The 57,411-nt window shown below is 72.3% G+C and carries 50 protein-coding genes, 1 tRNA gene and 1 pseudogene (2 of these 52 running past the window's edge); 36 read left to right on the top strand and 16 right to left on the bottom strand.

What is annotated here, in order from left to right:
- Both ABT070_RS25295 and ABT070_RS25290 read left to right on the top strand, forming a co-directional pair.
- A protein-coding gene (locus tag ABT070_RS25295) for an NAD(P)/FAD-dependent oxidoreductase (RefSeq protein ID WP_351764136.1) crosses the window boundary here: on the top strand, positions 1 to 821 show its 3' portion. 286 nt of this gene lie to the left of the window's left edge; only the last 821 of its 1,107 coding nucleotides appear in the window; the start codon falls outside the window, past its left edge; it ends in the stop codon at positions 819 to 821.
- A gap of 2 nt (positions 822 to 823) precedes the next feature.
- Positions 824 to 982: pseudogene (locus tag ABT070_RS25290) on the top strand (DUF6191 domain-containing protein); the annotation flags it as partial.
- Between the two features lie 151 nt (positions 983 to 1,133).
- On the opposite strand, the gene ABT070_RS25285 reads toward ABT070_RS25290, so the two are convergent.
- On the bottom strand, positions 1,134 to 2,174 hold the full coding sequence (locus tag ABT070_RS25285) for a LacI family DNA-binding transcriptional regulator (protein ID WP_351764135.1): 1,041 nt from the start codon (positions 2,172 to 2,174) through the stop codon (positions 1,134 to 1,136).
- Between the two features lie 242 nt (positions 2,175 to 2,416).
- On the opposite strand from ABT070_RS25285, the gene ABT070_RS25280 reads away from it, so the two are divergent.
- The 11 genes from ABT070_RS25280 to ABT070_RS25230 all read left to right on the top strand — a co-directional run bounded on the left by ABT070_RS25280 (position 2,417) and on the right by ABT070_RS25230 (position 19,103).
- Positions 2,417 to 3,733, top strand: coding sequence for an ABC transporter substrate-binding protein (locus ABT070_RS25280; protein WP_351764134.1), 1,317 nt, complete (start codon positions 2,417 to 2,419; stop codon positions 3,731 to 3,733).
- A 103-nt stretch (positions 3,734 to 3,836) separates the two neighbouring features.
- Positions 3,837 to 4,721, top strand: coding sequence for a carbohydrate ABC transporter permease (locus tag ABT070_RS25275; protein ID WP_351764133.1), 885 nt, complete (start codon positions 3,837 to 3,839; stop codon positions 4,719 to 4,721).
- 3 nt (positions 4,722 to 4,724) lie between these two features.
- Positions 4,725 to 5,624, top strand: a complete 900-nt coding sequence (locus tag ABT070_RS25270) for a carbohydrate ABC transporter permease (protein WP_351764132.1) — start codon at positions 4,725 to 4,727, stop codon at positions 5,622 to 5,624.
- A gap of 85 nt (positions 5,625 to 5,709) precedes the next feature.
- A complete protein-coding gene (locus ABT070_RS25265; RefSeq protein ID WP_351764131.1) occupies positions 5,710 to 8,277 on the top strand; it encodes a family 78 glycoside hydrolase catalytic domain in 2,568 nt (855 codons plus the stop codon).
- A gap of 219 nt (positions 8,278 to 8,496) precedes the next feature.
- Positions 8,497 to 11,055, top strand: a complete 2,559-nt coding sequence (locus ABT070_RS25260) for a beta-glucosidase (RefSeq protein WP_351764130.1) — start codon at positions 8,497 to 8,499, stop codon at positions 11,053 to 11,055.
- Between the two features lie 191 nt (positions 11,056 to 11,246).
- Positions 11,247 to 13,070: a glycoside hydrolase family 15 protein gene (locus ABT070_RS25255; protein WP_351764129.1), complete on the top strand. Its 1,824-nt coding sequence runs from the start codon at positions 11,247 to 11,249 to the stop codon at positions 13,068 to 13,070.
- A 211-nt stretch (positions 13,071 to 13,281) separates the two neighbouring features.
- Positions 13,282 to 15,477 carry an ATP-binding SpoIIE family protein phosphatase gene (locus ABT070_RS25250; RefSeq protein WP_351764128.1) on the top strand — a complete coding sequence of 732 codons (2,196 nt, stop codon included), beginning with the start codon at positions 13,282 to 13,284 and terminating at the stop codon, positions 15,475 to 15,477.
- A gap of 118 nt (positions 15,478 to 15,595) precedes the next feature.
- On the top strand, positions 15,596 to 16,447 hold the full coding sequence (locus tag ABT070_RS25245; protein ID WP_351764127.1) for a restriction endonuclease: 852 nt from the start codon (positions 15,596 to 15,598) through the stop codon (positions 16,445 to 16,447).
- A gap of 141 nt (positions 16,448 to 16,588) precedes the next feature.
- Positions 16,589 to 17,254, top strand: a complete 666-nt coding sequence (locus ABT070_RS25240) for an alpha/beta hydrolase (RefSeq protein ID WP_351764254.1) — start codon at positions 16,589 to 16,591, stop codon at positions 17,252 to 17,254.
- Positions 17,255 to 17,476: 222 nt separating this feature from the next.
- The gene (locus tag ABT070_RS25235) at positions 17,477 to 17,716 is read left to right on the top strand and encodes a hypothetical protein (protein WP_351764257.1); all 240 of its coding nucleotides are present in this window, start codon (positions 17,477 to 17,479) and stop codon (positions 17,714 to 17,716) included.
- 157 nt (positions 17,717 to 17,873) lie between these two features.
- Positions 17,874 to 19,103 (top strand): aminotransferase class V-fold PLP-dependent enzyme, encoded by a 1,230-nt coding sequence (locus ABT070_RS25230; protein ID WP_351764126.1) that lies wholly within the window; start codon positions 17,874 to 17,876, stop codon positions 19,101 to 19,103.
- Between the two features lie 10 nt (positions 19,104 to 19,113).
- Here ABT070_RS25230 and ABT070_RS25225 read toward each other — a convergent pair whose 3' ends face one another.
- The 3 genes from ABT070_RS25225 to ABT070_RS25215 all read right to left on the bottom strand — a co-directional run bounded on the left by ABT070_RS25225 (position 19,114) and on the right by ABT070_RS25215 (position 22,299).
- Positions 19,114 to 20,013, bottom strand: a complete 900-nt coding sequence (locus ABT070_RS25225) for an SDR family oxidoreductase (RefSeq protein ID WP_351764125.1) — start codon at positions 20,011 to 20,013, stop codon at positions 19,114 to 19,116.
- A gap of 152 nt (positions 20,014 to 20,165) precedes the next feature.
- Positions 20,166 to 21,797 carry a phytoene desaturase family protein gene (locus ABT070_RS25220; protein WP_351764124.1) on the bottom strand — a complete coding sequence of 544 codons (1,632 nt, stop codon included), beginning with the start codon at positions 21,795 to 21,797 and terminating at the stop codon, positions 20,166 to 20,168.
- Positions 21,790 to 22,299, bottom strand: a complete 510-nt coding sequence (locus tag ABT070_RS25215; protein WP_351764123.1) for an SRPBCC family protein — start codon at positions 22,297 to 22,299, stop codon at positions 21,790 to 21,792. The genes ABT070_RS25220 and ABT070_RS25215 overlap by 8 nt, the downstream gene beginning before the upstream one ends.
- 198 nt (positions 22,300 to 22,497) lie before the next feature.
- Here ABT070_RS25215 and ABT070_RS25210 point away from each other — a divergent pair, with 198 nt between their 5' ends.
- From ABT070_RS25210 to ABT070_RS25185, 6 genes are all read left to right on the top strand, one after another.
- Positions 22,498 to 23,100 carry a cell envelope biogenesis protein OmpA gene (locus tag ABT070_RS25210; protein WP_351764122.1) on the top strand — a complete coding sequence of 201 codons (603 nt, stop codon included), beginning with the start codon at positions 22,498 to 22,500 and terminating at the stop codon, positions 23,098 to 23,100.
- 194 nt (positions 23,101 to 23,294) lie between these two features.
- A complete protein-coding gene (locus ABT070_RS25205; RefSeq protein WP_351764121.1) occupies positions 23,295 to 23,438 on the top strand; it encodes a hypothetical protein in 144 nt (47 codons plus the stop codon).
- A gap of 166 nt (positions 23,439 to 23,604) precedes the next feature.
- Positions 23,605 to 24,786 (top strand): ROK family transcriptional regulator, encoded by a 1,182-nt coding sequence (locus tag ABT070_RS25200; RefSeq protein WP_351764120.1) that lies wholly within the window; start codon positions 23,605 to 23,607, stop codon positions 24,784 to 24,786.
- 185 nt (positions 24,787 to 24,971) lie between these two features.
- Positions 24,972 to 26,768 (top strand): alpha-galactosidase D, encoded by a 1,797-nt coding sequence (locus tag ABT070_RS25195; RefSeq protein ID WP_351764119.1) that lies wholly within the window; start codon positions 24,972 to 24,974, stop codon positions 26,766 to 26,768.
- Positions 26,769 to 26,823: 55 nt separating this feature from the next.
- Positions 26,824 to 29,199: a glycosyl hydrolase family 95 catalytic domain-containing protein gene (locus ABT070_RS25190; RefSeq protein ID WP_351764118.1), complete on the top strand. Its 2,376-nt coding sequence runs from the start codon at positions 26,824 to 26,826 to the stop codon at positions 29,197 to 29,199.
- Positions 29,196 to 30,404 carry an SGNH/GDSL hydrolase family protein gene (locus ABT070_RS25185; protein WP_351764117.1) on the top strand — a complete coding sequence of 403 codons (1,209 nt, stop codon included), beginning with the start codon at positions 29,196 to 29,198 and terminating at the stop codon, positions 30,402 to 30,404. Before ABT070_RS25190 ends, ABT070_RS25185 begins: the two co-directional genes overlap by 4 nt.
- 172 nt (positions 30,405 to 30,576) lie before the next feature.
- On the opposite strand, the gene ABT070_RS25180 is transcribed toward ABT070_RS25185, so the two are convergent.
- Complete coding sequence (locus ABT070_RS25180) at positions 30,577 to 32,853, bottom strand: catalase (protein WP_351764116.1); 2,277 nt, start codon at positions 32,851 to 32,853, stop codon at positions 30,577 to 30,579.
- A gap of 282 nt (positions 32,854 to 33,135) precedes the next feature.
- Here ABT070_RS25180 and ppk2 point away from each other — a divergent pair, with 282 nt between their 5' ends.
- Positions 33,136 to 34,101 (top strand): polyphosphate kinase 2, encoded by a 966-nt coding sequence (gene ppk2 / locus ABT070_RS25175; RefSeq protein ID WP_351764115.1) that lies wholly within the window; start codon positions 33,136 to 33,138, stop codon positions 34,099 to 34,101.
- Positions 34,102 to 34,174: 73 nt separating this feature from the next.
- On the opposite strand, the gene ABT070_RS25170 is transcribed toward ppk2, so the two are convergent.
- A complete protein-coding gene (locus ABT070_RS25170) occupies positions 34,175 to 34,621 on the bottom strand; it encodes an excalibur calcium-binding protein (protein ID WP_351764114.1) in 447 nt (148 codons plus the stop codon).
- A 328-nt stretch (positions 34,622 to 34,949) separates the two neighbouring features.
- Here ABT070_RS25170 and ABT070_RS25165 point away from each other — a divergent pair, with 328 nt between their 5' ends.
- From ABT070_RS25165 to ABT070_RS25150, 4 genes are all read left to right on the top strand, one after another.
- Positions 34,950 to 35,240: a phage holin family protein gene (locus ABT070_RS25165; RefSeq protein WP_451101195.1), complete on the top strand. Its 291-nt coding sequence runs from the start codon at positions 34,950 to 34,952 to the stop codon at positions 35,238 to 35,240.
- Positions 35,237 to 35,665 carry a DUF3618 domain-containing protein gene (locus ABT070_RS25160; protein ID WP_351764112.1) on the top strand — a complete coding sequence of 143 codons (429 nt, stop codon included), beginning with the start codon at positions 35,237 to 35,239 and terminating at the stop codon, positions 35,663 to 35,665. The genes ABT070_RS25165 and ABT070_RS25160 overlap by 4 nt, the downstream gene beginning before the upstream one ends.
- Before the next feature lie 186 nt (positions 35,666 to 35,851).
- A complete protein-coding gene (locus ABT070_RS25155; protein WP_351764111.1) occupies positions 35,852 to 36,709 on the top strand; it encodes a DMT family transporter in 858 nt (285 codons plus the stop codon).
- A 125-nt stretch (positions 36,710 to 36,834) separates the two neighbouring features.
- Entirely contained in the window at positions 36,835 to 37,326 is a 492-nt protein-coding gene (locus ABT070_RS25150; protein WP_351764110.1) for a hypothetical protein, read from the top strand.
- Between the two features lie 32 nt (positions 37,327 to 37,358).
- Here the strand turns inward: ABT070_RS25150 and ABT070_RS25145 are convergent, their stop codons facing one another.
- The 3 genes from ABT070_RS25145 to ABT070_RS25135 all read right to left on the bottom strand — a co-directional run bounded on the left by ABT070_RS25145 (position 37,359) and on the right by ABT070_RS25135 (position 41,323).
- Positions 37,359 to 38,213, bottom strand: a complete 855-nt coding sequence (locus ABT070_RS25145) for a hypothetical protein (RefSeq protein ID WP_351764109.1) — start codon at positions 38,211 to 38,213, stop codon at positions 37,359 to 37,361.
- Between the two features lie 130 nt (positions 38,214 to 38,343).
- Positions 38,344 to 39,573 (bottom strand): PP2C family protein-serine/threonine phosphatase, encoded by a 1,230-nt coding sequence (locus ABT070_RS25140; RefSeq protein WP_351764108.1) that lies wholly within the window; start codon positions 39,571 to 39,573, stop codon positions 38,344 to 38,346.
- 550 nt (positions 39,574 to 40,123) lie between these two features.
- Positions 40,124 to 41,323, bottom strand: a complete 1,200-nt coding sequence (locus ABT070_RS25135; RefSeq protein ID WP_451101198.1) for a PucR family transcriptional regulator — start codon at positions 41,321 to 41,323, stop codon at positions 40,124 to 40,126.
- A gap of 150 nt (positions 41,324 to 41,473) precedes the next feature.
- On the opposite strand from ABT070_RS25135, the gene ABT070_RS25130 reads away from it, so the two are divergent.
- From ABT070_RS25130 to ABT070_RS25110, 5 genes are all read left to right on the top strand, one after another.
- Entirely contained in the window at positions 41,474 to 42,973 is a 1,500-nt protein-coding gene (locus ABT070_RS25130; protein WP_351764107.1) for a long-chain-fatty-acid--CoA ligase, read from the top strand.
- 341 nt (positions 42,974 to 43,314) lie between these two features.
- Positions 43,315 to 43,965 carry a maltokinase N-terminal cap-like domain-containing protein gene (locus ABT070_RS25125; RefSeq protein ID WP_351764106.1) on the top strand — a complete coding sequence of 217 codons (651 nt, stop codon included), beginning with the start codon at positions 43,315 to 43,317 and terminating at the stop codon, positions 43,963 to 43,965.
- Positions 43,966 to 44,004: 39 nt separating this feature from the next.
- Positions 44,005 to 44,298: a hypothetical protein gene (locus ABT070_RS25120; protein WP_351764105.1), complete on the top strand. Its 294-nt coding sequence runs from the start codon at positions 44,005 to 44,007 to the stop codon at positions 44,296 to 44,298.
- Positions 44,299 to 44,350: 52 nt separating this feature from the next.
- A tRNA-Met gene (locus ABT070_RS25115) sits at positions 44,351 to 44,424 on the top strand.
- 443 nt (positions 44,425 to 44,867) lie between these two features.
- A complete protein-coding gene (locus ABT070_RS25110; protein WP_351764104.1) occupies positions 44,868 to 45,326 on the top strand; it encodes an SRPBCC family protein in 459 nt (152 codons plus the stop codon).
- Positions 45,327 to 45,485: 159 nt separating this feature from the next.
- Here the strand turns inward: ABT070_RS25110 and ABT070_RS25105 are convergent, their stop codons facing one another.
- Positions 45,486 to 46,061 (bottom strand): TetR/AcrR family transcriptional regulator, encoded by a 576-nt coding sequence (locus ABT070_RS25105; protein WP_351764103.1) that lies wholly within the window; start codon positions 46,059 to 46,061, stop codon positions 45,486 to 45,488.
- A 91-nt stretch (positions 46,062 to 46,152) separates the two neighbouring features.
- Here ABT070_RS25105 and ABT070_RS25100 point away from each other — a divergent pair, with 91 nt between their 5' ends.
- Entirely contained in the window at positions 46,153 to 46,983 is an 831-nt protein-coding gene (locus ABT070_RS25100) for an oxidoreductase (protein ID WP_351764102.1), read from the top strand.
- A 19-nt stretch (positions 46,984 to 47,002) separates the two neighbouring features.
- Here ABT070_RS25100 and ABT070_RS25095 read toward each other — a convergent pair whose 3' ends face one another.
- The 3 genes from ABT070_RS25095 to ABT070_RS25085 form a co-directional block, all read right to left on the bottom strand.
- Entirely contained in the window at positions 47,003 to 47,176 is a 174-nt protein-coding gene (locus ABT070_RS25095) for a hypothetical protein (RefSeq protein ID WP_351764101.1), read from the bottom strand.
- A gap of 25 nt (positions 47,177 to 47,201) precedes the next feature.
- The gene (locus ABT070_RS25090; RefSeq protein ID WP_351764100.1) at positions 47,202 to 47,558 is read right to left on the bottom strand and encodes a PRC-barrel domain-containing protein; all 357 of its coding nucleotides are present in this window, start codon (positions 47,556 to 47,558) and stop codon (positions 47,202 to 47,204) included.
- A gap of 121 nt (positions 47,559 to 47,679) precedes the next feature.
- Entirely contained in the window at positions 47,680 to 47,910 is a 231-nt protein-coding gene (locus ABT070_RS25085; protein ID WP_351764099.1) for a hypothetical protein, read from the bottom strand.
- Positions 47,911 to 48,126: 216 nt separating this feature from the next.
- Between ABT070_RS25085 and ABT070_RS25080 the strand changes: the two genes are divergently transcribed.
- The 4 genes from ABT070_RS25080 (at position 48,127) to ABT070_RS25065 (ending at position 51,215) form a co-directional block, all read left to right on the top strand.
- Positions 48,127 to 48,798, top strand: coding sequence for a beta-glucanase (locus tag ABT070_RS25080; protein WP_351764098.1), 672 nt, complete (start codon positions 48,127 to 48,129; stop codon positions 48,796 to 48,798).
- 128 nt (positions 48,799 to 48,926) lie between these two features.
- Positions 48,927 to 49,355, top strand: a complete 429-nt coding sequence (locus ABT070_RS25075; RefSeq protein WP_351764097.1) for a DUF6003 family protein — start codon at positions 48,927 to 48,929, stop codon at positions 49,353 to 49,355.
- 166 nt (positions 49,356 to 49,521) lie between these two features.
- Positions 49,522 to 50,142 (top strand): TetR/AcrR family transcriptional regulator, encoded by a 621-nt coding sequence (locus ABT070_RS25070; protein WP_351764096.1) that lies wholly within the window; start codon positions 49,522 to 49,524, stop codon positions 50,140 to 50,142.
- A complete protein-coding gene (locus ABT070_RS25065) occupies positions 50,139 to 51,215 on the top strand; it encodes a DMT family transporter (protein ID WP_351764095.1) in 1,077 nt (358 codons plus the stop codon). The genes ABT070_RS25070 and ABT070_RS25065 overlap by 4 nt, the downstream gene beginning before the upstream one ends.
- Before the next feature lie 136 nt (positions 51,216 to 51,351).
- Here the strand turns inward: ABT070_RS25065 and ABT070_RS25060 are convergent, their stop codons facing one another.
- Genes ABT070_RS25060 through ABT070_RS25050 form a run of 3 tightly spaced genes read right to left on the bottom strand, consistent with a single transcriptional unit; the run spans position 51,352 to position 54,307 of the window.
- The gene (locus tag ABT070_RS25060) at positions 51,352 to 52,110 is read right to left on the bottom strand and encodes an SDR family NAD(P)-dependent oxidoreductase (protein ID WP_351764094.1); all 759 of its coding nucleotides are present in this window, start codon (positions 52,108 to 52,110) and stop codon (positions 51,352 to 51,354) included.
- The gene (locus tag ABT070_RS25055; RefSeq protein ID WP_351764093.1) at positions 52,107 to 53,444 is read right to left on the bottom strand and encodes an L-fuconate dehydratase; all 1,338 of its coding nucleotides are present in this window, start codon (positions 53,442 to 53,444) and stop codon (positions 52,107 to 52,109) included. The genes ABT070_RS25060 and ABT070_RS25055 overlap by 4 nt, the downstream gene beginning before the upstream one ends.
- An 11-nt stretch (positions 53,445 to 53,455) precedes the next feature.
- Complete coding sequence (locus ABT070_RS25050) at positions 53,456 to 54,307, bottom strand: fumarylacetoacetate hydrolase family protein (protein ID WP_351764092.1); 852 nt, start codon at positions 54,305 to 54,307, stop codon at positions 53,456 to 53,458.
- Between the two features lie 873 nt (positions 54,308 to 55,180).
- Here ABT070_RS25050 and ABT070_RS25045 point away from each other — a divergent pair.
- On the top strand, positions 55,181 to 56,227 hold the full coding sequence (locus ABT070_RS25045; RefSeq protein WP_351764091.1) for a sugar ABC transporter substrate-binding protein: 1,047 nt from the start codon (positions 55,181 to 55,183) through the stop codon (positions 56,225 to 56,227).
- A gap of 135 nt (positions 56,228 to 56,362) precedes the next feature.
- Positions 56,363 to 57,411: the 5' portion of a sugar ABC transporter ATP-binding protein gene (locus tag ABT070_RS25040; protein ID WP_351764090.1), read on the top strand. 526 nt of this gene lie beyond the right edge of the window; the window shows 1,049 of its 1,575 coding nt (coding positions 1-1,049); the start codon lies at positions 56,363 to 56,365; the stop codon falls past the right edge of the window.

Genomic DNA, 57,411 nt, shown 5'->3' with positions numbered 1-57,411 from the left:
TCGTCGTGATCGCCACCGGCGCCGACTACCCCGAACCGGCCCGTTTCACCGGCACCACCACCGAGGAGACGATCAAGTCCTTCGCCGGCCACCAGCGCAAGATCGCCGCCGCCGAACACGTCCTCGTCGTCGGCGGTGGGCCCTCCGGCGTCGAGCTCAGCGCGGAGATACGTCTGGCCCGGCCGGACGCCCGGGTCACGCTCGCCCACGCCGGGGCGGCGCTGCTCGACTCCGCCGGCAGTGAGCGGGCCGGACGCCGAGCGCTGGCCTGGCTGGAGTCCCACGACGTGGAGGTGCGGCTCGACTCGTTCATGTCCCCCGGAAACGACTTCGGCACCTATCGCGACGCGCGCGGCAACGTCATCGGCGCGGACCTCTCCTTCTGGGCGACGGGCACCACACCCAACACGCTCTGGCTGCGGCTGGCCGGACACGGCGACTGGCTGAACCCGGCCGGTCACATCAAGGTCGACCGCAGGCTCAGGGTCGACGGGCGCCCGGACGTGTTCGCGGTCGGCGACGTGAACGACGCCACCGAACTCAAGATCACCCCTGCGGCGCTGGCCCAGGCCGATCTCGCCGCGCACAACATCCGCGTCCACCTGAAGAGTTCCGGCAGGCACCGCAAGGAGCCCCGCCTCTACCGGCCGGCCCGGCGCACCCCGCTCATCGTGCCCTTCGGCCCGGCCGACGGGCTGACCGTGCTGCCCGTGCCGGGCGGCGAGAGCGCCGTGCTCGGCAGCCGCACCTCCGTGACGGCGAAGGCGAAGACCCTCATGACCCCGTACATGAGACGCCAACTCGGCTACAGCGCCGGCTGAACCGGCTCCACGCGAGCTTCTCGCCCGGCAAGCAGAACGAACTCGAGGAGCGCCGGTCGGCTCCGGCGACGCGGGACGACGAGGAGGACGACGCGCCGGCGAACCGAACGACGGTGGCCCTGGAGGGCGGGGTCGCGGTCGTGCGGATGCCGCGGGGCGGCCGGTGGTCGCGCGGCCCGGATCATGGTCGGTCGCGAGCCTTCTGCCTGCCGGGACGAGGTGAATCGGTCGCGGGTCCACCGCCATGGGTGATCCACCATGGCGGTGCCGCCGAACTCCCGTGCGTCCTGCGGTGCCTGACGGCCTCTGTCGTCAAGGGGTGCGGGGCGCCGCCGTGCTGCGGCGGACGACGAGGCGAGGCGTCATCGTGGTCTGCTGGGCGCGATCCCGTTGCCCCTCCACGCGCTCGATGAGCATCTTCGCGGCGGTGGCGCCCATCGTGTGGCCGGCCTGGTCGACGCTGGTGAGCTGTACGGGAGTCAGGGCCGCGATGGCGGTGTTGTTGTAGCCGGCCAGGGACAGGTCCTGCGGGACGCGCAGCCCCAGCCCGTCGGCGGCGCGCAGGACGCCGAGGGCGGCCACGTCCGCACCGGTCATGATGGCCGTGGGCGGCTCCTCGCCGGTCAGCAGCTGCATGCCGGCCTTGTAGCCGCCGTCGTCGGAGTAGGCGGCCTGCAGGACATGGGCGAACTCCTGGAGGCCGTGCCGCTCCATGGCCTCCAGATAGCCACTGGTCAGCACGATTTCCGGAGTGCGCTTCCACAGGCTCGCCCTGGTCCCGGGCGAGGCGACGAGGGCGATGCGGCGGTGGCCCAGGGACACGAGGTGGTCCACCACGAGTCCCGCTCCGGTGCCGTCCGCGTCCACGACCGAATCGTGGACGTCGGCGGTGTCGTGGTGGCCGATGACGACCGTGGGGGTGGCGGCCGCCATGGTGAGGACCTCGCTGCGCGGCGCTCCCGGGGCGATCAGGATCAGGCCGTCCATCTGGCGGTCCGCCATGGACCGGATGGTCCTGGACTGGTTGTCCGCTCCGAATCCGGCCGCCCCGATCAGGACGGTGTAGTCGCTGTCGTGCAGCTGGTCGCGGATCCCGTCGAGGATGTCGGCGAAGAAGGCGTTGCGGATGTTGTCCAGCAGGACGCCGATCGTGTAGGTGCGCCCTCGCATGCCCCGGGCCGCGGCGTGCGGCCGGTAGTCGAGTTCGGCCATGGCGGCGCGGACCCGCTCCTGCATGGCGGGGCTCACCCCGTAGGCGTTGCGCAGCACTTTGGAGACCGCCGCCGTGGACACGCCGGCGTGCCGCGCCACGTCCGTGATCGTCACGCGTTTCCGCTTCGGCGTGGAGTCCATACGTGGCGTACCCCCGATTCCTGGTGACCTATACAACGATCTACATCATCGCTTGCGTCGGTCGGAGAGCTGTCGACCGTCTTTCTGCGATGTTACGGCCTGATGTCTTGACGCAACAGTGGGTGGAGTGCACTGTAGTGCCACTTCTCGTGGAGAACGTTATACAAAGACCCGGCCGATCGGACCGCCCCCTCGCACCGGCCGTCCCACACCCCCGCTCCGCCCGACGACAGGGAAGCCAAGTGATCATCGACTCGTCCCGTGCCAGAAGGGCACGGATCATCGGTCTGACCGCGAGCACCGCCGTGGTCGCCGTATTCGTGTCCGCGTGCGGCGGCACGGGCGGAGGCTCCGCTTCCGCACCGAAGGACTTCAGCTACCTCACGAACGTCGAGAACACCACGGTGAAGACCGCCCTGGGTACGTTGTCGAAGGGCGCCTGCTCGGCGGAGAACAAGGCGCTGCCGCTGAAGGTGGACACCGTCCCGCAGACCAGCCTGGACCAGAAACTCCAGCTGCTCGCCGGCCAGAACGCCCTGCCCGTGCAGTTCGCGGCGGGCAACGCGCCCGCCCTGACCGATCAGCTATACAAGTCCGGCAAGATCGCGGACCTGGAGAAGAAGCTGAAGGAACTGGGTGTCTACGACCGGATCGAGCCGTCCGCCATCTCCACCATCAAGGCCCTGTACGGCGGCAAGGTCGAGGTCCTGCCGTACGAGTACAACATCGAGGGCATCTTCTACAACAAGAAGATCTTCAGCGACAACGGGCTGTCGGTGCCCACGACCTGGGACGCTCTGGTGGCCGACGCCGCCGCGCTGGAGTCGAAGGGTGTGCAGCCGTTCTCGGCCTCCGGGCAGCAGGGCTGGCCGATCACCCGGCTGGTCAGCGCCTACCTCTACCGCAGCCTCGGCCCCGACGCGCTCAAGGACGTCGCCGACGGCAAGGCGAAACTGACCGACCCGGCCTATGTGAAGGCGGCCGAGGAGGTCGCAGACCTGGGCAAGAAGGGCTACTTCGGCAAGGGCGTCGGATCGATCGACTACGACACGGCGTTCAACACGTTCCTCACGGGCAAGGCCGCCATGTTCTACATGGGCAGCTGGGCACTGACGAACATCGCCGACCCCGAGCAGAACAAGGTGGGCGCCGAGAACATCGGCTTCATGCCGTTCCCGGCCGTTTCCGGCGGCAAGGGGTCCATCGACCAGTACCCCTCGAACGTCGGCCTGGCGATGACCCTGGGCGACAAGACCTTCGACAGCAAGGTCGGCGCCTGGGTGAAGTGCATCGGTGAGAACTACGGCAGCACCGCGCTGAAGGACCAGGGCTCCATCTCCGGTTTCAAGGCCAACACTCCGGTCGACGACCCGAACGAGATCACCCGGCAGGTCCGTACGACCATCGGCGAGTCGAAGCAGAACGTCCTGTGGTTCGAGGCCCTGTTCAGCACCAAGGCGACGACCGTGAGCCAGACCAACGCGGCGAGCCTGGCGAGCGGCGGCATGAGTGCGGAGAAGTTCATGCAGACCGTGCAGGACGCCCTGTCGAGCAAGTGAGACACGGGCGCCCGCGGCCCGGGGGCCGTCTCCCCACCGCTCCCGGGCCGCGCCCCGCACCTCACCGGCAGGCCTCTTCACCTCAACGAAGTGGACACCACCCATGCACCGCGTACTCGGTGACCGCAGGGCCATCGCGATCCTGATAGGTCCCGCACTCCTCGTCTACTCCCTCGTCATGCTGATCCCGATGGTGTGGTCACTGGGTTACTCCTTCACCAAGGGCAACACCATCGACGGCTTCACCGGCAACGGTGTCGCCAACTTCACGCACCTCTTCGAGGACCCGGCCGTCCGTGACGCGCTCTGGTTCACGCTCAAGTACGCCCTCGTCGTGACCGCCGGGCAGGTCCTCGCCGGCTATCTGCTCGCCCTGCTGTACGTCTTCTTCCTCAAGCGCGCCTCGGCGCTGGTCCGCACCCTGGTGTTCTTCCCGGTCGTCCTGCCGACCGTGGCGGTCGGCCTGCTCTTCCAGAAGCTGTTCCAGGTCGCCCCGCAGACAGGCCCGGTCAACTCGCTGCTCAACGCCGTCGGCCTGGACTCGATCGACTGGTTCGGCACGGCCGGGCACGCCTTCTGGGTCCTGGTCGTCATGGACGTCTGGCGCTCGATGGGGTTCTACGCCGTCCTGCTCTTCGCGGGCCTGGTCGACATCCCCGAGGAAGTCCTGGAGTCGGCCCGCCTGGACGGGGCGTCGGGGCTGCGGCTGGTACGGCACATCGTGCTGCCCCTTTCCTTCCCCGTGCTGATGTCGTCCCTCATCTTCAGCATCAACGGCACGCTGAAGGTCTTCGACTCCATCGTCGCCCTCACCAACGGCGGTCCCGGCAACGCCACCACCCCGCTGACCCTCTACATGTTCCAGACGTCGTTCACGTACAGCGACTACGGCTACGGAAGCACCATCGCGCTGCTGCTGACGGTGGTGTGTCTGCTGGTGACCCTGGTCGTCTTCCGCGTCTCGCGGCGCGACCTCACGAAGGGCTGAGCCATGGCCATCGACACGCCACTTCGCAAGCACGCCTCCCGCGGCGGCAGGCCGCCCTCCGGCACCCGTCCGCGGCGCCGCCGTCCCGGTCGGATCTGGGTGAAGGCCGTCGTCGCACTGCTGCTCGTCGTCGAGATCTACCCGCTGCTGTGGATGTTCCTGACCTCGCTGAAGTCCAACAGCGACTACCTGAACAACTCCACCTGGAGTCTGCCCTCGACCTGGGAGTGGGGGAACTACGGCGAGGCCTGGACCACCGGCCACATCGGTCTGTACGTGCGGAACAGCCTGCTGGCCGTTCTCCCGTCCCTCGCGCTGATCCTGCTGCTCGGCACCGCGGCGGGGTTCGCCCTCCAGATCATGGTGTGGAAGGGCCGCGGTTTCACCCTGCTGATCTTCCTGACGGGCATCATGGTGCCCTCCCAGATGATCCTGCTGCCCCTGTTCACGGTGTACTTCCAGGCCGGGCTGTCGGGCACCCTGTGGCCGCTGATCCTCACCTACACCGGCACCGGTCTGCCGCTGACCGTCTTCATGATGGCCACGTACTACCGGACCGTGCCCCGCGAGCTGTTCGAGGCGGCCACCATCGACGGCGCCGGCATCCTGCGGGCCTTCTGGAGCATCAGCCTCCCCATGGTCCGCAACGCCGTCCTCACCGTCGGCCTGGTGCAGTTCTTCTTCATCTGGAACGACCTGCTCATCGCGCTGACCTTCACCAACGACCAGGACCTGCGCACCGTCCAGGTCGGTCTGCTCAACTTCACCGGCGACTTCGGCGCCACGCAGTACGGACCGCTGTTCGCGGCCATCTGCATCAACGTCTTCGGCACGCTCGTGATCTACCTGTTCCTCAACCAGAAGGTCATGAAGGGCCTGACCGGCGGAGCCGTCAAGGGCTGACACCCGCTCAACTCCCCCCACCACGCCGGTCGTCGCACCGCCCCTCACGGAAGGTCCCCCTTTGATGTCCCTTCAGCCTGCCCCGGTGTCGTTCGAGCACCTGCCCGACGGCCTCGGTATCGGTGTCGCCGCCCCACGGCTGTCCTGGACGCTGCCGGCCGGCGCCGGCAGCCAGGACGGCTACGAGATCGAGCTCGACCGCGACGGCCGCGAACACCGCACCGGCCGTGTCGACAGCGCCGACCAGATCCTCGTCCCGTGGCCCGGCGAGCCCCTCACCTCCCGCGAGCGCGTCACCGTCCGGGTGCGCGTGTGGACGGGCGGCGGCGGGGAACCGTCGGACTGGAGCCCGGCCCGCGTGGTCGAGGCGGGCCTGCTGGAACCGTCCGACTGGAGGGCCGTCCCCGTGGGCCCGGCCTGGAGGGAGGACCCCGACAGCGACCGCCGGCCGGCCCGGGTGCGCAAGGACTTCACCCTGGCACGGCCCGTCGCCCGCGCCCGCCTCTACGTGACCGCGCACGGCCTGTACGAGGCGGAGCTCAACGGCAGGCGGGTCGGTGACGACGCGCTGTCTCCCGGCTGGACGGTGTACGGCGAGCGTCTGCGGTACCGCACCCACGACGTGACCGACCACCTCACCGAAGGCGCCAACACCCTCGGCGCCTGGCTCGCCGACGGCTGGTACCGCGGCCGCCTCGGTTTCGACGGAGGCACCCGCAACCTCTACGGCACCGACCTCTCCCTGATCGCCCAGCTGGAGGTCACCCACGACGACGGCACGACCACGGTCCTCGCCACCGACGGCTCCTGGACCGCCGCCCCCGGGCCGATCCTCTTCAGCGGCCTGTACGAGGGGGAGGCCTTCGACGCCCGTCTCGACGACCCCGCCTGGGCGACGCCCGGAGCCTCGGCGGACGGGACGCCCGTCGCCGTGGGGAGCAGGGACCCCCGCACGCTCATCGCCCCCCAGGGCCCGCCGGTGCGCTGCACCGAGGAGGTGACCCCGGTATCCGTGACGCCCAAGGGCGGCGGCCGCCACCTGCTCGACTTCGGCCAGAACCTCGTGGGCCGCCTCCGCCTCACCGTCGACGGGCCGGCCGGGACCACCCTCACCCTGCGCCATGCCGAAATCCTCCAGGACGGCGAACTGGCCACCCGCCCGTTGCGCGGCGCCACCGCCACCGACACCTACGTGCTGGCGGGCGACGGACCGCGCACCTGGCAGCCGCGCTTCACCCTGCACGGCTTTCGCTACGCCGAAGTCGCGGGGTGGCCCGGGGAGTTGACCGACGGCGCGGTGACCGCCCTGGTCCACCACACGGACATGGTCCGCACCGGCTGGTTCGAGTGCAGCGACCCGCTGATCAACCGCCTGCACGAGAACGTCGTGTGGAGCATGCGCGGCAACTTCGTCGACATCCCCACCGACTGCCCGGCCCGCGACGAGCGCCTCGGCTGGACGGGGGACCTCCAGGTCTTCGCCCCCACCGCGAGCTTCCTCTACGACTGCGCGGGGATGCTCGACTCCTGGCTCGCCGACGTGGCGGTCGAACAGCTCCCCGACGGGACGGTGCCCTGGTACGTGCCGGTCATCCCCGGCGGCGAGCAGTGGACCCCCGTCCAGCCGGGCGCGGCCTGGGGAGATGTCGCCTCCCTCACCCCCTGGGTGCTCTACCGGCGATTCGGCGACCTCGAACTGCTCCGCAGGCACTTCCCCATGGGCCGTGCCTGGGTGGACCTGATAGAGCGGCTGGCCGGCCCCGGCCGTCTGTGGGACACCGGATATCAACTGGGGGACTGGCTCGACCCCAGCGCGCCGCCCGACGACCCCACCGCCACCCGCACCGACCGCCATCTCGTCGCCACCGCCTACTTCGCCCGGTCGGCCCGTCATCTCTCCTGGGCCGCCGAGGAGTTGGGCGACGCCGAGGCGGCGGAGCGGTACGGCACCCTCGCCGACGAGGTCGCCCGGGCCTTCCGGCGCCGCTACGTGCTGCCGTCCGGCGGGATGACCAGCGACAGCCCCACCGCGTACTCCGTGGCCATCGTCTTCGGCCTGTTCGACGACGAGGTCCGGCGCCGGTACGCCGGCGACCGGCTCGCGGAGCTGGTACTGGAGGACGACGCCCGGATCGCCACCGGCTTCGTCGGCACGCCCCTCATCTGCGACGCGCTGACCGACACCGGGCACCTCGACGTCGCCTACCGGCTGCTCACCCAGACCGAATGCCCCTCGTGGCTCTATCCGGTCACCCAGGGCGCGACGACCGTCTGGGAACGCTGGGACAGCCTGCGCCCCGACGGCACCCTCAACCCCGGAGGCATGACCTCCTTCAACCACTACGCCCTCGGCGCCGTCGCGGACTGGCTGCACCGCGTCGTCGGCGGCATCGCCCCCGCCGCGCCCGGCTACCGCGCCATCGCCTACCGGCCGCGCCCGGGAGGCGGCATCACCTGGGCCGACACCCGCCACGAGACGCCGTACGGCACGGCTGCCCTGTCCTGGGAGCTGACCGAGGGCGGGATGACGGCCCGGGTCACCGTGCCCGACGGATGCCGCGGCACGGTCGAGCTCCCGGGCCGCGAGCCCGTGGAACTCGGCCCCGGGGACCACCTCGTGGAAGCCACCGGCGTCCGCCGGGACGCCGCCTAGATACACGGTGCCGGGCCGACCGGCCCCGGCCCGGCCCCGTGGCCCCGGCCCGGCCCCGTCGTACTGCCCCGGCCCCGTCGTACCGCCCCCGCACCGCCCCCGCCCCCCCCCGTACCGCCCCGGCACCCCCGCGCCCCCCGTACCGCTGTTCGCACCGCCGCACCACACCCCTGAGCACCCGCACCTCCCGTCCTGCCCGTCCTAAGGAGTACGGAAGTAATGAATCGTTTCAGAGGTATGACCCGCCGCCAGCTGGTGACCGCCGCCGTGCTGGGTACCGCGGGTGCCATGGCCACCGGTGTCCCCGCCTCCGCCGCCACCCGGTCCGCGGGCGACGCGCCCTCCGCGCAGCCGTGGCGCGACCCCGCCGCGTCGGCGGACCGGCGTGCCGACCTGCTCCTCGCGGCGATGACGCACGACGAGAAGGTCACCCTGATCACCGCCGTGGAGGTCGCGGACCACCTGCCCCTGGAGTACCTGGGCATCCCGGCGATGACACGGGTGGACGCCTCGGACGGTCTGCGCGGCGACAAGGGCGTGACCGCCTTCCCGGCACCGAACGCGCTGGCCGCCACCTTCGACACCGAACTGGCGCAGGAGTACGGGCGGGCGATCGGCGCCGAGGCCCGGGCCAAGGGCTGGAACGTGCTGCTCGGCCCGACCGTCGACATCGACCGCGACCCCCGCAACGGCCGCGAGGCCGAGTCCTACGGTGAGGACCCCCTCGTCAACGGCCTGATCGGGGCCGCCGTGACCAGGGGCTTCCAGCAGAACCACGTCATCGCCCAGGTCAAGCACTTCACCGTCTACAACCAGGAGGACGGACGGAACTCCCTGGACGTGAGGGTCTCCGAGCGGGCCCTGCGCGAGCTGTACTACCCGGCCTTCGAACACGCCGTCCGCGACGGCGGCGCACTCTCGGTCATGGGCTCGTACCCCAAGGTCAACGGCGTCTTCGCCTGCCAGAACGAGCATCTCATCACCGCCCTGAAGCAGGACCTGGGTCTGAAGGGCTACCTGGGCACCGACTTCCAGCCGTCGGCGGACCCCGTCGAGATCATCAAGGCGGGTGTCGACTCGGGCGCGCTCGAGCCGGACGTCCCCGAGGCGGCCTTCTCCGACGGGCGCATCCCCGTGACACGGACGAACGACGCCGCCCGCCGCATCCTGTATGCGCTCTTCGCCTCCGGCGCCTTCGACCACCCGCTGCCCGCCGCGCCCGCCGAGGTCGTGACGACGCCGGAACACCAGGCGCTCGCACGGGTGACGGGGGAGCGGGCCACCGTGCTGCTCAAGAACGCCGGAAGGCTCCTCCCGCTGTCGAAGAAGAAGACGGTCGCCGTGATCGGACCCGCCGGCAAGGACGCCGTCACGGGTGTGGAGGGCTCCTCGTACGTGGAACCGGGCGACTTCACCACGGCCGCCGACGCGATCAGGGGCAAGGCGGGCGCAGGCCGCGTGCTCGTCGCGCAGGGCTCCTACGGCGACGTGGCGCTGCCGGTCGTCCCGGCGGGCGTCTTCGCCACCCCCGACGGAGAGCCCGGCCTGCACGCCGAGTTCTTCGACAACGAGGCCTTCGAGGGGGACGCGGTCGCCGTCGCGACGACCCCCGGCGTCGACTTCCGCCGGGGCAACCCGGTCACCCTGCCGCATCCGGGGAAGTGGTCCGCGCGCTGGACGGGCACGATCACTCCGCCGGCCACCGGCTGGGTGCGCTTCTCGGCCCTGCTGTCCGGCGCGGCCAAGGTGACCGTGGACGGGACGACCGTCTTCGACGCGTCCCGTTTCGTGTGGGACTTCTTCTTCGCGCCGCAGGAGTACACGGTCGGCGGCGTCACCCGGCTGACGGCGGGCAGGCCCGTCGGGATCACCGTGGAGTACTCCACGAAGGACGCCGGCTTCAACGGGCCGAGCATGAAGCTCTGCTGGCAGCCCGACTCCCTCATTCCCGCGGCGGTGGCGGCGGCGCGGAAGGCGGACACCGCCGTGGTGTTCGTCAACAACTTCACCGGCGAGGCCGTGGACCGCGACTCCCTCGCTCTGCCCGGCGACCAGAACCAGCTCATCGAGGCCGTGGCCGCCGTCAATCCCGACACCGTGGTCGTACTGAACACCTCGGGCCCCGTGCTGATGCCGTGGATCGGTGCGGTGAAGGGGGTCGTCCAGGGCTGGTACCAGGGCGCCGCGACCGGCACCGCCCTCGCGAACGTGCTGTACGGCGACGCCGAACCCGGTGGCCGGCTCCCGGTCACCTTCCCGGCCCGTGAGGACCAGGGACCCGTCAGGTACGAGGGCGGCAAGAGCGACGGGGCGAACGGTGTCATCGCCTACGACGAGGGGATCTACGTCGGCTACAAGTGGTTCGACAAACACCGTCAGAAGCCGCTCTTCCCCTTCGGCCACGGCCTGTCGTACACCTCCTTCGCCTACACCCGGCTGCGGATCGACGGCATCGACCTCGGGGACGCGCGGGACACCGCCAGGGTCCGGGTCGAGGTGCGCAACACCGGCCGGCGCGCCGGCTCCGACGTCGTCCAGGTCTACCGAGGCCACCTGCCGACCAGGACCGACACCCCGGAGCGGCAGCTGGTCGGGTTCGCCCGGGTGTCGCTCGAACCGGGTGAGCGGCGGACCGTCACGATCGAGATCGACCGCCGCGCGCTGTCGTACTGGGACGAGTCCAGGAGCCGCTGGGTCACGCCCACCGGCACGGTGCCCGTCTTCGTCGGCCGCTCCGTCGCCGACATCGCGTGCGCGGGCGTCGTCAAGGTCGAGTAGGCCCGGTCGGGAAGCGCCGGTCACCGGCCCCCTCTCGACGGGAGCCGCGCAGGTCTTCGACGACCTGGTGGCGTCCCCCCGGGCCGGACCGGTGACCCGCGGTCCGAGGTGCCGGGGCGTGCGGGCGGCGTGATCCTTGTGGTGACGGACCCGGTCCGGCCGGAACGTCGGAGCAGGCCGAGAGGATCACCATGCGCCGCTATCCCCCCATCGCGGACCACGGGCTGGTCGGCGACCTCCAGACGGCCGCCCTCATCTCGTCCGACGGAGTGGTCGACTGGTTCTGCGCCCCGCGCTTCGACTCGCCCAGCCTCTTCGCCGCGCTGCTGGACCATGAGCGGGGCGGTCACTTCGCCGTCACGGTCGACGGGGCGGACGTCACCACCCGCCAGTTGTACCTGGCCGACACCGCCGTCCTGATCACCCGCTTCCTCACCCCCGGCGGGGTCGGCGAGGTCGTCGACTTCATGCCGGTGGAGCGTCCGGAGACGGCGACGGACCGGCACCGGCTGATCCGCGTCATGCGGGTGACCCGCGGCCGGGTCCGCTTCGCGCTGTCCTGCCGCCCGCGCTTCGACTACGGCCGCGCCGTGCACCGCCTCGACCTGCACCCGGGCATCGCGCACTTCTCGGGCCCGGGCACCGACGCGTTCCTGCGGAGCGCGGGGCCGGTGACCCTGCAACGGGACGGCGAGGACGTCGAGGGCTCCGTCGAGCTGGGCCACGGAGAGCGGGCCGCCGTGGTCCTGACCGTGTGCGCGACGGGAGCCGAGCCGCCCGCCCCGCCCACCGTCGAGAGCCTGCGGGCGGACTTCGACGGGACCCGGGGCTTCTGGTACCGCTGGCTCCGGCGCAGCCGCTACCGGGGCCGCTGGCAGGACACGGTCAACCGGTCCGCCATCACGCTGAAGCTGCTCACCTACGCCCCCACCGGCGCCCCCGTCGCGGCGGTGACGGCCGGCCTGCCCGAACAGCCCGGCGGCGAACGCAACTGGGACTACCGCTACACCTGGGTGCGGGACGCCTCCCTCTCGATGCAGGCCCTGCTCGGCCTGGGCTTCACCGACGAGGCACTCGCCTTCCGGCACTGGCTCGGGGAGCGCGTACGGGACGGCCGCACGGTCACCGGCGAACCCCTTCAGATCATGTACCGGATCGACGGAGACCCCCACCTCGCCGAGGAGATCCTCGGCCATCTGGAGGGCTACCGGGGCTCGGCCCCCGTCCGCGTCGGCAACGGCGCCGCCGACCAGCTCCAGCTCGACATCTACGGCGAGGCGGTGCACGCCCTCACCCGCACCGACGACCTCGTCCACGGCGCGGGCTACGACGGGTGGCTGAGTCTGGCCGGGCTGCTGGACTGGCTCACGGAGAACTGGGACCGCCCCGACGAGGGCATCTGGGAGACCCGGGGCGGCCGGCAGGACTTCACCTACAGCCGCCTGATGTGCTGGACGGCCTTCGACCGCGGCATCCGTCTCGCCAGGGACTTCGCCCGCCCCGCCGACCTGTCCGGCTGGATCGCCGCCCGAGACGCCATCCTTCGTCAGGTGATGGAACGCGGCTGGAGCCGGCGGCGCGAGGCGTTCGTCCAGCACTACGGCAGCGAGGTCCTGGACGCCTCCCTCCTGCTGATGCCGGCGGTCGGCTTCATCACCCCGCGCGACCCGCGGTGGCTGTCCACCCTCGACGCCATGGAACGGGAACTCGTCTCCGACAGCCTCGTCTACCGCTACGACCCGGCCGCCACGCCCGACGGCCTGCGAGGCAGCGAGGGCACCTTCTCGCTGTGCAGCTTCCTGTACGTCGACGCCCTCGCCCGGGCGGGCCGCGTCGACCAGGCCCGCTACGCCTTCGACAAGATGCTCACCTACGCCAACCATGTCGGCCTCTTCGCCGAGGAGATCGGCCCCACCGGCGAACAACTCGGCAACTTCCCGCAGGCGTTCACCCACCTCGCCCTCATCGGTTCCGCCCTCGCGCTCGACGAGGAACTGGCGCGCGCACACCGCTGACGCCGGGCGGACCGGCGCGGGCGCACCGGGAGCGGACGGGCGGCCACCGGCGCGGGGCCGGGAGATCGGCGGGGCGGACCTGGCGCCGACGGCGCCGTGCTCGTCGAGGACGACCCGCCACGGTGCGTCCGTCGGTCCGGCGGGCGTCGCCGCAGCCGGCGGAACGCCTCTCGACGAGGCCTACGCGCCCGTACGGCGTAACGTCGTCCTTGTGGACCTGACGGCTGCCGGTCTCGTGTCCCGTGTCGTACGCGAGCTCGGTTCACGAGCTGACGAGCTGATCGCCGAGGTGGAGCGCCGCCTGCGGCGGGAGCTTCCCGAGCTGTGGGACGACCCCGACATCGCGCGTATGGCGGCGGAGAACGTCGCCGATCACATCGCCGCCGGGCTGTTCGGCCTCGAGCACGCCATCGAGCCGGGCCTGATCGAACCACCGCCCGCCGATGTGGACCGCGCGCGCCGGCTGGCCCGGCACGGCACCCCGCTCGGCACGATGCTGCGGGCCTTCCGGCTGGCGCAGACCATCGTCCTCGACCGGCTGCTCGCGGAGCTGCCCCGGTTCACCGAAGACGCCGAGCTGGTCAGCGCGGCCACCCGGCAGGTGATCGCGACGGCGGCCGCGTACGTGGACCGCACCTCGGAGCAGGGCGTCGTCGCGTTCCAGGAGGAGCGGGACCGCCGGCTGCAATGGCGGCTGGCGATGGTGAACGAGGCGGGCGTGCGCATCGGCACCACCCTGGACATCGGCCGCACCACACAGGAGCTGGCCGACCACGCCGTCGAGCACTTCGCCGACCTCGTCACCGTCGACCTGCTCGACGCCGCGCTGCACGGCCACGAATCCCCCGGCGAAGGCCCCCTCCTGCTCCGCCGGACCGCGTGGGCGCCGGCGACCGACGGCGACCCGGGAGCGGGCGCCGCACCGCAGGAGCTCCACATCTGCCCGGACGGATCGCCCGAGGCTCGTGCCCTGACCACCGGACAGCCCGCCAAGCACCACGGCGACCCGGCCGACGCCGACGCCCCTCGCATCCACTCCATCCTGGTGGTGCCGCTGCGCGCCCGCGGCGCCACGCTCGGCGTCGCCCGGTTCTCCCGGAACCACAACCCCGTCCTCTACGACGACGAGGACCTGCTCCTCGCCCAGGAGATCGCCGCCCGGGCGGCCGTGGCCGTCGACAACGCCCGCCGCTACAGCTACGCCCGCGCCACCGCCCTCACCCTCCAGCGCAGCCTGCTGCCGCGCGGCGCGCCGCTGCAGTCCGCGGTCGAGGTCGCCTACCGCTACCTTCCCGCGGGCGACCGGGTCGGCGTGGGCGGCGACTGGTACGACGTCATCCCGCTGTCCGGCGCCCGGGTCGCCCTCGTCGTGGGCGACGTCGTCGGCCACGGCATCCACGCCGCCGCCACCATGGGCCGCCTGCGGACCGCCGTACGCACCCTGGCGGACATCGACCTGCCGCCCGACGAACTCCTCACGCACCTCGACGACATCGTCCTGCGCCCGTCCGGCGAAGCCTCCGAGGACGTGGACGGCGAAGCCCCTGCCGACGTGGACGGCGAGACCGCCGGGGACACGGGCGCCACCTGCCTGTACGCCGTCTACGACCCCGTCTCCCGGCGCTTCACCCTGGCCCGCGCGGGACATGTGCCGCCCGCCCTGGTGACCCCGGACGGAACGGCCGAGATCCTGGAGCTGCCGCCCGGCCCGCCGCTCGGCCTGGGCGGCCTGCCGTTCGAGGCGGCGGAGGTCGAGCTCCCCGAGGGCAGCCTCCTCGCCCTCTACACCGACGGCCTGGTCGAGTCCCGCGACCACGACGTCGACGCCGGTCTCGCCCGGCTGCGCCACGCACTCACCCAGCCGGCCTCCTCCCTCGAGGCCATCTGCGACCACGTCGTCGAGACCCTGCTCCCGGCCCGGCCGGACGACGACGTCGCCCTGCTCCTGGCCCGCACCCACGCCCTGGGCGCCGACCAGGTCGCCACCTGGGACCTGCCCGCCGAACCCGCCGCGGTCGCGCGGGCCCGCTCGGACGTGTCCCGGCAGCTGAGCGACTGGGGCCTCGAAAAGCTCGACTACACCGCCGAACTGGTCGTCAGTGAACTGGTCACCAACGCGATCCGCTACGGCCAACCCCCCATCCGGCTGCGCCTCATCCACGACCGCGCCCTCCTCTGCGAGGTCTCCGACGGCAGCAGCACCACCCCCCACCTGCGCCGGGCCCGGGTCTTCGACGAAGGCGGCCGAGGCCTGCTCCTGGTCGCCCAGCTCGCCGAACACTGGGGAACCCGCCACGCCCGCCGCGGCAAGACGGTCTGGGCCGAACTGAGCGACTCCGCCGGACTTCCGGCACCGGCTTTCACGCAGGGCCGGCCTCGGCGGCGGCGCGCGCAGAACACAGCGTGATCGCCCTCGGCCTCGGGCGCGTACCTCTCGCCACCGCTCGCCTCGCGCGATAGAACCTCCCGGACCTGGGCACAAGATCGATGATCTTCGTTTCGCGTACCCGGGAGGAACCACCGCCATGGCCGTACCCCCGCACGTTCCGGAGCCCGCGCGTAGCCCGCGGCGGTTCGAACTCCGTTCCACGGCCGTGTACTTCGTGCTGCTCGCCATCCTGCTGACGCTGCTGGGCACGGTCGCCCGCACCGCCACGGCCGCGGCGCAGAGCCGCCCCGGCTGGGCTGTCGCGCTCGTGCTCGTCGGCGCCGCCAGTGTGGTCGCCGGCCGTCGCGGACGGCGCGGGATCTCGGCGAGGAGGCTCGCGCGCCGGGCCGCGAAGTCCCTGGAGGCGGCCACGGAGACGGTGGTCGAGGCTCTCGACACCGCGCCGCCGGCCGTCGCTTCGGGCCCGGCCGTGTCCCGGACGGAGTTCGTCGGCGGGGGACCCGACGTGGAACCGACGGTCCCGCTCGGCCACCCCCTCGGCCGGCCCTGCGACGACCCGCTCGACGATGTGCCGGCCGCCACCGAGGAGATCGGATACGAGGAGCTGGACCCCTACGAGTTCGAGGAGGCGATAGCCGAGCTGTGCCGACGCGACGGCTGCACCGAGGTGGAGGTCGTCGGCGGGGCCGGTGATCTGGGCGCCGATGTCGTGGCGAGGACGCCGGACGGACGCGTGCTCGTCGTCCAGTGCAAGCGGTACAGCGACACCAACCGCGTCGGTTCCCAGGACATGCAGCGCTTCGGCGGGACGTGCTTCCCCGTGCACGGGGCCGAGGTCGCGGCGGTCGTCACCACCGGCGACTTCACTGCGCCCGCCGTCGAGTACGCGCAGCAATGCGGCATCGTGTGCGTGGACGGCGAGGACCTCGGGCGTTGGCAGGACGCGACGGGTCCGAGGCCGTGGGAGCCGGAGTTCGTGGCGGGCTGAACCGGTGACCCTCCAGAAGATCCGGGTGTACGGCGAGAGAGGCGGCGGACAGTGCGCGACGAGGCGGGCGGCGAAGCGGGCGGAGAAACGGTCGACGCAGCGGGTGGGGGAGGAAGCGGCGCTGCGGGCAGCACGTCCGCGTTGGTGGTGCGGCACCGGCCGGCCGGCTCGCCGGGCGCCGCGGTCGTGGTCCTGCACGGCGGCCGGGAGCACAGCCGGGAGGCGTCACGGGGCTGGCACCTGGCCGCCCTGCGCATGCGTCCCGTCCTCCGGGCGGCCGTGGCCGCGACGGACCGTGAGGACGTGCTGGTCGCCGAGGTGCGCTACCGCTACCGGGGCTGGAACGCGACCGCCGACCCCGTCCACGACACCGTACGGGCCCTCGACGAACTCCGCCGGACGGTCGGCGAGGTGCCCGTGACGCTGGTCGGGCACTCGATGGGCGGCCGGGCGGCGCTACGGGCGGCGGCCGACCCCGCGGTGCGTGGTGTCCTGGCGCTCGCTCCGTGGTGCCCGCCCGGCGAACCCGTCGACCAGCTCGGCGGGAAGCGGGTCGTCGTACTGCACGGGGACCGCGACCGGGTGACCGATCCGGGGGAGTCCGAGGACTACGTCCGACGCGCCCGGCGGACGGCGGCGCAGGCAGGCCTCGTCCTCGTCCGCCGCGGTGACCACGCCATGCTCCGGCGCTGCGCCGACTGGCACCGTGCCACCGCCGCGATCGTCGCCCAACTCCTGCGACCGGAACGGGTCATGGAAGGCCTCGCCGGCGAGGCCTGCGCGGCGGACGGCCCCCTGCCGTGGTGACCGGGGCGGGACCGACTCCGTCCGGCGACGGGTCGCGCCGAGGGCGTCCGGGGCATGTCCCGGGCGCCGCTTCGCAGTCCACCGCGACCGCTTCGGGGCCCCCATGGTCACCCGCACCCGGGTCATCGGGGACAATACGATGACGTCACCGCGGGCGGTACGGCTGTCGAACCGTCAGGAGACGTCACAAAAGCGCCGGTTCGACCCGTCGGATCGTCGGCCGTGTCCGAAGCAAGTCCTGCCGCGTCGGCCTGCCCGACCGTCCACGAAAGCAGAGCCCCCTCGGTGATCCCCGTCTTCGACGACACCCCGATCTACCACCGCCTCATCACCGAACGCGGCGATGTGCCCGCGCAGGTGAAGGGCGAGGCCGAACGCATCAAGCGAGACCTGGACCGGGTCATGAGCGCCCCGTCCTCCTTCACCACCGGCCTGCCCGCTCAGCGGTCGTTCTTCTCGTGATGTCCTGAGGCGCCGACGCTCTGCGGTTCTGCGGCTCCGAGGTCCTGCGGGTCCCGAGGTCCCGAGGACGTCCGTCCGGAGCCCCCGCCCGCCCTGGGTATCGTGGGCCCGCCCGGCATCGGCAGGGCATCCGACCAGGGACGATCCGAGGAGATCCGTGAACGAGGGCGAAGTCGTCACCGTGCCCCGACCGTTGGCGCTGCCCGACGGGCGGCCCGCGCTGGAGGCCTGGACGCTCGACCCGGGCATGCGGCATCTCAACCACGGCTCGTTCGGCGCCGTCCCACGGGTGGCGCAGGAGCGGCAGAACGCGCTGCGGGCGGAGATGGAACGCGCCCCGGTCGCGTGGTTCCCGTCGCTGCCCGGCCGGATCGCCGCCGCCCGCGCGGCCGTGGCCGGTCGGTTGCGGACCGACGCGAAGGACCTGGCGCTCGTGCCGAACGCCAGTGCGGGGGCCAGCGCCGTCTATGCCGCCCTGGCGGCCCGGCCCGGCGGGGACATCGTGGTCACCGACCACGGCTACGGCGCCGTCACCATGGGCGCGGAGCGGCTGGCCCGCCGCTGGGGGACCGGCGTACGCACGGCCCGGGTGCCTCTGGCGGCCGACGCCGAGCAGGCGTACCGAGCGGTGATGGCGCAGGTGGACGAGGGCGTCGCCCTGATCGTCCTGGACCAGATCACCTCCGCGACGGCCCGGCTGCTGCCCGTCGGACGCGTCGGGGCCGAGGCCGCGGAGCGCGGGATCACCCTGCTCGTGGACGGCGCGCACGCCCCCGGTCTGCTGGCCGCGCCCCTCGACGGCCTGGTCTGCGACGCCTGGGTCGGAAACCTCCACAAATGGGGGTGTGCCCCGCGCGGCACGGCGGCGCTCGTCGCGCACGGGCCGCTGCGGGCGGAGCTGCACCCGCTGATCGACTCCTGGGGCGCCGCCGAACCCTTCCCGGACCGCTTCGACCACCAGGGCACGCTCGACGCCACCGGCTTCCTGGCCGCGCCCGCCGCACTGGACTTCATCGACGACACCTGGGGCTGGGACACGGCCCGCCGGTACATGGACGAACTGGCGGACCACGGCGCCCGTGTCGTGGCGGAGGCCTTCGGCCGAACCGGGACACCGGCCGACGCCGTCGACGTCGGCATGCCCGTCCCGGGGATGCGGCTGGTACGGCTGCCCGAGGGCCTGGGCACGAGCCGGGTCGCGGCGGACGCCCTGCGCGACCGTGCCACCGCCGAACTGGGCGTGGAGGCCGCTTTCACCAGCTTCGACGGACTCGGCTACCTCCGGCTGTCCGCCCATGTCTACAACACCCCCGACGACTACGAGCACTTCGCCGAGACCTGTGTGCCGGTCGTCGAGAAGTGGGCCCGCGAAGCGAGGGAATCGTAGGCCCCGCAGCTCACCGCGCGTTCGGCGTGCCCCGCCGCTGTGCCGCCGCCGCTTCGTCGGCCCGGCCGCCGGCGCCGAGCGGCCCGGTGGGACGCCACGGTTCCGCGGCCTCCGGACGGGGCAGCGTGCGGCGGGCCCGGCGTACGACCAGAGCAGGCAGCGCGGCACGCGTCACTTGCACGAGGCGCAGCGCGGCCGGGACGTAGACGGCGGTACGCCGGCGTTCCACGGCCGTCGCGAGGCGCGTCGCCACGAACTCCGCCGGGTAGACGCGGCGGGCGGGCGCAGGCATGTGGGCGCGCAGCTCGCGCAGCACCGCATGCCGGTCGGCGTCGCGGATCATGTCCGTGTCGGTCCAGTTCAGATAGGCGATGCCGACGGCCACGCCGTGGTGGGCCGTCTCGGCCCGCAGCGCGTGCGCGAAGGCCTCCACGCCTGCCTTCGAGGTGCAGTAGGCGCTCATCAGGGGAGCGGCCCCGATCGAGGCCAGCGAAGCGATCTGGAGGTAGTAGCCCGCCGTCTCCACCAGGTCGGGCAGGAAGGCGCGTGCCGTCAGGGCGCTGCCCGTGACGTTGACGTCGATCACCCGCCGCCAGGAGGCCATGTCCGCCGAGGCGAACGGGCCGCCCTGCGCGATTCCAGCGTTCGCGACGACGACCGAGGGCGGCCCCAGCCGTGAGCGGACGACCTCGGCCGCCCGCTCCAGCGCCTCGCCGTCGGTGACGTCGGCCTCGACGGCCAGCGCGGGAGTGGGCAGCGACGCGGCCACGGACCGCAGCGCCGCCCCCTCGTGGCCGATCAGCGCCAGGCGCGCGCCGCGCCGTGCGCACTCCCGGGCCAGCGCCGCTCCCACCCCGCGGGCGGCTCCCGTGACCAGGACGGTGCGGTCTTCGAGGGGACTGTCATGCACGGCGTGCTCCGTTCGTCGGCTCCCGGCCCCCCGGCTTCTCGGCTCCCGGCCCCCCGGCCCTCGGCTTTTGGGCTCCCCGGCCCCCGCCGGGTTCTTCGGCTCCTGTGTGCTTCGCCTTCTCGGTCCCTCGGCCGGTGCGGGAGAGGCGCCGGTCAGTCGGCAGGCGGCTTCTTCGCGCCGGAGCGGTCCCGGCGGGCGAGCGCCCGCTGTACGAACGTCCCGCCGGGCGGACGGTGCCGGCGCAGCGCGGCGCGGGCGGCGTTGGCGCCCGGCGCGCCGTGGACGCCACCGCCGGGATGGGCGCCGGCGGAGGCCAGGAACAGCCCGCGCACCGGGGTCTCCGGGCGCCCGCCGCCGGGCAGGGGCCGGAACAGGAGCTGCTGGTGCAGCGCGGTCGTACCGCCGTTGATCGCGCCGCCGTGCAGATTGGCGTCGAGGGACTGGAGCGTGGGCGGGGCGAGGACACGACGGGCGCGGATCAGGGAGCGGAAGCCGGGGGCGAATCGCTCGACCTGGTGTTCGACCCGGTCGGCCATCAGCTCCTGCTCGCTCGCGTCCCAGGCGCCGGTGAGCCCCTCGTCGCCGGCGTCGCCCTCGACCACCTGGGGCACATGGGTGTAGGCCCAGGCCGACTCGGTCCCGGCGGGGGAGCGGCTGGAATCGGAGGTCGTCATCTGTCCGAACACCGCGAACGGGCGGTCGGGAACCTGACGCATGGCGAGCTGGGCGGCGAACCGGGTGAGCTCGTTCAGGCCGTCGGCCAGGTGCACGGTCCCGGCACGACGTGCCGCCTCGGCCTGCCAGGGCACCGGGCCGTCGAGTGCCCAGTCGACCTTGAAGGTCGCGAAGTCCCACTGGAAACGCTCGAGGTCGGCCAGCAGCTGGGACGGCAGATGCTCCGGCTCCACCAGCGTGCCGTACAGCGCGGGGACGGAGACGTCGGCCAGCACCGCGCGGTCTGCGACGACCTGCTCCCCGTCGGTGGTGCGCACCCCCACCGCGCGCCCGTCCCGGACCACGATCCGCCCGACCTGCTGCCCGCAGCGCAGTACGCCGCCTTGGGCGCGCAGCCGCCCGACGAGGGCCTCGGTGAGGGCGCCGGAGCCGCCGACCGGCACGGGAAAGCCGTAGGACTGGCCGAGCATGGCCATCAGCCAGCCGAAACCGCCGCTGCCCGCGGCCTCCGGAGCGAGATCGGCGTGCAGGGCGTTGCCGGCCAGGAGGAGTCGGCCGCCCTCGCCCCCGAATTCCTCCTCTCCCAGCCGCCGCACCGGCAGGGCCAGCGTCCTGGCCAGGCGCAGGCCGCCGGCGGCACGCAGCCTGGCCGCCAGCCGGGCCGTGGCCCGCACCGGCGGGAACGGGGTGAACAACGCGTCGAGGATGTCCGGGCGGAGCTGTTCCCACACCTCGTGCAGGCGGCGCCAGGCGGCTCCGTCCCCGGTGTGGAAGGCGTCGAGGGAGCGGGCGGTGACGTCGAGCCTGCGGTCGAGGACCGCGCAGGCGCCGTCGGTGAGGGGGTGCGCCACGACACCGGGCGCGTGGTTCCAGCGCAGACCGTGTTCGTGCAGCCGCATCCTGGACAGGACCGGCGAGGCGGCGGCCAGCGGGTAGAAGGAGCTGAAGAGGTCGCTCACGAACTCGGGATCCACCGACCGGTCGTGCCGTACCGCGCCGCCCGGCTCGGGCTGCTCCTCGAGGACCTCGACGCTCCAGCCCGCGTCCGCCAGCAGGTTCGCCGCCACCAGGCCGTTGGGTCCGGCCCCGATCACCACCGCGTCAGGCATCGGCGCCTCCCCCGGCGTGCGAGCGCGCCGCCGCGGGCGTCTTCCGGGCGTCGTCGGACCGTCCGCCGCGGGCCTCGGACTCGCACAGCTTCGCCAGCCGGCCGAGCAGGGCGCGGTGGCGGATCTGGGTGACCACCTCCACGCCGGCGTTGTGCAGCAGCCCGCCGACGCCCTGCAGCGGATGCTCGTCCAGGATCACCAGGCAGTGCCGGCCCCACGGCCGCAGCTCGAACGCGATCCGCGCCGTGCCCAGCACACCGGCCCGCGCCTCCAGCTCCAGCACGTCCGGCTCCCGGCAGCGCCGTACGATCGTCTCGTTCGCGAGGGTGACGGGTCCCACCCGGATCTCGTAGGCGATCTTCGCGTCCACGCGCGGCCACTCGCCCGTCAGCTCCTGGGTCGACGACGGGCCCACCACCCACTCCGAGTAGCGGTCGCCGTCGGCGAGGACGTCCCACACCGTCCGCGGACTCGCCTTCACCAGTCGATGCCGTACCGCCACCGCGCACCTCCCGTAGTCGCTGACACGTGGCTCGCCGAGTGCCCGTATCGCCGGAGGCCAACCGCCGGGAGCTCCGTGCCGCGGCGCCGAGGAACCCGCCCGTTGTCAGTGCCGTCATGAAGGATGCCCCACATGAGATCAACTTCGGCTCAGCCGGGTAGTCGGTCTCATGTCCCTGCCGAGGAAAGGTCACCGATCATGCCGCCCACCGCCCTCCAGCCGCAGATCCTCGACGTACGTTCCGACGCGCATCCCTGGTGGCGTCGTGACGAGGAGGCACCCGGCGCGGCGGGCGGGGTCGTCATCGCGGCCGGCGTGCCGCGCCAGCGCGGCCCGCTCCCGATCGGCCGCGAGGAGAAGGCGCGCCCGGCCACGCTTCCGGCACCGCGTGCGGCCCGCACGGAGGGCGGCGGCGCGGCCCGGGACACGCGGCCGGCCCACCGGCCCCGCCCCGGCGCCTCGCCGGGCCGCGCCGGGGCCGACGTGCTGCGCATCCTCGCCGATCCGCGTACGCCCGTCTTCGTCACCGAGCACGCCGGCGGGCGCCGCGTGTACGGCTACTGGCGGCCTCTCGACGCTGACAGCGGCCGGGGAGGCTGCTATGTGGCGCTGTCCGCCACCGAGTGCGACGAACTGTTCGCGGCCGGCCGGATCACGGTCGGCGATCCCGTCACGGACCCGACGAAGACGACCTACCGGGTCCGCGCCGCCCGCACCCAGCCCGCGGGCGCCCAGCCGGCGGGCGCCCGCCCGGCGGCCGCGCCGGTGCGGACGACGGCGGCGAGGGGACGAGCGGCGTGAGCGGTCGGCCGACGGCGGGGGAGCGGTCCGGACGACCCGACCGGATCGCCCGACCGGACGGGATCGCCCGACCCCACCGAACCGCCCGACCGGTACGGACCGCTCGACCCGATCGGCCGGTCTGATCGGCGCGTTCGGGGGTAGCCGGACGACCGGAAGAGGCGGCATGCCGTCAGACCAGGGGAGGACAAGAAATGAGCATCATCCAGCGCATCAAGCAGTTCGCCAGGAGCCCCCAGGGGCGGCGCACGATGGATCAGGCACGCCGTGCGGCGGCCGATCCGCGCCGTCGTGCGCAGGCGCGCGGCCTGCTGGCCCGCCTGCGGACGCGGCGCTGACGCGGGCGATCAGCTCCAGAGCTCCAGGGGAGCATCAGCTTCGATCACACGTCAATACCTCGTCGGCGTAGGTTTTTTGAAAGGGGCTCAGGGTTCACAGGGGACCTTCAGCTGATTCCTGCTTCTTTCATTGACAGCGGAAAATAAGGGCCCTAGGTTCCGGGCCATGCCCTCGTCGTTCGCCGCGCCTCCCGCCGAGACGTTCCCCGCCGGAACGCCTGCCGCTTCGCAGGTCTTCACCACCGTCCTGTCCCAGGGCCCGCTCACCCGCCTGGAACTGGCCCGGCGGGCCGGTCTGTCGGCGGCGGCCGTCACGAAGGCGGTCCGGCCGCTGATCGAGTCGGGATACCTGGTGGAGGACGCCGACACCGAGGCCCGCACGGCGCTCGGGCGGCCCGCCAACCTGGTCCGGGTCGACGGGGGCCGCGCGCTGTTCCTCGGGCTCAAGCTCACCGGGGACGCGATCTTCGGGGTGCTCACGGACCTGCGCTGCCGCATCCTGCTCGCCCGGCGCGTACCGCTGACCGACCGTGCCGCCGACGCGGTCCTGGCGTCGACCGCCGAGGTGGTGCGGGAGTTGCTGACCGAGGCGGACGGCTACGGCGTACCCGTCATGGGGCTGGGCCTCGCCGTCTCCGGCGACGTGGACCGCGGGGAGGGCGTGGTGCGCTACTCGCCGTTCCTGGAGTGGCACGACGTGCCCCTCGCCGAACTCGCCTCCACCGTCACCGGCCTGCCGGTCACCGTCGACAACGACGTCCGGGCCCTCACCGTCGCCGAGCAGTGGTTCGGCGCCGGTGTGGGCCTGTCGAACTTCGCCGTGGTGACCGTCGGCGCGGGCGTCGGCTGCGGCCTGGTGGTCCACGGCCGGGTGGTCGCCGGGGCGCACGGGGTCGCCGGCGAGATCGGCCATGTCACCGTCGACCCGAACGGGCCGCTCTGCCACTGCGGCAACCGCGGCTGTGTCGAGGCGATCGCCGCGGACCCAGCGATCCTCACCCGGATCCGCGAACGGACCGGCGTCGAGGTCGCCGACACCACCGAGGCCGTCGACCTCGCCCGCCGGGGCGACGCCCACGCCCGTGAGGCGTACTCACGGGCGGGGGAGGCGATCGGCCGCGGCATCGCCACCGTGGCCAACCTGCTCGGCCCGGAGCGCGTCGTCATCTCCGGCGAGGGCCTGGCCGCCTACGACCTGTTCGCCGAGCAGATCCGCAGCGCCTTCGCGGCGGCCGCCTTCGGCTCGGCCGCGCGGTGCGATCTGCAGACCCGCCCGCTGCCCTTCGAGGAGTGGGCGCGCGGTGCCGCGGCCACCGCCATCCAGTCCTTCATCACCGACCCGAACTGACCGCACGAGCAACGTCCCCGGACGCTCCGCGGCCGGTTCGTCAGCGGACCCGCCATCGGTGCGGGCCACCACCGGGCCGCTGCGGAGCCGTTGCGCCGAACCCCACTCTCACCCTCACCCTCACCCTCACCCACACCCCGGCCCCGCCCCACCTCACCTCACCCCCACTCCTGGAGGTCAGACCCATGCGGTCACCCTCGCACTCCGTCCTGCCCGCACGCGCCCTGAGAGCCGCCGTCGTCCTCGCTCTCGCCCTCGGCACCGCCACCGTCGCCCCCGCCGCCCACGCCGAGAACACCGCACCCGGGCCGGCCGCCAAGCCGTACATGGGCTGGTCGAGCTGGAGCATGCAGTCCTCCAAGTACCCCGGCCTCAACCCCGACGGCGACTACAGCTACCTCACCGAGGCCAACGTCCTGAAGCAGACCGACGCCCTGGCCTCGAAACTCAGGAAGTACGGCTACGAGTACGTCAACATCGACGCCGGCTGGTGGCGCGACAAGGCCTGGAAGCCGCGGTTCGACCGGTACGCCCGCCAGCAGGCCGACCCCCAGCGCTTCCCCCGGGGCATGAAGGCCGTCGCCGACCACGTGCACGCCAAGGGCCTCAAGGCGGGGATCTACCTCCCCGTGGGCCTGGAGAAGGAGGCGTACGCCGACGGCAAGGCCCCGATCTGGAACGCCGAAGGCTGCACCACGGCCGACATCGTCCACGACGACCTGCGCACGACCAACGGCTGGGACAGCGCCTACAAGATCGATTTCTCCGACCCCTGCGCGCAGAAGTACATCGACTCCCAGGCGCGGATGTTCGCCGACTGGGGCTACGACTTCCTCAAGCTCGACGGCGTCGGCCCCGGCTCCTTCAAGAGCGGCGACAACTACGACAACGTTGCCGACGTGGCCGCCTGGCAGAAGGCGATCGCCGCCACCGGACGCCCGATCCATCTGGAGGTGTCCTGGTCCCTCGACATCGGACACGCCGCCGACTGGAAGCGGTACTCCGACGGCTGGCGCATCGACACCGACGTCGAGTGCTACTGCAACACCCTGGTCTCCTGGGAGAACTCCGTCGACGACCGCTTCGACGACACCCCCGCCTGGACCCGGCACGCCGGCCCCGGAGGCTGGAACGACCTCGACTCGCTCGACGTCGGCAACGGCGCGATGGACGGCCTGACCAAGGCCGAGCGGCAGAGCTACGCCACCCTGTGGGCCATCGCCAAGTCGCCGCTCTACACCGGCGACGACCTCACCCGCCTGGACCCCTACGGCCTGTCCCTGCTGACCAACCGCGAGGTCATCGCCGTCAACCAGGGTTCCGCGCCGCCGGCGCACCCGGTCACCCCGTCCGACCCCCAGCGCGTGTGGGCCGCGAAGAACCCCGACGGCACCTACACCGTGGCCCTGTTCAATCTGGCCGACGCGCCGGCCTCGGTCAGCGCCGACTGGACGACCCTCGGCTTCACCGGCAAGGCGGCCGTCCGTGACCTGTGGAACCACGAGAACCTCGGCACGTACCGGAACCGGATCACCCAGGCACTGCCCGCCCACGGCTCCCGGCTGTTCACCGTCACCCCGCACGGCAGCGCGGTCGAGCGCACCGGCCACGAGGCCGAGGCCCCGGCCAACACCCTCGGCGGCAACGCCTCCGTCGCCGACTGCGCCACCTGCTCCGGCGACCACAAGGTCGGCAACCTCTACGCCGGCGGCAAGCTGACCTTCACCGACGTCGTCGTCGACAGGCCCGGCACCTATCAGATCGAGGTCGCCTACATCAGCGGCGACGCACGGGCCGCCGCGGTCTCCGCCAACGGCGGCGGCGCCACCCGCCACACGTTCCCCGCCACCGGCGACTGGGGGACCGTCGCCCGCGTCCATGTGCCGGTGACGCTGAAGGCGGGCGCCAACACGATCACCTTCGACAGCGGTTCGGGCTACGCACCGGACATCGACCGGATCGACGTACCGAAGACCTCCTGACGACACCCGGGGGCCCGGTATCGCACCCGGGCCCCCTCAGACCTCCGGAGCCGCCATGAACCCCCGCCCCCGCCCCACGGACCCCGAAAGACGCACCCTCCTCGCCGCCGGTCTCACCGCCGCGGCCCTGGCCGGCCTGCCCGCCTTCACCGCCTCCGCCGCACCCCGGCGCCCCGCCGACGCCGCCCCGCAACCCACCGAGGACTCCCGGCATCTGCTCTGGTGGCGGGCTCCCGCCGACGGCCACTCCATGATCGAACAGGGGCTGCCCGTCGGAAACGGCCGTCTCGGCGCTCTCGCGAGCAACGACCCCGGCCGGGAACTGCTGTTGATCACCGACGCCACCATGTGGACCGGCGGCCTCAACGACAAGCTGGACGCCGACGGCCAGTTCCCCTACGGCCGCGCCGACTTCGGCTCCTTCACCCTGCTCGCCCGGCTCACCGTGGACATCCCCGACCACGACCTGTCCGCCGTCAACGGCTACCGCCGCACCCTCGACCTCTCCCAGGCCCTGATCACGACGACCTACGTCCGCGCCGGGGTGACGTACCGGCGGCAGATCTTCGCCAGCCGCCCGGACGACGTGATCGTCCTGCACTTCACCCAGAGCGGCGGCGGCCGGTACACCGGGTCGGTGACCCTGGACGGCACGCACGGCGAGACGGGTGGCGCGGCGGAGTCCTTCGGCGCGGCCTTCCCCGGCGGCCTGCGCTACGGCGCGGCCGTCACGGCGCACGGCGCCGGCGGCCGGGTCCGGGTGAACGGCGCACGGATCGACTTCTCCGGCTGCACCGACCTCACCGTGGTCGTCAGCGGCGGCACCGACTACGCTCCCGACGCCCGGGCGAAGTACCGCGACCCGTCCCTCGACCCCGAGAAGCTGGCCCGTACGAAGGTCCGCGCGGCCGCCGTCCACCCGGTCGGCACACTGCTGGACACCCATGTCGCCGACCACCGCGCCCTCTACGGCCGACTGGACCTCTCGCTCGGCACGTCGACCGCCGGGCAGCGCTCCCTCGACACCTGGGAACGCCTCACCGCGCGCGCCCGCGACAGCACGCCGGATCCCGAACTCGAAGCCGCCTACCTCCAGTTCGGCCGCTATCTGATGATCTCCGGATCCCGTGGCAGCCTCCCCCTCAACCTTCAGGGACTGTGGCTCGACGGCAACGACCCGGACTGGATGGGCGACTACCACACCGACATCAACCTCCAGATGAACTACTGGATGGCCGACCGCACGGGACTCTCCCCGTGCTTCGACGCCCTCACCGACTACTGCCTCGCCCAGCTGCCCTCCTGGACCGCCCTCACCTGCTCCCTGTTCAACGACCCGCGCAACCGCTACCGCAACTCCAGTGGAAAGAACGCCGGTTGGACCGTCGCCATCTCCACCAACCCGCACGGGGGCATGGGCTGGTGGTGGCACCCCGCGGGCAACGCCTGGCTCGCCAACACCCTCTGGGAGCACTACGAGTTCACCGGCTCCCGCACCCACCTGGAGAAGATCTACCCGCTGTTGAAGGGCGCCTGTGAGTTCTGGGAGGCGCGGCTGCTGCCCACGACCCTGCCCGGCGGCACGCGGGAGGTCCTCGTCGCCGACAGCGACTGGTCGCCCGAACACGGCCCGCTCGACGCCCGGGGCATCACCTACGCCCAGGAGCTGGTGTGGGAGCTGTTCGGCCACTACCGGGCCGCGGCAGAGGAACTGGAGAAGGACACCGCCTACGCCGACATCATCGCCGGCCTGCGCACACGGCTGTACCTGCCGCAGGTGAGCCCGAAGACCGGCCGGTTGGAGGAGTGGATGTCACCCGACAACCTCGGCGAGACCACCCACCGGCACCTCTCCCCGCTCGTCGGCCTCTTCCCCGGCGACCGCATCCGCCCCGACGGCTCCACCCCGAAGGAGACCGTCGACGGCGCCACCGCCCTGCTCACCGCGCGCGGGATGGACAGCTTCGGCTGGGCGAACGCCTGGCGCGCCCTGTGCTGGGCCCGCCTGAAGAACGCGGAGAAGGCGTACGAGCTGGTCACGACCAACCTGCGCCCGTCGACCGGCGGCGGCAACGGCACCGCCTTCAACCTGTTCGACATCTACGAGGTGGAACAGGGCCGGGGCATCTTCCAGATCGACGCCAACTTCGGCACCCCGGCGGCGATGACGGAGATGCTCCTGTACTCCCGCCCGGGGCATCTCGAACTCCTGCCCGCGCTCCCCGCCGCCTGGGCCGCGTCCGGGCACGTCACCGGGCTGCCCGCGCGCGGCGGGTTCGTCGTCGACCTGCGATGGCGCGACGGCACACCCACCTCGGTGCGGCTGCGCAGTGTCGGCGGCCGGACCACGACGGTGGCGTACGGGGGGACGTCCCGGACGGTGGATCTGCGGCCGGGGAAGTCCGTCACGCTGAACGGCTTCACCCGGTGACGGCCCGCCGCACGCCGGTCCGCGTGCTCGTCGCCGTGCTCACCGCCCTGCTCGCCGTCACCCTGCCGCAGGCCTTCCCGGCGGTCGCCCGTGCGGCGGACGCCGGGCACTCCGTCGTCACCTGGGCGGCGTCCGCGGACCGGCTGGGGGAGGGCGTCGCCGACCGCGGCTACCGGCTCGTCGTCCGCACCAGCGTCGGCGGCGGCGACCTGCGGATCCGGCTGACGAACGCCTTCGGCGACCGGCCGGTGACCTTCGACAGCGTCTACGCGGGAGTCCAGCAGCAGGGCGCGACCCTCGTCCGGGGCAGCAACCGGCGGCTGGCCTTCGGCGGCGCGTACTCCGTGACCGTCCCCGCCGGCGGCACCGTGCTGAGCGACGCGCTGCCCGGCCGGCTGCCCGCCGCCACCGACCTGGTGGTGAGCCTGCACTCGCCGGACGCGGCAGGCCCGGCGAGCGGTCACGGGATGGCCATGCGGACCTCGTACCTCACGCAGGGCGACCACACCGCCGAGGAGGACGGCGACCGGTGGAGCGCGACGACCGGCTCCTGGTTCTACCTCGACTCCGTCTCCGTCCGGGCGAACCCCTCGACGGGCGCGGTGGTCGCGCTCGGCGACTCCATCACCGACGGCTGGCAGTCCACCACCGACCTCGACCGCCGCTGGCCCGACTACCTCGCCCGCCGGCTCCAGCGCGCGGACACGATGGTCAAGGGCGTGGCCAACGAGGGGATCTCCGGCAACAAGGTCCTGGCGGACGGAGCCGGCCAGAGCGCGCTGAACCGGCTCCAGCGGGACGTGCTGTCGCAGCCGGGAGTGCGCACCGTGTTCCTCTTCGAGGGCGTCAACGACATCAAGGCGCACACCGGAGTGACCGCCCAGGACATGATCGCCGGATACCGGGAGATCGTCCGCCGTGCGCACGCGGCCGGGAAGTGCGTCGTCGGCGCCACCGTGGCCCCCTTCGAGGGCTGGTCGGAGTGGGACCCGGCCGCCGAGTCCGTACGCCAGGACGTCAACACGTTCATCCGTGGCAGCGGGGAGTTCGACGCCGTCACCGACTTCGACCGCATCCTGCGCAGCCCCTACGACCCCGAGCGGATCCTGCCCTTCTTCGACGGCGGCGACCATCTGCACCCCAACGACAAGGGGATGCAGGCGATGGCCGACGCGGTGGACCTCACAGCGCTCGACTGCACCTGACGAGCGCCGTGCGAGGGGCGAGGGGCTCGCCGCCTCGCTGGTGTCCGGCTTCGCCGGGAAGTCCGGGTACGGCAAGAACGTCCGCACGGTCCGACCTCCGTGTGCCGGAAGCGTGTCCACGACACGGCCGGGGCGGCACACCGATCGACGGACGCCGCCCCGGCCGGACCGCTCAGGCGGCGGTGAACCTGTCCCACGCGCGGTGCCCGCCCAACAGGGTGACGAGCTGTTCCAGGGCGGCCGTACCGGAGTCGCCGACCACCACGCCCGGCGCGCCGGTGGGTACTCCGGCCCCTTCGAGGACGGCTTCGCCGCCCGCCCAGGCGCCCACGGCCTTGCCGTGCCGGAAGGCCTCCGACACCAGCAGGGTGACGCGGGGATCACCTGTCAGCTGCTGTGCCGCCGAGGGGAACGCCTTGGCGTCACGTGCGCCGTACGCGTCGCTGCCCGTTCCGGGCAGCCCGGCCAGCAGCACGGCGTCGAACTCGACGGACCGTGCGGTGGCGTACGTGCGCTGCACGGTCACCGCGTCCTCGCCCGAGCCGAGCACGCCACCCGTCCGGGAGACGACCAGCGGGACCATGCCGCCCGCGACGACCGCCTCCCGCACGGCGCGCACGCCGTCCAGGTCGCCGTCCGGGCCGACGACGATGCCGATGACGCGGCCGTCCGTCGGCCAGCTGCGGCCGAGCTGCGACAGGGCCGGGCTGGGTTCGACGTCGGCGAGAGGCACCGTGGGCGCGGGCGCCGGCAGGCCGAGGCCCGTCGCCACCTCGCCGCACAGCTCCGGGTCGATGTTGGCCAGGACCTGCAGGGCCCGCTCCCGGACGGCCTGTTCGTAGCACTTGGCGAGCTCGAAGGTGTACGCGCCGATGATGTGCTCGCGCTCCAGCGGGGACATGCTGAGCCAGAAGCGGCGGGGCTGGCTGAAGTGGTCCGCGAACGACTCGGGCGCCTCGCGGACCTTGGTGCTCTCCGGCACACGCACCGGAGCCTCGATGAACGCCCCGGTGTCCGCCCCCGCGAGGAACGGACAGCCGCCGTCGAGCGAGTTGGGCCGGTAGGGGGCGACCCCCCGGTGCACGGCCGTCTGGTGGAGGCCGTCGCGCAGCATGTCGTTGACGGGCGCGTGCGGGCGGTTGATGGGCAGCTGCGGGAAGTTGGGGCCGCCCAGGCGGGTGATCTGGGTGTCCAGGTAGGAGAACAGCCGGCCCGCCAGCAGCGGGTCGTCGGTGATGTCGACACCCGGCACGAGATGGCCGACGTGGAAGGCGACCTGCTCGGTCTCGGCGAAGAAGTTCGACGGGTTGCGGTCGAGGGTCAGCAGCCCGACCGGCTGCACGGGCGCGAGCTCCTCGGGCACGAGGTTCGTCGGGTCCAGCAGGTCGATGCCCTCGAACATCTGGTCCGGGGTGTCGGGGAACGTCTGGATGCCCAGTTCCCACTGCGGGTACGCGCCCGCCTCGATGGCGTCCGCGAGGTCCCGGCGGTGGAAGTCGGGGTCGACGCCGTTGATGATCTGCGCCTCCTCCCAGACCAGCGAGTGCACACCCAGCTTGGGCTTCCAGTGGAACTTCACCAGCGTCGTCGCGCCCGCGGCGTCGACCATGCGGAACGTGTGGACGCCGAAGCCCTCCATCGTCCGGTACGAGCGCGGGATGCCCCGGTCGGACATGTTCCACAGCGTGTGGTGGGTGGCCTCGGTGTGCAGGGTGACGAAGTCCCAGAAGGTGTCGTGCGCGCTCTGGGCCTGCGGGATCTCCCGGTCCGGGTGCGGTTTGCCGGCGTGGATGATGTCGGGGAACTTGATCGCGTCCTGGATGAAGAAGACGGGCATGTTGTTCCCGACCAGGTCGAAGACGCCCTCGCTGGTGTAGAACTTCGTCGCGAATCCCCGGGTGTCCCGCACGGTGTCGGACGAGCCCCGCGACCCCAGCACCGTGGAGAAGCGTACGAACACCGGCGTCTCCTCGTCCTCGGCGAGGAACGCCGCCTTGGTCACGGAGGCGGCCGTGCCGTAGCTGTGGAACGTGCCGTGCGCCGCGGCGCCCCGGGCGTGGACCACGCGCTCCGGGATGCGCTCGTGGTCGAAGTGCATGACCTTCTCGCGCAGATGGTGGTCCTGGAGCAGTACCGGCCCCCGGGGGCCCGCCTTGAGCGAGTGGTCGGTGTCGTGGAGCCGGGTGCCCTGGGCGGTCGTGAGATAGCTGCCGGACTGCGCCGAGCGGGCCTGGTCGGCGCCCGTCGGCTGTCCGGTCGGCGACACGGTGTCGGGTCCGCTCTGGTCCGGCTTGGGCGGCAGCGGATCGCGGGGCTCCGTCGGCTCCGCGACGGACGGCGACTCGGGTGCGGGCTTGCCGGGAATGCCGTCCTCCGGTTCCCCGCCATGGCCCTGGAGGCTGTCGGTGATCTTCTGGGCTGCCCGCTTGAGGGGATTGGTCTCGCTCATGGGATGACAGTCCTCCGATGGGAACCGAAAATGTATAAAAAGGACATTTGGCGTGCCACGCTCTCACGGCCCGGAGGGCCGCGCACCAGGCGCGTACCGCTGGGGTGAACCTCGTGCCGCCGGGTTCGGCCGAACCAACTGGGTTTCCGCGCCGGGCCGGGCCAAACGGCTTTCCGGCAGGTCATCGCGCGGCGCGGCGGATGCCTGCCCGTGCGTTTGGGGCGGGCGCCGGCACGGAACCCAGCAGACGCGAGTGACGTATTCCGAGGAGGCGCGGAACCGATGGATCGTGAAGAGGTCGAGGCCCGGTTGCTCGACGGGCTGACGGTGGACGACCGCAGACCGGAACAACCGGTGCTGCTCGACGGCGAACGCCGGCCGATCACGACGTGGCGGGAGAACTATCCCTACGACCGCAAGGTGAGCCGCAAGGAGTACGAGCGCACCAAACGCGTTCTCCAGATCGAACTGCTCAAGCTCCAGCGCTGGGTCAACGACACCGGCGCCCGCCTGGTCGTGATCTGCGAGGGACGGGACGCGGCGGGCAAGGGCGGCACCATCCAGCGATTCACCGAACGCCTCAACCCCCGTGGCGCGCACATCGTGGCCCTGGGCAAGCCGACGGACCGGGAGAAGGGCCAGTGGTACTTCCAGCGGTACGTCGACCATCTCCCCGGGCCGGGTGAGATCGTCTTCTTCGACCGCTCCTGGTACAACCGGGCGGGCGTCGAACGGGTCATGGGTTTCTGCACGCAGGAGGCGTACGAACTGTTCCTCAGGCAGTGCCCGCGCTTCGAGGAGATGCTCGTCGAGGACGGCGTCATCCTGGTGAAGTTCTGGTTCTCCGTCTCCCGGGCCGAGCAGCGGACGCGGTTCGCGATCCGTCAGGTCGACCCGGTACGCCAGTGGAAGCTCTCACCCACCGACCTCGACTCGCTCGACCGCTGGGACGAGTACACCACCGCCAAGGTGGAGATGTTCCGCGTCACCGACACCGCGCACGCCCCCTGGACGGTCGTCAAGAGCAACGACAAACGGCGGGGCCGCCTGGAAGCCATGCGCATCCTGCTGCACCGCATCGACTACGCGGCCAAGGACGCCGAGGCGGTCGGCAGTCCGGACCCCCTGGTCGTCGGCGCCGCCGCCACCCTCCTGGAGCCCGGCGAAGAGGACACCGTCCTGTCGCCGACCCCGCTGACCAACCGGACCCAGGGACCGGGACGGCATCCCGGCGGCACGAACTCCTGAAGCGTGGTGCGGATCCGCCGGCCCGGAGGACCCGCACAGCGCTGCCTGCCTGCCGGGCCCTGGCCGGGGCCGGTCAGACGCGGCGTCGGCGCCACCGCACGCAAGCGGCGCCGCCCAGCAGGCCGGCCGCCGCCAGACCGGCACCGACGCCGACGTCCCAACCGGACGGTCCCGTGGTCACGGCGCCGCCGACGCCGCCCCGCACACCGAGGCTGGGCAGCGCCGCGGGGCTGATCGCGACCGGCGCCACGCCGGTCGGGACCGGCGCGGGAATGCTCGTGGCGGGAAAGAGAGTGGGCAGCGGCCGGCGAGGGAGAACCTCGCAGGCGATGCCGTCGTCCGGTCCCTGGTCCTCGTCGAGGCGATTGGGGTCGCCGATGTTCCGGTCGAACTCCGCCTGGGCGTCCTCCCGGTAGGTGAAGTCGCGGCAGTCGAGGTCCTGGGCGTGGGCGACGCCGGACAGCGGAGCCAGGGTCATGATCGTCGCGGCTATGCCCGCGACGACGGTGCGATGGGGCATGGGTGTCTCCTCCCGGCCGGGCGGCCGTCGCTTCGACGCTAGGCAACGACCGGCGCCGTCGCGCGAGGCGAGCGGCCATCCGAGTGGGCCGCCCCGGTCCGCCGGTCCGCCGGCGGTGGGGTGACCGGCGCCGACGCGGCAGAACGGCCTCCGGCCGCCACGGCAGAACGGCCTCCGGCCGCCAAGGCCGGGCGAGGTCGCGAGCGCTCCTCCTGTGCTGCGCGGGGAGATCCGGTCGCGGGCCCGGCGGGTCCCGTTCGCGCCAGGGATGTCTTTCCTGCCGGTCATCGGGTACCCGGTGCGGCACCAAGAGGAAGGGGTGAAGGCGATGGCGGAAGCAGGACGGTACGGCACGGACGACGGGCTGTTCGGCGGAGCCGGACTCTTCGGCTTCCTCACCCTTCAGGCGCTGGTCGCCACCGCGATCGCCGTGATCGCGGCGCCGCTCCCGGTGTGGGCCGCGGCCCTGATCGTCACGGCCGTACCGGCGGTGGTCACCGCCGTGCCGGCGCTGACCGGCAGCAAGCAGGTCGGCGCGGCCGCCCCGCCGATGCCCGAGCGGACCGTCGACAGCGTGAAAGCCGATGTCTCGGAGATCAAGGAGAGTGCACGACGATGACCCAGCCACCCCACGACGAGCCCACCGCGACCGGTCCCGAAGAACTGCGCCGACAGGTCGAGCAGACCCGCCAAGAACTCGGCGAGACGGTCGAGGCACTGGCCGCGAAGACGGACGTCAAGGCCCGCGCGCAGGAGAAGGCGACCGCGTTGAAGGAACAGGCCGGCACCACGGCGGCGCATCTGTCCGAGCAGGCCAGGACGAAGGCGGCCGAGGCGGCCCATCTCCTGGAGGAGAAGGTGCCCGCCCCGGTCAAGGACACGGCCGCCGCGGCCGCTGTCCAGGTCAGGGCCAAGGCCGGTCAGGCCGAGCAGATCTGGCAGGACAAGGCACCCCGCCAGGTGCGTGACCACCGCGCTGCCCTCATCGGCGCCGCCACGGCGGTCGTCGTCGCCTGTCTGCTGCTGCGCCGCGGCAAGAAGTAGCCGACGGCGGGACGGGCGCCGTCGGCCCCACCGGGCGGGCGGCGCCCTGCGCCGAACTGCGGATCATGCCGCCAGGTGTGAGACTGCGGCCGTAGCGATCGGTCCGGCCGCTCAGGACGGGCAGGTAGGCCGGTCAGGACGGACAGGTAGGCCGGTCAGGACGGGCAAGTCGGGCAAAGTGGAGTCTTGATGGTGCTCGCCGTGGTCTTCGCCGTCCTCGGCGCCGTCAGCAACGCGGTCGGCACGGCGTTCCAACGCAAGGCCGCCTCCACGGTCGAGCAGGGCGGCGGAGTACGGCTGCTGCTCGCCCTCGCACGGCGGCCCGCCTGGTCGATCGGCATCGCGGGCGTGGTGGGCGCCGCGGTGTTCCAGGCACTGGCCCTCATCAACGGCCCCATGGCGCTGGTCCAGCCCCTGTTCATCCTCGAGCTCCCCTTCGCGCTCCTGTTGGCGGTGCCTCTCATGCACCGCCGGCTGTCGTCCGAAGGCTGGTGGGCGGTCGGGGGAGTGGTGGCCGGACTCGCCGTGCTCCTGGCGGCGGCAGCCCCCTCCGGCAGCCGGGAGCAGGCCTCCATGGCGCGCTGGATCCCGGTCCTGGCGCTCACCCTGGGAGCGATGACCGTGGCGTTCCTCCTCGCCCGCTCCGCCTCCTCGCCGTTGTTCCGGGCCGCCGCGCTGGCCTCGGCCGCGGCGGTCGGCAACGCCCTGACCGCCGCCCTGCTGAAGTCGGCCACGGGACGTCTCGCCGACGCGGGCCTGCCCGCGTTCCTCACCGCCTGGCAGACCTACGGATTCGCGCTCACCGGGGTCATGGCCCTCCTGCTGCTGGAGAACGCCCTGCAGGCCGGCCCCCTGGCCGCTTCACAGCCCGCGCTGACCATCGGTGACGCGGCGGTGAGCCTCCTGCTGGGCGTGGTGCTGTTCGACGAGAGCATCCGTACGGGCTGGTGGTTGCTGCCCGAGGCGATCGGCGCACTCCTCATTCTCTGGGCCGTGGTGCGGCTCACCCGGGTGGTGCCCCACCTCGTCGACGTCGTGCGCTGAGGCGGCCTCGAACGGGGGCCACGCTCGTGCATCCGGACGGCACGGACGGTGCCGCGGCCCGTGCCGTGTTGTGCTGTGCTGGTCAGGACAGGTCGGGAGTCCCGGACGCGAAGGAAGTGGCGAAGATGGGTGACCTCCAGGGTCCGGACGACGAGCACCGGCGTCCCCCGGGCGTCGGCGACGAGACGGTGGAGGCGCTCGGCTCACTGTCCAAAGCGCTTGAGACGGTCGAGCGGGCCCGCGGGCACCTCTACTCGTTCCACCAGCTCACCGGCACCGCGGACCTGGAACTGGACCGCACGGTCGCACTGCTGCGCAGCGCGGGCCACGAGACCTGGGCCGAACGCGTCGAGACGGAGATCCTGGGGCGCGACGTCATCCCCGGACACTGGACGTTCCAGCTCGTGGAAGCCTACGACGAGACGTACTACCGAGCGTTCAGGGAGCTGGAACACGAGGCGGTGCGACAGCTCGCCCAAGGGCGCGACCACCTCTACGAGGCGGAGCTGAAGGAAGCCCGCCGCACCCGAGACCGCCCCGATCACACCGCCACCCCCGCCACCCCCGGCACTCGTGACCCGTCCGGTACCCGTGACCCGTCCGGCACCGCCGACTGACGGTGCCGGAACGAGACCCTCGGTGTCCTGTGTCAGGGCGTGGTCGAGGGTGCGGAGGAACTGGCGTGCCGGGCTTCGATGCGGGCGACCACCCGTTGCCTGGCCAGTTTGCGCGCGGCCCGGAGTCTGGCTTCGGCGGCGAGGAGAGGGAGGTACAGCAGCCATCCCCACAGGCTGAAGCCGACCAGCCCACTGGCGGTCAGGGACCGGTTCACGGCGAAGGAGGCTAGGAGCGTCACCGCGTAGGCCGCGCCGCGGTGTGCCAGCAGCAGCCGCAGGGGTGCGTTGCGTCGGCCCCGCAGGAGTTCCGATGCCGCGGCCAGTTCGGCGGCGTGCAGGTCCTCGCCGTCCTTCGCGGCGCCCGAGCCGCCGTCCGCGGGCGCCCTCACCGCCTCGCCGACCTGCTTGCCCAGGTCGTCCATCTGCGCCTGGGTGGTCTGCGCGACCGTGAAGGAGGCGGCCAGATCGTCCCAGTAGCCCCGGCCGGCCCATCCCAGAGCGGCGTCGACCCGCTCGCGGTGGGGTGAGCCCTCGGGCGCGAGCTCATCGATGCGGGCGCGCAGGGTGACGGCCCGCCTGGCCCTGCCGGGGTAGTCGAAGGCATCGGCCCGCAGACACAGTTCCAGGTAGCACACGAGCAGCCCGAGGTCGTCGGGATCCAGTTTCAGGCCCTGCCGGTAGGCGCTCTCCGCTTCGGCGTCGTGGTCGTCGTCGTCCTCGGCCGCATGCGCCTGGCCGAGCCACCGGTACAGCACGACGTCCGGACCCGCCTCCCGCAGGCCCGCCTGCGCGGTGCGCCGTACGGCCGCATGGCCGCCGGCGGCGAACAACTCCGAGCACTGCTGCGCGTACTGCCGTGCGTCCTGCTGTGCGTTCTGCTGATCCACTTCCCGCCCCCGTCATTGACAGGATGCACGATCGGTCATCACCGCGCGTGGCGTCAATTCGAGCCTGGCCAGGGCGGATCCGTCTTCCGTGACGCCGGACCGGTACGGGCCGCCGCCGGTTCGGCGCCGGTCACAGGCGTAGGACGATCAGGGCCGTGTCGTCGGTGGTGCCGGTGGGTGGGAGGAGGTCGGCGAGAAGGGCGTCGGCCAGGGGTTCGGGGGCCGAGTGTCTGTGGTGGGTGAGGGAAGCGGCGAGCCGGGCCAGACCCGTGTCGATGTCCTCCTCGCGGCGCTCGATCAGGCCGTCGGTGTACAGGACCAGGGTGGCGCCCTCGGTGAAGCCGGTGTGGGCCTGCGGACGGGAGAGGTGCTCCGGGCGGGCGGCCAGCGGAGGATCGGTGGCCTGGTCGAGGAAGGTGACGGTCCCGTCGTGGTGCACGAGGGCGGGCGGCAGGTGGCCGGCGCAGCTGTAGGAGATGGTGTGGCTGTCCCAGTCGATGAAGGTCGTCACGACGCTGGTCGCCTCGGCGCCCTCGACGAAGCGGGCGTACAGACCGAGAGCCTCCAGGGCCTGGGCCGGGCCGTCGGCCACGCGACAGGCGGCGCTCAGGGCGCTGCGCAGCTGCCCCATGGTGCAGGCCGCCGCGAGGCCGTGCCCGACGACGTCGCCGACGGCGACCGCGAGATTGTCGCCGGGCAGGTCGACCAGGTCGTACCAGTCGCCGCACACGTTCAGCGCGCCGACCGCGGGCCGGTAGCGCACGGCAGCCGCGTGCGGCCCGGTCGGGCCGGGCGCGGGCAGCATCGCCGCCTGGAGGGCCAGAGCGACCTCCCGCTCGTGGGCGTGGGCCCGGCGGAGCCGTTCGTTGACCTCCTGGAGCTCGCGGGCCCGGGTGTACAGCTCGGCCTCCAGCACCCGGGCTCGGGCCCCGCCGTTCGGACCACCACGGGCGTGGATGAGCTCGGTGACCTCCTCCACCCGGTGCACGACCAGCGCCACGTGCCCGTCGGGGCCCTGGACGGGCGCGTTCACCGGGCTCCAGTAGTGCTCGCGCCACACGCCGGGCCGGTGGGGATCCTCGATGTCGTAGCGCAGCAGTGCCATCGTGTCGCGCTCGCCGGTGGCGACCACCCGCAGCATCGACTCCCGGGTCTCCCGCATGCCGGCCGCGGCCGGATCGTTCGGGTTCTCCGGGAAGACGTCGAAGATGTACCGGCCGAGCAGCTGCTCACGGGTGCGTCCGGCCAGCCGCAGGAAGTCGTCGTTGGCGTCCGCGTAGATCAGGTCGGGGGTGAGGAGGGCCACCATGCCGGGCAGGGCTCGGAAGACCGCCACATAGTCGATCAGTGGTTTCCGCATGTCCTGCCGCCTGTCTCGGTGCCGAGCCTCACTGTGCCGTTCCACGATAGAAGGGAGATCGCGGCGTGGCCTGGAAACCGCTTCTCTCGGGACCGACGCGTTCCCCGATCGGCGACGGCGCAATCGGCCGTGGCCGAGGGCGTGCGGCTCCCTCCTCACGCGCGGCGGAAGCCGCACGAAAGAGTGGTCGGCGCGGCCGCCTCAGCTCCCTGCGCGAGGCTCTCCCGCCGCGCCGAGGTCGGGAGCGCGGGCGCCGCCGACCCAGCGCGGTGGCCAGGGTCGCCGTCGCCGTGCGCGGACTGCCGAGAAGCCCCTTGCGGTCCGCCGCCAGGCCGCTGCGCTCCCCGGCTCGCCGGCCCCGGTCGGTCCCCGTTCCGTCCGGTGCCGGTGCCGGTGCCGGTGCCTGCGCCTGTGCTGGTGCCGGTGTCGGCCCCACCGCCGACCGTCGGGGCAGCCCCCGGCACCTGGACCGGCGAGCGGTCGACCCGACCGCGACGGCATGACCGTCGGCGTGGTGCGACCCGCCGGAGCGCGTCCGTGAGCGGCCACGTCAGTCCGCTGCGGGCGGCGGCTGCTCTCCCGGTCCGACACCGGTGTTGCGGACGGCCAGGAGCGCCGCGCCGATGTCGGCCACCGCGCGCGGGTCGGAGAGGGAACGGCCCGTCAACTCCTCGATACGGCGCAGCCGGTATCGGACGGTGTTGGGGTGGACGAAGAGGCTCCGGGCCGCGTCGGTGGCCGAGCCGGCGGCGCCGAACCACTGTTCCAGGGTCTCCAGCAGGCGGGCACGCTCCGCGACCGGGAGGTCGACCAGGGGCTGGAGGACCACTCCCACGAGGTGCGCCGCCTCCGCCGGAGCGGCGGCCACCACCATGGCCAGCGGGTTGTCGTCGAACCGTGCGACCCCGGGACCGGTGCCCCGCAGCCCGGCCAGGGCCAGGCGGGCGAAGCGCAGCGCCTGTGGAGTGTCCCGCAGGGAGGGGAAGCACGGGCTGACACCCACCCGGGCCCGGGCATGGCGCAGGACACGCAGGCAGGTGCTCTCCGCCGCCGGCGTGGGCAGGGCGATCACCCCGATCTGATGGTCGGGCAACATCCGCCAGGCCGAGGCCAGTTGGGCCTGACGCAACGCGCCTTCGAGGCCCGCCGGCGGCTCCTCGCCGGGATCGCCGGCCGCCGCCGCGGCCACCGCGTAGGGGCCGTGTTCGGGCAGGCCCAGCTCGCGGGCGGCCTCCCACAGCGTGGTCCGGTCGGCGATGACGCCGGTGAAAAGCGCCTCCACGAGTGCCGAGCGCCGGGCGTGGCGCTGCGAGGTCAACTCGGCGGAGGTCTCCCGGTAGGCCACCGCCACCGCCTCCGCGTACAGGCCGAACAACGCCCAGATCTCCGCGGACTGGGACACCAGCTGGTCGTCGGAGACCTCGGGATGCGTACGGGACTCCAGCAGGATCTCCGTCCACAGCAGTTCGAAGCCGACCCGGTACGCGTGCAGGGTGTCCGCCAGCGGCACGCCCTGCTCGGCGCGCACCCGGCCGGTCTCGCGGGCCGGACTCGGATCCGGGGCATCCGCGTGACCGAGGTGGCTCAGCACCAGGTCCGCGTTGGCGGTGCACGAGCGGCGCAGCGAGTCGAAGGGGATCAGCGACTCCTCGTCGTAGGCGTCGACGTCCGAGCGGATACGCTGCGCGATCCGCTCACCCAGTTCCGGAAGTCTGGAATGAAGCGCCGCGGCCACGCCCGAGATCTCCATTCCCGCAGCTTAACGCCCTCGTTTTGTTCCCCGGGACAATCCGGGAGGGGTGGCGCTGTCCTGCCGCCCATGGTCCGTCGCCGTGCGTGGCAGCACGATGTCGCGCAGGTGAACAGCGGATTTCGACGGTGACGTTCGTGGAGGCGGGTCATGGCCAATCTGGCGCAGTTCCTGGTGGAGACGGCACAGCGGCAACCGGGACGCCCCGCGCTGCGCCTCGGCGAGCAGGTCACCAGCTACGCGGAGCTGGACGAGCGCAGTGCCCGCGCCGCCGCGCTGCTCCGGGCCGAGGGCGTGCGGTCGGGGGACCGTGTCGCCCTGATGCTGCCCAACGTTCCCGAGTTCGTCGTCCTGTACTACGGCGTGCTGCGCGCCGGGGGGATCGTCGTACCGATGAACCCGCTGCTGAAGACGCGGGAGACCGAGTACCACCTCGACGACTCCGGGGCGGTGCTGCTGTTCGAATGGCACCAGGCGCCGGGAGAGGGCGCCCAGGGCGCGGTCGCCGCCGGAGTGCGGCACCTGGCCGTCGAACCCGCCGCCTTCGCCGCGCTGCTGGCCGGGCACGAGCCGTTGCCCGAGACGGCCGAGACCGCCGAAGACGACGTGGCCGTGCTCCTGTACACCTCCGGCACCACCGGCCGCCCCAAGGGCGCCACGCTCACGCACGGCGGGCTGCGGCACAACACCGAGGTCAACACGGTCCACGTCCAGCGCATGACACCGCAGGACGTCGTGGTGGGCTGTCTGCCGCTGTTCCACATCTTCGGCCAGATCTGCACGATGAGCGTGGCCGTCCGCGCCGGCGCCTCCCTCACCCTGATCCCCCGCTTCGAACCGCAGACCGTGCTGGACGCCATCGCCCGCGACCGGGCCACGGTCTTCGAGGGCGTGCCCACGATGTACGCGGCGCTGCTCCAGCACCCGTCGCAGGTGGACGTGTCCACGCTGCGGCTGTGCATATCGGGCGGGGCCTCACTGCCGGTGGAGGTTCTGCACGGCTTCGAGCGGCGCTTCGGCTGTGCGGTGCTGGAGGGCTTCGGCATGTCCGAGACCAGTCCGGTGGTCACCTTCAACCACCCCGACCGGCCGCGCAAGGCCGGCTCCATCGGCACCCCGATCCGTGATGTGCGGGTGCGGCTGCTCGACGACAAGGGCCAGGACGTCACCCCGGGCGAGGTGGGCGAACTGGTCGTGCGCGGCCCGAACGTGATGAAGGGCTACTGGAACCGTCCCGAGGAGACGGCTGCCGCCGTCCCGGACGGCTGGCTGCGCTCCGGCGACCTCGCGCGGCAGGACGAGGACGGCTACCTGTACATCGTGGACCGCAAGAAGGACATGATCATCCGCGGCGGCTACAACGTCTACCCGCGCGAGATCGAGGAGGTCCTGCACGAGCACCCGGCCGTCGCCCTGGCCGCCGTGGTGGGCGTGCCGCACACCCACCTGGGCGAGGAGATCGCGGCCGCCGTCGTTCTGCGCCCGGGCGCCCGTGCCACCCCGGACGAGCTGAGGGAGTTCGCCAAGAGCCGGGTGGCGGCGTACAAGTACCCGCGCGAGGTGTGGCTCGTGGACACCCTGCCGACCGGCCCCAGCGGCAAGATCCTCAAGCGGGAGATCACCGCGCCCGTCGGGCCGGGTCGAGGCTGAGATCCTGCGCGACGCGCCGGCTCCCACCGCCGACCGGGGCTCATGGCTTTCCGCGCACGACGAGATGGGCCAGGACCACTTCGCGACCGTCGACACCGACCGGCATCTCACCTACGAGACAGCCGGCCCGGGCCCCCACCGGATCCGGATAGCCTTTCCGCCCGAGGGCGGTGAACCGGTTCGGCGGTGCCTTTTCGCCGCCGTGCCGCTCATGGGGTGCGAGGTGCTTCGGGTGACGACCTCGGACGGACTGCCCCTGCCGGGCCGGAACGCATCCACGGACGAGGCCCGGTTCGCCTGACCCGTCCGGAACACCCGCACCACGGAAGAGGAATTTCGGCATGGCCGTCATCCACCGCACCGCCCTCAAGCCGACCAAGCTGGAACTGCTCACCTCCTGGCTGCCCTCCCGGCCGTGGTACGCGGGCGGCACGGGCGAACCGGAACTGGCGAAGGCCGGCGGCTTCCGGCTGGACGATCCCCAGGGCGAGGTCGGGATCGAGTTCCTGGTGGTCACCGACACCGCCGGCAGCCGTCCGGTCACCTACCTGGTGCCGTTGACCTATCGCGGCGCCCCGCTCGACGGGGCGGAGCATGCCCTCGTCGGCACCATGGAGCACGGGGTGCTGGGGCGGCGCTGGGCCTACGACGGCTGCCACGACCCGCTGCTGGCCGCCCAGTTGACGGCCCTGGTCGAGGGCCGGGTCCAGGCCCAGGACCAGAACACCAGCGAGCTCCCCGACCGGGAGGTCACCCGCTCCTACACCGGTGACGGTTGCGCCCCCACGGACTTCACCGTCGGCGCCGTGGACGACCAGGAGGGCACCGAGCTGCCCGCACCGCAGGGCACGACCCTCCGCCTGCACCGGGTCCTGCGCCCCGCCCCGGACCACGAGCCCTTCCTGCCCCCGCAGGCGATCGGCCACGTCGCCGGCTCCTGGCGCCTGCCGGACGGCACTCGCACGCGGGGGCTTTTCGTCGTCCTCCTCTGACTGCTGATGAAGAGCGCGGATCGGGGTACCTGGGCCCACATGGCACAGAAAACCGATCATGTCGAATCCGTGCGTGCCGTGCGGCAGCTGCGGCGCATCCGCCCTGTCTACGCGGGAGGTGCGGCCCTGTGGGCGGCATCGGCCGTATGGACGGGACGGGACGACCTCGGGAGCCGGCAGATGTGGGTGTCGGTGCTCTTCCTGGTGGTCTTCGCCGCTCTGCTGTCGGTGACCTCGCTGTGGCTGTGGCGTCGGCAGACGGCCGGCGAGGGCAGGTCCGTGCACCACGCCGCTCCGCGAAAGACGGCCGCGCGGCGCCACGCCAACGCCTGAGGGCCCGGAAAATCCTTGGCCCGCCACGCCCCCGGAGTCCTACAGTGAAGGCCGCCGGGTGGAGCAGGTAGGCAGCTCGCTGGGCTCATAACCCAGAGGTCGCGGGTTCAAATCCCGCCTCGGCCACGAAGACCGGGCCCGCCGCACACGCGGCGGGCCCGCGTCGTGCCCCGGGCGTGATGTCGACCGGGCTCCGCGGCCCGAACCGTCCCGGCGCGGTTCTTACGGGACTCTGACGTGAGCCTCGGACACCTTCAGCCCTGCTGTCACTTCGGCAACTCTGATCACGCAAGCCTCCCCGGATTCATGGAGGGCATCGCCGCGGTGCAACGAAGCTGCCTCCGCGGCAGAACGTCCCGGGCCCGCTCACCGCGTGCCCGGGACGTTTCTTCGGGCGTGTGCCCGGCGCGCACGGGTGTCGGTGCTCCTGCCCGCACCCCGCCCGGGGAGTACTGCCGATTGCCGCGCGGGGTGTTCGGTGGTCCCATGGGGTCGCGGTGCCGCTACGACAGGACGAGCGGTACGGCGTGGCCTTCGCGCGCCTGCGACTCGACGGATGGGGAGTGCTCATGTCAGGACAGTTCGAAGCGACGGTGGAGGTCGATCGGGCTGTCGAGGAGGTGTTCGCCTACCTCGCCGACGGGCGCAACGACCCGCAGTTCAGCCCCCGGGTGCTCAAGATCGAGCGGATTCCCGAGACCCCGACCACGGTGGGCACCGTCTTCCGGAGCACGGTCAAGGACGCCGGGATGAAGACGGCCAGAGAGTTCCGCATCACCGCTCTCGAAGCCCCGGTGAAGATCCGCTGGACCGAGGCCTCGAAGAACACCGTGACGGTACGGGAAGGCGGTTACGACCTGGAACCGCTGCCCGGCGGCGGAACCCGGGTCCGTATCTTCAACGTTCTCGAAGGCCACGGGCTGGGCAAGGTCCTCGTCGGCCTGGCGCTCGCGGCCGCCCGCAAGGACGCCCCCGGCTTCGGCGCCCGCATCAAGGCGGCGGCCGAGGCGGCGATCACGCCGCGCTGACGCGTCGCCCGCGTCGACGAGTCCCCCAGCCGCCGCCTCGACGAGTCCCCCAGCCGCCGCCTCGACGAGTTGAGGAACTGAACGCGTCGCGGGCGCCCCGCCGTCCACCGAACGGGTCCGTGGCGGGTCGCCCGCGCGGAGTGCCCGCTGTCTGCGGCCTCAGCCGTGCGCGGGGCGTGCGACGGTGGTCAATCCCGGGACGACGAGGGTGAGCCAGCGGGTGCGGGCGGCGGCCGGCCGGTCGGTGGGGGCGGTGGAGAAGAGCAGGTAGATGTCGTCGACGGTGACGTCCGGGTGGATGTCGCCGTCGGACTGGCCGGCTCGGACGAGTCCGGCGACGGCCGCCCCCGCACGGTCCTCGGCGGAGGTGTCGCCCGGCTCGGCGCCGAGGGCTTTGGCGGCGGCCTTGACCGCGCGGTCGGCCGCGGACGTCTCGACCACCCGGCCGAGGAACGCGGTGAGCTCGTCCACCGCCCGGGCGCCGGCCGCGACGCGCCCGAGCGCGGCCTCCGCGTCGTCGGCCACCCGCGCGACGTACTCGGCGATGACGGCCGCGATCAGGTCCGTCTTGGTGGGGAAGTGCCGGTACAGGGTTCCCACGGCCACGCCCGCCGCGGCGGCGATCTCGTCCATGCCCACCTCGGGCCCGTGCGCGGTGAGCTGTTCACCGGCCGCGCCGAGGATCTTCCTGCGGTTGCGAACCGCGTCGGCGCGCGGTGCCCTGGCCTGAGTCATGGGACTCGCCTGCCCTTCCACTTGCATTAACGTGAACCACGGTTCAGGATAGATAGTGAACCACAGTTCATCTTAATCGAGAGGACCCTCCATGCCCACCAGGACCGCCCTCGTGACCGGTGCCTCCTCCGGTATCGGCGAGGCCACCGCACTCAAGCTCCAGGAACTCGGTTACACCGTCTACGGAGCCGCCCGCCGCACCGACCGCCTGCGCGGACTCGCCGACCACGGCATCCGACCGCTGGCCATGGACGTCACCGACGACGACTCCCTGCGCGCCGGCGTCGAGCGCGTCATGGCCGATACCGGCCGCATCGACGTCCTCGTCAACAACGCGGGCTACGGCTCGTACGGCGCGGTCGAAGACGTCCCGCTCGACGAGGCCCGCTACCAGTTCGACGTCAACGTCTTCGGCGCCCTGCGTCTGACCCAGCTCGTCCTGCCCCACATGCGCGCGCAGCGCGGCGGCACCGTCGTCAACGTCACCTCGATGGGCGGCAAGATCCACACCCCGCTCGGCGGCTGGTACCACGGCACCAAGTTCGCTCTCGAAGCCCTCAGCGACTGCCTGCGCATCGAGGTCAAACCGTTCGGCATCGACGTGGTCGTCATCGAACCCGGCGGCATCGCCACCGAGTGGGGCGGCATCGCCGCCGACAAGCTCGAGAAGTCCTCCGGCGCCGGCCCCTACGCGGCGCAGGCCACCGCCGTGGCCGCCTCCCTGCGTTCCGAGGCCAACGCCAACCGCAACTCCCCGCCCGCCGTCATCGCCGACGCCGTCGGCAAGGCCGTCACCGCCCGCCGCCCCAGGACCCGTTACGCCACCGGCTTCGGTGCCCGGCCCCTCATCGCCCTTCGCCGGATCCTGCCCGACCGCGCCTTCGACACCGTCATCTCCCGGGCGGTCGGCCTGCCCCGTTGAACCATCGCCATGAGGCCGGTCAACGGGCGATACGGTGTTTCCTTCCGCCACGGCGGAAGCGGACCGCGGCGTAGCAGAGATCGGCGAGGAGGACGACGGCGCCGATGATCAGCAGGTAGAACAGCCCGTGGGCCGCGAATCCGATGATGCCCAGGACGAGGGCCACAAGGATCAGAAACAGAAACAGGCTCATTGGCTCTCCCGCCGGCCTCGATGTGTCAGCGACGGGCGAGGCGTCGCTCGCCGCCGGCGCCCGGCGCATAGTCCAGTTCGTAGTGCGCGAAGACCTTCGGTTCCTCCGGGGCGTGCAGTTCGCCGTCGAGGTCGATCGACGGGGCCTTCTTCACCGCGTTCTTGTCGTGGGCGACCTTCAGATAGCCCGGACCGACCGTCGCCCCGAGGAGCGGAACGAACACCAGACGGCGACGGGTGGGAAGACCCACCGTCACCGTGGCGAAGCACGGCATGTCGGTCCCGGTGTCCACGTAGACCGACTCCAGGACGCCGATCCTGTGCCCCTGCGGGTCCACCACGTCATGACCGCGCCACTCACGGATATCGCTTGCCTCGAACATGAGCTACCTCCGCTGCTGCGGGTACCCGCGTTCGCGTCTCCGATGTCATGCGCACCCGCCACGACCGCACCCGCGGGAGCTCTACGGGACGACACCACAGGCAGCGCCCCCGGCGATGCGCTCAACGGCCGTCCGGTCCCTGTTCCCAGGTGTTGGGGCCGCCGCCTCGCCACTCGATGAGGGCGGACGACTCGACGTAGGCCTCGTCGGCATCGACCAATCCGGTTTCCCGGAGGAACTCGGCGACGTCCAGCAGGCCGTACGCCATTCCCAGGAAGTGGTCACCGGCGCGCACTCGTCGCCCGCCGTCCTCGGCGGGCGGATAGATCACCACGGGGTGCGCCAGGCCCATGCCAACAGCGTGCGCCCTTCGTCGAACGAGCGCATGCGGGCCTGCGGCGCGGCTCCGAGCCGGACACGGACGCCGTCGCGGGTTTGCGCGCTGCGCGTGCGCTGCGCCGAACGGGTGAATCGCGCGTCGCGTGAATTGAGGCGCCGCATGGCCGACGCGCCTGTGGGGAGAAATCCGACATGTGATGCCGTGCCCGGCGAGAGAGGGAGTCCGCGGGTGAGCGCAGTCGTCTTCACAGCTGATTTCTCGTCCGACCGTCAGTGGGTGGCGGGCCGTTCGTGGGCCTATCCCGACGGCGGTCCCACCAACCCCGGCGACAACAAACTGGACCACCTCACGGCCGACCCCTCGTACTCCCGCACCGGTACGTTCCGCGCCACGCGCAGAGCCGACGGGCTGTGGGACGCGGGCCTGTTGACCACCGAGGAGAGCGACGAGGGCTTCATGGTCCGCACCGGGGACCGCCTCGACGCGCGGGTGCGCCTGCCCACCGGGCGGGGTTCCTGGCCGGCGATCTGGACCTGGCGGGACGGAGGCAACGAGGTGGACGTGTTCGAGTACCACCCGGACAACCCCGACCTTCTGGAACTGAGCAACCACGTACGCGAGGGCCACAGTTACGTGCGCGACGGAGCCGTCCGCCCCGGTGGCGTCATCGACATGAGCGTCACGTTCGGCAGGCGCAGCGTCGTCTGGTCACTGAACGGGGAGCGGGTCTTCGCCGACGGACGGGGTGTCGGGTCCTCCTGGCACGCCTACCTCATCGTCAACCTCTCGGTGTGCGCGGGCCGTTACCACCCGCCGCCGGACGCCGGCACCACCGAGCTGTCGTACCAGGTCGAGAGCCTGGTGGTGCACCGTACGGTGAGCCGGGGCGCCGGCCCCTGACGGGTGGGACGGCGGGTCGGTGAGGTCGCCGGTCGGGCCGACGGTAATCCGGGTGCGGTGGGGTAGAGGGACGTCGATCGGCCCCTGACCGTGGCGGCCGGATGTCTCCCGTCGAGAAGGAGCCGAGCATGACCGACGAGGCCTACCTGTTTCTGCTGGACGACGCCTCCGTGGCGCTGGGCGTGGCTCCGGCCGCCGTCGGTGACCTCGCCTGCATGGAGACCACGGCGGTACGCGCGTGGCTGGATGCTCAGGGAAGCACGGCGACGTCGCCCGGTCTGCGGCTCGTGCCGCCGGAGGAGAGGGCGGCCGTTCCCGAAGGGGCGGAGCGGCTGCCGGTTCCGCTGAGCGAGGAGGAACTGAACCGCGTACGCCATCACCTGGCGCCGGCCGCGCACGCCGGCGTCGAGGAGGAACTGCTCGCCTACCGCGACTGCACCGACGGCAGGGACGACCTGATCGGGCGGGCACTGGCCGTCGGTGTGCCGCCGCACCGCATCGTGGAACTGACCGGAGTCGATCCCGCGACGGTGACCGCTGCGGCAGGAGACCGGTGACACGACGGCCGTACCCGCGGCGGTGGGGGCGACGGCGGTCGCGTGACGGCGACCGGCCTGCGTGACGGGTGCCCACGTGACCGCGTCGCCTCGATGGCCCGCGCGGCGCACCGGACGCCCCGGGTTTTAGGTAGACTGACCTACCTAGAACCTGGGAGGGAACGGAATGGGCGACACCCCCGCCGCGGAGTCGCGGCCGGGCACGGGGTCCGGGAAGCGGCCCGGCAAGGCGCGCACGCGATTGCTCGCCGCCGCCGCGCGCCGCTTCTACGCGGACGGCGTGTCGGCGACGGGGATCGACACGATCACCGCCGAGGCGGGCGTGGCGAAGATGAGTCTCTACAACAACTTCTCCTCGAAGGCCGACCTGGTCATGGCCTACCTCGATGCGCGGCACGAGGAGTGGCTGGGCCTGTACCGGCGGCGGCTCCAGGAGGTCCGGGACGGTCGCGGCGGGGTGCTGGCCGTCTTCGACGCGTACGCCGATCACGCCGCCTTCGCCTACGAGCACGGCTTTCGGGGGTGCGGGCTGCTCAACGCGGCCGCCGAACTGCCCGCCGGGCACGAGGGGCGGGACGTGGTGCGCCGGCACAAGGAGGAGGTCGAGTTCCTGCTCTGCGGGCATCTCGGGGAACTGCTGCCCGACCGGCCCGAGGAGGCCGCCGCGCTGGCGGAGCATCTGTCGTTCCTGCTGGAGGGCGCGACGGCACGCGCCGGCCTGGAGGGCGCGGGTACGCGGCTGGAGCATGCGCGGACCATGGCGGCCAACCTGCTGGACCGGCTGTGACACGGTCCACCGGACCTGCGGTCGGCTCGGTGGGCGTGGGCTCGCTGTGCGTGCTCGTGGCGTCGGTGCTGTGGGGCACCACGGGCACCGCCGCGACCTTCGCGCCGGCCGTGGGTCCCCTCGCGATCGGGGCCGCCGCCATGGGCCTGGGCGGACTCCTCCAAGCCCTCGTCGCGGCCCCGCGTATCGCACGGGAGATGCCCGCGCTGCGCGCGCAGCGCGGGGTGGTCGCGCTCGGCGCGCTGGCGGTCGGGGCCTACCCACTGGCGTTCTACACCTCCATGCAGCTGGCCGGGGTGGCCGCCGGCACCGTGGTGTCCATCGGCTCCGCCCCGCTTGCGTCGGCCGTGATCGAACGGGTGGTGGACGGACGCCGCCTCACGCGCCGTTGGACGACCGGCGCCGCCATGGGGCTGTCGGGAACCGTTCTGCTGTGCGTGGCCGCAGCGGCCCAGGCGCAGTCCGGCTCCGGGGCGCGGTCGGTGGGCGCGACCGTGCTCGGCGTGGGACTGGGCCTGGTGGCCGGTTTCACCTATGCCCTCTACTCCTGGGCGGCCCACCGTCTGATCAGCCGCGAGGTCACCTCCGGCGCGGCCATGGGTGCCGTCTTCGGGCTGGGCGGCCTGCTGCTTCTGCCCGTACTGCTGTCCACCGGCGCCCCGTTGGCCGACTCCTGGTCCAACGCGGCCGTCGGCGCCTACATGGCCCTGGTCCCCATGTTCACCGGTTACGTCCTGTTCGGCTGGGGCCTCGCACACGTACCGGCCAGCACCGCGACGACGCTCTCGCTGCTGGAGCCCGCCGTCGCGGCCGTGCTCGCCGTCCTGGTCGTTGGTGAACGCCTGCCCCTGCTCGGCTGGACCGGCATTGCCCTGGTCGTCGGCTGTCTCGCCGTACTCACCGCACCGACCCGCACCGCACCGCCGACCGGTACCGCACCGCCGACCCGTACCGCTTCACCGACCCGTACCGCTCCGCGGGCCCCTGTCTCCGCGGCCGAGCCGGGGGAGAGGGCCGGGAAGGCCGGGTCGCCGGAGCACACGATGCCTGCGCGTCAACCGGCTGAGGGCTGAGGGCTGAGGGCTGAGGGGTGAAGGTGAGGGCTGAGGGGTGTCAGGGGCCGGCAGCCTCTCCCCGCGGCCTTGCCGACCCCGCCCCTGCCGCGCCTGCCGCCCTTGCGGGCCGGCCGGCCGGCCGACCGGCCGGTTCTCATGCCTCGGCGGCCGGGCGCAGCCGGAGTCCTTGCATGCCGCCGTCGACGGCCAGAGCGGTGCCCGTCACGCAGGCGGCGGCGGGACTCGCGAGATAGGCGATGGCGGTGGCGATCTCGTCCGCCGTGACCAGTCGGCCCATCGGCTGCCGGGCGTGCAGAGCCGCGCGTTCGGCCTCGGGATCGTCGGCGGCGTCCAGCAGCCGGGCCACCCAGGGAGTGTCGGCGGTGCCGGGGTTGACGCAGTTGACGCGGATGCCCTCGCGGACGTGGTCGGCGGCCATCGCCAGGGTCAGCGACAGCACGGCTCCCTTGGTGGCGGAGTACAGGGCGCGTTGCGGCAGGCCCGCGGTGGCGGCGATGGAACAGGTGTTGACCACGGCGGCGTGGGACGAGCGCCGCAGATACGGCAGGGCCGCCCGGGTCGTGCGCACCATGCCGATCACGTTGACGTCGAGGACGTGGTGCCACTGTTCGTCGGGGTTGTCCTCGACGGTTCCCGCGGCGCCGATTCCGGCGTTGTTGACGAGGATGTCCAGGCCGCCGAACCGCCCCGCCGCTTCCTGGATCGCGGCCCGTACGGAGGCGTCGTCCGTGACGTCGGCCTTGAGCGCGAGCAACGGCCGCGGCACCCCGGCGGGGTCCCGGTCGAGTACGGCGACCTCGGCGCCCTGCGCGGCGAGCAGCCTGGCCGTGGCCAGTCCGATGCCGGACGCGCCGCCGGTCACGACGGCGGTGAGACCCGATAGGACGGTCATGAGGCCTGGTCCCCTTCGGCGAGGTCGGCGGCCCAGAAGGTGCCGTCGGGGTAGCGGTACTCGGCGAGGGAGCCGGGGTGCATCGCGGCGGAGAAGCCGGGGGACAGCGGCGCGGTGTAGTGGCCGTCGCGGATCACCACCGGTGCGAGGAAGTGCTCGTGGAGGTGGTCGACGTACTCGATGACCCGGTTCTCGGTGGTGCCGGACAGAGCCAGGAAGTCGAACATCGACAGATGCTGCACCAGCTCGCACAGCCCCACACCGCCGGCGTGCGGGCACACGGGCACCCCGAACTTCGCGGCCAGCAGCAGGATCGCCAGGTTCTCGTTGACGCCGCCGACGCGGGCGGCGTCGATCTGGAGGACGTCGAGGGCGCCGGCCTGGAGCATCTGCTTGAAGACGATGCGGTTCTGGACGTGTTCGCCGGTGGCGACCTTCACGGGCGCGACGCCCTCGCGGACCGCGGCGTGGCCGAGGATGTCGTCCGGACTGGTGGGCTCCTCGATCCAGTAGGGGTCGAACTCCCCGAGGGCCCGGACCCACGCGATCCCCTCGCCGACGTTCCAGCGCTGGTTGGCGTCGATGGCGATCCGGATGCCGTCGCCGACGGCGGCGCGGGCGGTGCGCAGCCGCCGGATGTCGTCCGCCAGGTCGGCCCCGACCTTGAGCTTGATCTGGGTGAAGCCGTCCGCGACCGCTTCCTTGGCGAGTCGGGTCAGCTTCTCGTCGGAGTAGCCGAGCCAGCCCGGCGAGGTGGTGTACCCGGGGTAGCCGAGCTCCAGCAGGGCCGTCTCCCGCTCGGCGAGCCCGTCGCGCCCGTTCCGCAGCAGGGCCAGGGCGTCCTCGGGGGTGAGGGCGTCGGCGATGTAGCGGAAGTCGACCTGGGAGACCAGCCATTCGGGATCGGCGTGGGCGAGCAGACGCCACAGCGGCTGCCCGGCCCGCTTGGCGGTGAGGTCCCACACGGCGTTCACCACCGCCCCGATCGCCATATGCATGACGCCCTTCTCGGGGCCGAGCCAGCGCAGCTGGCTGTCGCCGATCAGATCGCGGTTGAGCGATCCGGGATCGGCGCACAGGTCCTCGACGGAGCGGCCCAGGAGATGAGGGCGCAGGGCGCCGATCGCCGCGACCTGGACGTCGTTGCCACGCCCGATCGTGAAGGTGAAGCCGTGGCCTTCGAGCCCGTCGCCGGCGTCGGTGCGCAGCACCACATAGGCGGCGGAGTAGTCGGGGTCCGGGTTCATCGCGTCGGAGCCGTCCAGTTCCCGGGAGGTCGGGAAGCGGATGTCGTAGGTGTCGACCGAGATGATCCGGGCGGGGGTTGCAGACAAGGGGGTGCCTTTCACGCTTGGCCGAAGGTCTGCCGCTGGCCGCCGAGCCCGTCGATCTCGAGCTCGACGGTGTCGCCGGGACGGAGGTAGGGAGTGCCGGGCAGGCCGAGGGCCACACCCGCGGGCGTACCTGTGTTGATCACGTCACCCGGCTCCAGAACCATGTACTGGCTCAGGTACGACACGAGGTGGTGGACCGGGAAGATCATGTCGCGGGTGTGGCCGTGCTGGCGCTTGACGCCGTTGACGGTCAGCCGGAGTCCCAGGTCCTGCGGGTCGGCGACCTCGTCGGCGGTGACCAGCCACGGGCCGAGCGGGTTGAAGGTCTCGCAGGACTTGCCGAGATCCCACTGCGGCGAGTACTCCAGCTGGAACTCGCGTTCGGAGACGTCATGGCTGACCGCGTATCCCGCGATCACCTCCTGCGCCTCCTCGGGCCCCGCCAGATAGCGGGCGCGCCGTCCGATGACGACCGCGAGTTCGACCTCCCAGTCGGTCTTGCGGGAGCCGCGCGGGACGAGCACCTCGTCACGGGGGCCGACGACGGTGCCCGGGTCCTTCATGAAGACGACCGGACGGGCCGGGATGGCGGCCCCGGTCTCGGCGGCGTGGTCGCGGTAGTTCAGACCGACGCAGACGATCTTCCCCGGCCGGGCGACGGGCGCGCCGACGCGCAGGCCCTCCGCGTCGAGTTCCGGCAGATCGCCGGCCTCGACCGCCGCCCGCGCCCGGTCGACACCGCCCGAGGAGAGAAAGGCGCCGTCGATGTCGGGGGTCACCGGGCTCAGGTCCAGCAGCCGGTCGCCGTCGACGCGGACCGCGGGCCGCTCCTCTCCCGGGGGACCGACGCGTAGCAGTTTCACTGAGCAACTCCCTTGCCATGGGGGCTTCCTGGGTGCTTCGTCCGCGAGTGCGCTCACCGTGCCGCGAAGGGCCGCCGGGCGAGCCGGGCCGGCCTCTTCGCGCAGGTCACCGGCCGGATCACGCGCACGGCCCGGACTCGACCCATATTCATCGGAGGAATGACGACTCCGTGACTGTAAGGGCTGATGGGCGTCCGGGCAATGCAGTCCTCGGATGTATCCGGCGCGACGGGGCCGCTCCTACGGAAGTGCGCGGTGAGATGTCGGCATTCGTCGGGGCGGTCTCGCCGGCCGGGCGCGGGCCATCGGACGAATGCCCGTCGGGTGTGTCACGCGGCGGATCGAAGACCCCTTCGGCTCGGTGGCGACACGCCTCCGGCCGTCGAGGCGCCGGGTGAGTCCGCCGCGGCGGCGAAGGGCGCCCGGGGCGCCCGGACATCGCCTCCGAAGCGGGACTATGCCGAATCGTGAACTCCGGAACTTGTCGCGTCCCGAGGCGGCGGCGGAGGATAAGCGCAGCTCAATCCCGCTCGGGGAGGGGCGGCGAAGGGCGCCGGTCGGGCTGGGGAGCGCAAGCGGGGTGAGGCTGTGGAAATCGTTGGGGGACGGACTCTTGTCAACGTCGGCAACGTCGTCGTAACGTCCACGTCGTCCCGGATACATCGGAGGAATCAGCTTCACTGTCTTCTCTCGGCTGTTCAGCTCCGCTTTCTCGGCCCTCCGCTTCACCCTCATCCCATCCCCGCCGGCACGGCCCGCGCACACCCTCGGCAGCGGCCACCTTCACGGTTCGAGTCCTCGCCCCGCCCACCGGGCACCGCCTCTGCCGCCGCCGCGCACCGCCCTGCCCTGGCTAAGGAGAAACACACGGCCATGAAGCTCGCTCGCACCCGCTCCGCCGCCGCAGCCGCCGTCCTCGTGACGCTCGCCCTCGTCACCGCATGCAACCGCGAGAGCACCAGCTCGGCTGCGGCGGGCGGCGCGGACAAGCCTGCCATCGGCATCGACCTGCCGCGCTCCGACTCGGACTTCTGGAACTCCTACGCCGACTACGTGAAGAAGGACGTCAAGGCCGACGGCGTCAACGCGCTGCCGCTGAGCAACTCGCAGAACGACGTCACCAAGCTGGTCGCCAATGTGCAGGTGTTCCAGAACACGGGCGCCAAGGCGGTCGTCATGGCGCCCCAGGACACCGGCGCCATCGCCTCCACGCTCGACACGCTCGCCTCGAAGAAGATCCCCGTGGTCAGTGTCGACACCCGCCCCGACAAGGGTGACGTCTACATGGTCGTACGCGCCGACAACAAGGCGTACGGCACCAAGGCCTGCGAGTTCCTCGGCAAGCAGCTCGGCGGTACGGGCAAGGTCGCCGAGCTCCAGGGCGCCCTCGACTCCATCAACGGGCGCGACCGCTCCGAGGCCTTCGCCGCCTGTATGAAGGAGAAGTTCCCGAAGATCAAGGTGTTCGAGCTGCCCACCGACTGGAAGGGCGACGTGGCCTCGGCCAAGCTCCAGAGCCTGCTCGCCCAGCACCCCGACCTGAACGGCATCTACATGCAGGCGGGCGGTGTGTTCCTGCAGCCGACCCTGGCCCTGCTGGAGCAGAAGGGCCTGCTCAAGCCGGCCGGCCAGCAGGGGCACATCTCGATCATCTCCAACGACGGCATCCCGCAGGAGTTCGACGCGATCCGCAAGGGCCAGATCGACGCGACCGTCTCCCAGCCCGCCGACCTCTACGCCAAGTACGCGCTGTACTACGCCCAGGCCGCGGCCGACGGCAAGACCTTCAAGGCCGGGAAGACCGACCACGACTCCACGATCATCGAGATCCCGAACGGTCTCGAGGACCAGCTGCCCGCCCCGCTGGTGACCAAGGAGAACGTCGAGGACAAGACGCTGTGGGGCAACAACGTCGGCTAGCGACGGCCCCGAGGGCAGGCACGCGGAGGGGCCGGCGCACCCCGCCCCGCTCCTCCGCCCCGCTCCTCCGCCCCGCCCCTCCGCGCCCCACCCCGCCCGTACCCCCGTATCCGGACCAGAAGGACGGTATTCACCATGGCGGACTCCGCGACCGCCCCGGCGACAGGCCCCGTGAGCCGCGCCCCGGTGGCCGAGGCGACCGGAATCAGCAAACGGTACGGCGCCACCGTCGCCCTGCGCGACGCCCGCATCACCATCGCCGAGGGCGAGTCGCACGCCCTGGTCGGGCGCAACGGCGCGGGCAAGTCCACGCTCGTGTCCATCCTCACCGGGCTCCAGCAGCCCGACACCGGCACCCTGCGTTTCTCCGGCGAACCGGCGCCCGCCTTCGGCGACATCGACGCCTGGCGGGCCAGGGTGGCCTGCGTCTACCAGCGGTCCACGATCATCGGCGACCTGACCGTCGCAGAGAACCTCTTCCTCAACCGGCAGAGTGACGCCGCGCTGCGCCCCATCCGCTGGAAGGAGCTGCGCCGACGCGCCGAGCAACTCCTCGGCGAGTACGGAGTGGACGTCGACCCCACGGTACGGGCCCGCCAGCTCACCGTGGAACAGCGGCAGTTCGTGGAGATCGCGCGGGCCCTGTCCTTCGGCGCCCGGTTCATCATCCTGGACGAGCCGACCGCCAAGCTGGACGCCCGGGGGATCGACCGGCTCTTCGACAAGCTCCGGGACCTCCAACGGCAGGGCGTCGCCTTCCTCTTCATCTCCCACCATCTGCAAGAGGTCTACGACCTGTGCGCCACGGTCACCGTCTACCGCGACGCGGCCCACATCCGCACCGCGGCGGTGGCCGGACTCGGCAAGCACGAGCTGGTCGAGGCCATGACGGGCGAGTCCGCGACGGCGACGAGCGCCGAGGACGCGAGGACGGCCTCCCCGGCCGGCTCCGAGGAGCTCCTGGCCGTCGAGGGGCTGACCCTGCCCGGCGCCTGCCGGGACCTGTCGCTCTCCGTCCGCACCGGTGAGGTGGTCGGCCTCGCGGGCGCCACCGCCAGCGGCAACGTCCAGGTGGGCGAGGCAGTCGCCGGACTGCACCGCGCCGAGGCAGGCAGGATCTCGGTCGACGGCCGGACCGTCCGTACCGGCAGCGTCCCGGCGTCCCTCGCCGCGGGCGTCGGCCT

Source organism: Streptomyces sp. NPDC002884 (genome assembly GCF_040295245.1).
Taxonomy (GTDB): Bacteria; Actinomycetota; Actinomycetes; order Streptomycetales; family Streptomycetaceae; genus Streptomyces.
The sequence above is the reverse complement of the archived record's forward strand: the minus strand, read 5'-3'. Positions and strand labels throughout refer to the sequence as shown.

Coding starts and splice junctions, on each gene's coding strand:
- ABT070_RS25285 (WP_351764135.1), bottom strand. CDS start 2,174: ATGGACTCCACGCCGAAGCGGAAACGCGTGACGATCACGGACGTGGCG.
- ABT070_RS25275 (WP_351764133.1), top strand. CDS start 3,837: ATGCACCGCGTACTCGGTGACCGCAGGGCCATCGCGATCCTGATAGGT.
- ABT070_RS25270 (WP_351764132.1), top strand. CDS start 4,725: ATGGCCATCGACACGCCACTTCGCAAGCACGCCTCCCGCGGCGGCAGG.
- ABT070_RS25260 (WP_351764130.1), top strand. CDS start 8,497: ATGAATCGTTTCAGAGGTATGACCCGCCGCCAGCTGGTGACCGCCGCC.
- ABT070_RS25255 (WP_351764129.1), top strand. CDS start 11,247: ATGCGCCGCTATCCCCCCATCGCGGACCACGGGCTGGTCGGCGACCTC.
- ABT070_RS25245 (WP_351764127.1), top strand. CDS start 15,596: ATGGCCGTACCCCCGCACGTTCCGGAGCCCGCGCGTAGCCCGCGGCGG.
- ABT070_RS25220 (WP_351764124.1), bottom strand. CDS start 21,797: ATGCCTGACGCGGTGGTGATCGGGGCCGGACCCAACGGCCTGGTGGCG.
- ABT070_RS25210 (WP_351764122.1), top strand. CDS start 22,498: ATGCCGCCCACCGCCCTCCAGCCGCAGATCCTCGACGTACGTTCCGAC.
- ABT070_RS25205 (WP_351764121.1), top strand. CDS start 23,295: ATGAGCATCATCCAGCGCATCAAGCAGTTCGCCAGGAGCCCCCAGGGG.
- ABT070_RS25200 (WP_351764120.1), top strand. CDS start 23,605: ATGCCCTCGTCGTTCGCCGCGCCTCCCGCCGAGACGTTCCCCGCCGGA.
- ABT070_RS25195 (WP_351764119.1), top strand. CDS start 24,972: ATGCGGTCACCCTCGCACTCCGTCCTGCCCGCACGCGCCCTGAGAGCC.
- ABT070_RS25190 (WP_351764118.1), top strand. CDS start 26,824: ATGAACCCCCGCCCCCGCCCCACGGACCCCGAAAGACGCACCCTCCTC.
- ABT070_RS25180 (WP_351764116.1), bottom strand. CDS start 32,853: ATGAGCGAGACCAATCCCCTCAAGCGGGCAGCCCAGAAGATCACCGAC.
- ppk2 (WP_351764115.1), top strand. CDS start 33,136: ATGGATCGTGAAGAGGTCGAGGCCCGGTTGCTCGACGGGCTGACGGTG.
- ABT070_RS25170 (WP_351764114.1), bottom strand. CDS start 34,621: ATGCCCCATCGCACCGTCGTCGCGGGCATAGCCGCGACGATCATGACC.
- ABT070_RS25165 (WP_451101195.1), top strand. CDS start 34,950: ATGGCGGAAGCAGGACGGTACGGCACGGACGACGGGCTGTTCGGCGGA.
- ABT070_RS25160 (WP_351764112.1), top strand. CDS start 35,237: ATGACCCAGCCACCCCACGACGAGCCCACCGCGACCGGTCCCGAAGAA.
- ABT070_RS25150 (WP_351764110.1), top strand. CDS start 36,835: ATGGGTGACCTCCAGGGTCCGGACGACGAGCACCGGCGTCCCCCGGGC.
- ABT070_RS25140 (WP_351764108.1), bottom strand. CDS start 39,573: ATGCGGAAACCACTGATCGACTATGTGGCGGTCTTCCGAGCCCTGCCC.
- ABT070_RS25135 (WP_451101198.1), bottom strand. CDS start 41,323: ATGGAGATCTCGGGCGTGGCCGCGGCGCTTCATTCCAGACTTCCGGAA.
- ABT070_RS25130 (WP_351764107.1), top strand. CDS start 41,474: ATGGCCAATCTGGCGCAGTTCCTGGTGGAGACGGCACAGCGGCAACCG.
- ABT070_RS25125 (WP_351764106.1), top strand. CDS start 43,315: ATGGCCGTCATCCACCGCACCGCCCTCAAGCCGACCAAGCTGGAACTG.
- ABT070_RS25120 (WP_351764105.1), top strand. CDS start 44,005: ATGGCACAGAAAACCGATCATGTCGAATCCGTGCGTGCCGTGCGGCAG.
- ABT070_RS25110 (WP_351764104.1), top strand. CDS start 44,868: ATGTCAGGACAGTTCGAAGCGACGGTGGAGGTCGATCGGGCTGTCGAG.
- ABT070_RS25105 (WP_351764103.1), bottom strand. CDS start 46,061: ATGACTCAGGCCAGGGCACCGCGCGCCGACGCGGTTCGCAACCGCAGG.
- ABT070_RS25100 (WP_351764102.1), top strand. CDS start 46,153: ATGCCCACCAGGACCGCCCTCGTGACCGGTGCCTCCTCCGGTATCGGC.
- ABT070_RS25095 (WP_351764101.1), bottom strand. CDS start 47,176: ATGAGCCTGTTTCTGTTTCTGATCCTTGTGGCCCTCGTCCTGGGCATC.
- ABT070_RS25090 (WP_351764100.1), bottom strand. CDS start 47,558: ATGTTCGAGGCAAGCGATATCCGTGAGTGGCGCGGTCATGACGTGGTG.
- ABT070_RS25085 (WP_351764099.1), bottom strand. CDS start 47,910: ATGGGCCTGGCGCACCCCGTGGTGATCTATCCGCCCGCCGAGGACGGC.
- ABT070_RS25075 (WP_351764097.1), top strand. CDS start 48,927: ATGACCGACGAGGCCTACCTGTTTCTGCTGGACGACGCCTCCGTGGCG.
- ABT070_RS25070 (WP_351764096.1), top strand. CDS start 49,522: ATGGGCGACACCCCCGCCGCGGAGTCGCGGCCGGGCACGGGGTCCGGG.
- ABT070_RS25060 (WP_351764094.1), bottom strand. CDS start 52,110: ATGACCGTCCTATCGGGTCTCACCGCCGTCGTGACCGGCGGCGCGTCC.
- ABT070_RS25045 (WP_351764091.1), top strand. CDS start 55,181: ATGAAGCTCGCTCGCACCCGCTCCGCCGCCGCAGCCGCCGTCCTCGTG.